This is a genomic window from Patescibacteria group bacterium, from assembly GCA_018897195.1.
GTDB lineage: Bacteria > Patescibacteriota > Patescibacteriia > Patescibacteriales > UBA12075 > JAHILH01.
In genome coordinates, this window is the sequence record JAHILH010000001.1 from 519,042 (window position 1) to 565,246 (window position 46,205).

A 46,205-nucleotide genomic window follows, 5' to 3' on the forward strand; every position below is an offset into this window, starting at 1 on the left:
TTATTTTCTTATCTTTTATGTACTTCAACAATAAATCAATTAATTTTTGCTCATTTTTATGCGAAAACAAAAAATACATCAAGCCATTAATGTCACCAAAGACTTTTATCAAAACCGCTCTTACCTGATCATTGGGATTGGTAAAATATTTCTCAATATTATCAATAGTATCAATGTGCGCATATGGAATTGTCAAATCAACTGGCTGTTCAACCATTTGTGACAAGGCCGTTGAAGCATGGCTAGCCCCAATATTCATAATTTCTTTCAGTTGATCGATCTGGAATTCACTTATTTCTAATTTCATAAAATTGTCTTTGATTAATGTGCTATAAATAATTATTCACACAACTCTAATATTTTAATTTTAAAGCATCTAATAATGTTTTTGTAGCCTTATCGTCAATAAAAAACATAAAATTAGTATCCACCTTGTCATCGCCAATCGTAAAATCAATTTGAAACATCAAAACTGTTCCATCCACGCCTACAGCTCCAGCACTGACTCTTTCCACAACCTCCCTTAGGGTTCCGTCCAACACTTCAGAGGCTGAATGGGGCAAGTTTAAGTTCATAAATTTGGAAAAAGCCGCCAATGACGCCCCTGACAAAATATTACCAAGCTCTTCAACAACCGTCGCATTTAGCTCATCTTTAATACTTTTGTCTTTTATGCCAAGCAACAATAAATCGGTTAATTTTTTCTTATTTTTATACGAAAATAAAAAATACATTGCCCCCTTAATATCACCGGAGACTTTTACCAGAGCCGCACTAATTGTTTCATCACATTGACTATAATATTTATTAACGTTGTTAACTGTATCCATATGAACAAAGGGTATTGACAATCCCACCGGCTGATTAACCAACCGCGAAAGCGCCGTTGAGGCGTGGCTGGCACCAATATTCATAATCTCCATGAGTTGATCAATTTGAATTTCATCCAATTTGGTTTGTAGCATATTTTTATTTCTTAAAATTTGTTAATAATAAATTCACAATATCTAAAATTAAAATTGTCCGACCATCACCCAGGATTGTTGAACCAGAAAAACCCCTGACATTTCGCAAAATTGGTGACAATGGCTTCACTGTCACTTCCTGCTCACCCACTAACTTGTCTATCACTAAGCCAATTAATTCATCGCCTTTCTTAACAATCACTACCACCTTGTCAACATTTTTAAGCACTTCATCGTCAGCTTTCTCACTCTTTTCAATGACATGATTATTGTCAACAACAATTATATTGCCAAATTTCTCCCGCAAATCAATCAAGGGCACTTTTATGCCATCAACAATGGCAACATTATTGTCAGCCATTCTTTTTATATTTTCAGCATTAACTAAAACAGATCTATCAATATTGGAAAAAGGGATAGCATAAATCAATTCACCAACCTCCACCAATAAAGAATTAATGATTGCCAAAGTCAAAGGCAGTTCTAAAGTGAACCGCGCACCTGGATTTAGATTTTCAACAATAACTCGACCACCAGATGATTCCGCGAATGATTTAACTACATTCAAGCCAACACCACGACCGGAAATTTCGGTAACCACATCGTTGGTAGAAAGTTTTGGATGGAATAACAAATTCATAACTTCCTGATTGGTCATAAGATCAACCTCCTTGGCGCTAGCAATGCCTCTTTTAACAGCGGCCTGCTTAACTTTTTCTATATCAATTGACTGATCATTATTCTCCACGATTATTAAAGCATTTTCACGGTCACGTTTTGCTTCCAATCTTACGTAACCTTCTGTTTTAATGCCGTGGTCAATAGCGTTTCTAAGTAGATGTACTAATGGCTCTCCCAACTTGTCAACAATTGATCGATCTAATTCTAAATCAGAGCCATGAACAAAAAATTCCACTTTCTTCTCCTGCCTCTTTGATAAGTCCCTAACCATACGTGGGAAACGAGCAAAAACCTGCTCCACCGGCACCAATCGTGCTTGCATCACTTCATACTGCAGACTTTGAATTAATAAGCCGACGTGGTCCGTAACTTCTTGCAACTCTTTATTTTTTAAACCCATGCGCTGTAAGGCCATTTTGTCTATTACCAACTCCTCCACCAAATCCATCAAAGCATCTAATCTTTTTATCGGCACTTTAATATATTCAATTTTTTTAACCGAATCATCAATCTCGTCCCTGCCAGTCCCAGTCTTTGTTTTTATCGTTTTTTGGTTATCAATATCCTTATCTTCGATTTTTGGTTCTTCGATTTTTGGTTCTTCGATTTTTGGTTCTTCGATTTTTGGTTCTTCGATTTTTGGTTCTTCGATTTTTGGTTCTTCGATTTTGATCTCAACTGACCGTGGCACTTCCAACCCTGCTTTTATTTGATTTTCCGCTTTTGCATCCTCCGCTTTTGCATCCTCCGCCTTTTTTCTATTTGACTTGCCGACCCCTTCAGTATTAACGCCAGTTGCTTTTTTTAACTCATCAGCCAAACCCTTTAAGACCAATTCCTTGTCAGTCTGCTTAATCGAATCCAAGGATTCCTCTAGCTTATCAACTGCCTGAAAGGCATAATCAATCATTTCTGGAGTCAGCTCCACGATGTTGTTTCGCGCGCCATCATAAACATCTTCCATGACATGAGCCAAATAAGCCATATCAATAAAACTCATCGTTGCTGAAGAGCCTTTAATGGTATGCGAGGCTCGCATCAAGACATCTAAAACATCTTTTACAGAATCATTAGATTCGCCATTATTAATTGCCTTTTCCAAAACAAGCAAATTTTCATTTAAAATTTGCAGCTGATCCTCACTTTCGGAAACGTATAAATCTTTAAATTTTGAGATGTCGGTCATGTTTGAAAATTTTAAACTTATAAAAAAATATTTATTGATAATGTAAAATTAAATTAAAAACATAATTCTTTTATTTTTTTAATTATATCTTTAACCCCCAAGCTCTCATCAATCACACCCGTATCCCAAGCAGAACGAGGCATTGAATCAACAACTGCCTCTTCTGGTAGTTGTGTAATTGTATAGCCACTCTCATTTTCAATTTCAACCATACCATCACTACCGTCTCGGCCCATACCAGTCAAAACGATTCCCATGGTTTTTTTTCCATAAAGTTTCGCTACCGATTCCATGGTATAATCAATCGAAGGACGAAAACCATTTCGCAACGGTTTGTCATCCAAATGAATAACTACGCGCCCATCAACCATTTTATTCAACAACATGTGCTTACCACCTCTGGCAATAATACATTTACCAGGCAAAAGTTCTTCTCCCTCTGATGCTTCCACAACACTTAACTCAGACAGGCCATCCAATCGATTGGCTAAACTAGCCGTAAAATGCTCAGGCATGTGCTGCACCACTAGAATTGGTGCCTTGATATCCTTCGCCAATGAAGAAATTATTTCTTCTATTACTGGCGGTCCGCCGGTTGAGGCTCCAATAACCACGACGCTAATCTTGCTATCTTTTTTAATTTTTTCCTTTCTTTCTATTTCTTTATAATCTGTTTTTTTAACCTTAGCCGCTATTTTAATCTTATTAATCAACTCTCTTTGAATTTTTTTGATATCCAGGGATAGCTCGCCTGATGGTTTGGGAATAAAATCGATGGCTCCATGTTTTAAACACTCCAATGTTTCTGTCGCTCCTTCCATGGTATTTCCTGACACCATTAGAATTGCAGGAAAAATATCCATAGCAGCCTTGATCTTTTTAATCGCCTCCAAACCATTCACTAGGGGCATATTATAATCCATGGTAATGACATCGGGGCGCAGAATTTTTGTCTTCAAAAAAGCATCTTCTCCATCTATGGCCTCGCCAACAATATCGATTTCCGGATCATCCTTTAATAGCTCGATTAATATTTTTCTTGTCAAGAAACTATCATCAACTATTAGCAATCTTATTTTTTCATCTTTATTCATAACATAAAATTAAGCCATGACTTGTTCAATCGTTTCTAACATTTTATCCTTATCAAATGGCTTGACAAGGTAGCCCTTGGCACCATAATCAGTCGCTTTTTTAATGACGTTTTCTTGTCCAATAGCGCTTACCATAATCACATTCACCTCTTTACCAATCTCTTTAACCACGGCAATTCCGTCAATTTCTGGCATGATTATATCCAAGAGGATCAAGTCTGGCTTTTCGGCGTGATATTTCTCAAGCGCCTCTCGACCGTTTGAAGCTTCAATAATATTCGTAAATCCAGCCTCTTGTAAAATTTCTTTTAGCACTTTTTTTATCAAAATACTATTATCAACTATTAACACCTTTATTGCTTTATTCATCATATAATACAAAATTAATCAAAAATTAACCAACTACTTTCTCAATTGTTTCCAATACTTTACTCTTGTCAAATGGCTTAACAATAAACGCCTTCGCGCCATATTCAGTAGCCTCTTTTATGACACTCTCCTGTCCAACAGCACTAACCATGATAACATTGGCTTCCTTGCCAATCTCCTTAACCACGGCCACGCCGTCGACTTCTGGCATAATCACATCCAAAAGAACCAAATCTGGCTTTTCAGCATGATATTTTTCTAATGCTTCTCTACCATTTGAAGCTTCGATAAAATTTGTAAACCCTGCTCCCTGCAAAATATCTTTCAATACTTTTCTCATAAAAGCCGAGTCATCTGACATTAAAATTTTAATATCTGTTTTCATATTTTTAGTATCTAATAATGACAAATCAATGATCTTGCCATCATTATTTAAATTAATAAAATTATTTTTCTGTTATATCCTTGATTGTTTTACCAAGTTGTAACAACTCCTTCTCCTGAAGCATTTTCTGTAAATCTAAGAGAATTACTAAGCGGGAACCATTTTTCTTTTCCTGGTCATTCTTTTTTTTCTCCTGATCAATGATCACCACTACTCCTTTGAGATATTCGGCATGAATTTTTGACGAAACCAAGGCTGGTGTTGCTTGGATTGATGACACTGGCACGGTAATGATTTCGCTAACTCTATCAACAATTACACCAAAATTATTACCATCCACTTCGGTAATTATTATATTACCATCAATCCGATCACTATTATCCCGAACCAAATTAAATCTTTTTTCCAAATCAACAACCACACTTATTTTTCCTCTTAAATTCAAGATACCGCTAATAAAATGAGGCGCATTAGGGATGGGCGTAATGTCTGGAATTGTGATTATTTCTTGCAAATCAGCAATCTCTACCGCATATTCCTCCTTATCAAGCTCAAAGACAACTAATTGCATTGTTTTCTCAATTTTGTTTTTATCTTGATCTTGTTGCCTGGCAACATTTTTAATTGTATCTTCAACAGTGCTCATATTTTTCTTCACCACGCCACAGCTTTAGCATTGGCGGGCTTTGTAATTAAATATTTATAGCTTATTCTTCATCCCCATCTTCATCTTCCTCACCTTCTAACTCTTCCTGCTTTACCGCCTTTTTCTTGACTATCTTTTTAACACTAACCTTTTGTTCAATATTGTCACCCACCTCACTGACTGCTCTTATCAAGCTCATCAAATCAGTTGAAAGCGCTTGTAATTGCTGTGCGGCGGCGGCCACCTGTTGATTCGCTGAACTTTGCTGTTGCGTTGTGGCTGATAGTTGTTGTGCGCCGGCTGAATTTTGTTCCGCAATTGAAGTAATTGAATCCATACTCTTAGCAATCTGTTGTGTGCTGGCTGCTTGTTGTTGAATGCCAGCTGACAACTCTTGAATCTTGGCAGAAACCTGCATTACTGATGCGGAAATATTTTGCAATGAACTAATAGTGCCATTAATAACCACCGAGCTCTCCTCCACTGTCTTGGTTCCCTCTTCGGCCACCCTGGTCGTTTCGTCAATACTGGAAATCATGTCAGCAACCAAAAGCTTAATCTGATCAGCGGCGCTACTTGAGCCCTCAGCTAATTTTCTCACTTCATCAGCCACCACCGCAAAACCACGACCCGCTTCGCCCGCACGCGCTGCTTCAATATTGGCATTCAAGGCTAAAAGATTTGTTTGCTTGGCAATACCGGTTATTGTTTCCACAATGTCGCCAATCTTTTTTGATTTTCCAGATACACCCTTAGTCATTGTCGCTGTATTTGAAACAATACTCTTAATAGCATCTAAACTTGATCTTGATTTTTCACTAGCTTGTCCAGCCTCTTGCGCTAAATCGGAAGACTTTTCTGCCGTCGAAGCTGCCTCTTGGGCCGAAGCGGACATTTGCTGCACTGAGCTCGCCATAGCAGAAATCGCTTTACCGACATCTCCAGCCTGTCTTGATTGTTCAGTGGCACCAGCTGCCACTTGCTGTGAAATTGACGATGTCTGTTGTGCGGCTGCAGAGTTCTGTTGTGCAGTCGCTGCCAAAGCATTAGCCGAGGAAATCATTTGAGAAATTGAGCTATTCAAACGATAATTGACCGACTTGGTGATAATATAAATAGCCAATCCGCCGATAACTACACCCAGGACTGACAAAGCGTATATCATTAATAATAGGAAATTAAGCCTGCTTGCGGAATTATCCATGTCGTCTTGAAATATTTTTTCTACGTTAGCGTTAATAACTTTTATTCCAGCTGTCATTTCCGCATAATGTCTATCAAATAAATCCATTTTCCCTGCAATCATTGCCTGATCTTTAGCCCGATAAGCCGCTAAAATACCATTCTTGTATTCCTCCTGAGAAGTCATGCTAGCATCCATTGCTTTTAAACTTGCCAAATCCTCCTTGTTAAAAAAACTAGCATCCGTGGTTGTTAGTTCGCCCAACTGTTCCAGAAAAATTTTTTTATTTTCATTAAACAAGCCTTCGCCCTTCATAATAGCATCTTCCATTTTCATATTTCCGGAATAGTCGGTCTCACCATTTTTTATGGCGAATAGATAATCCGCCATTCCTTCCACAAATGAAGCATGCGACGAATACATTTTTTCCACAGCTATGTCCATCTTGTTCAAGCTAACCACAATCTCGTTAGAGATAATTGCCTGATTAATATCTGTTTGAATTATCTTCATGCTAAAAAAGATAATTCCCAAGAAAATCAGAAAAACAACAAAAATGGAAGCAAAGCCCAAAATAATTCTTTTGCCGATTGTTAAATTTTTAAAATCCATCATTTTTTTATATAGAGCAATTGATATTGATACGATTATTAATCATAAGAAAATATCAATTTGCCAAAGTTATTATTTTACAAATTAATTATAACATAATTTTACAGAAGCGACTAATCTTCTTCTGTGGATAAATATTCTACTTCCTAGTTCTATAAACCAAATCTCTTAACAAATCAGATAAACCAGCAACCTGGGAGGATATTTTGGAAATACCCTTGTTGGATAAATTAAGCTCTTTAATAATATCTAATAATTTACTAGCATTCATCGAATTTTGCTCAGTAACGCTTGACACAGAGTCAAAGGCATTGGTTATTTCCTGCACGCTCTCCGTTTGCTTTCGCACACCGATAAATAATTCCGCGGTTCTGGCAACAACTACTTCAATTGATTCTGTTATTTGAGCTAATTCAACAATCATATTATCAACATCGTTCATGCCCTTAGTCATTATTTTTTCACCAGTATCAGCCGACTCCACAGTCTCGCTAATACCCATTGTTAGATCATCGATCAATTTTCTAATATCCTCCGTGGCTTTATTTGTCTCATCGGCTAATTTTCGCACTTCCTCTGCAACAATCGCGAAACCGCGACCAGCTTCACCGGCGGCAGCTGCCTCAATTGAAGCGTTAAGAGCTAATAAATTTGTTTGTTCGGAAATATTATCAATGACTCCAACAATATTATAAATACTTTTTGATTTGTAAGACATTCCTTGTGCAATTTCCAGAGTGTTCATGACAATATTCCTAATATCGCTCAAACTTTTTTGTGAATTACGGCTATTACCCTCAGCTCGTTTGGCCATTTGCGAGGCCAGTGATACTGAATCATTAGCCTCTTTAATAACACTTGAAATTTGCTCAGCTGACTCTGCCATCTCTCTTACTAATAATGATATTTCTCCTGATTTTCTGGATTGCATTATAGCTCCCTCGGCCACTTCGCTAGAAATATTAGACACATTCTCTGATATTTCCTTATTTTTACTAAGAAAGCTAATAATATTTGAAGCCATTTTCTTTACATCCCTAATTGGTGATACTAATATTGCCCTAATTGTTTTAGAAAAATGTCGCGAAAAAAATATACCCACTATGACAATAAAGACAATCATAAAAACATTGAGAAGCATTAGGATTTTCAAAAAATTACCGATAGTTATTGCATTAACGCTATATTTTTCATTTAATTTACGACTTAGGCGCGATATATCACCCAATGCCTCATTATAGATATTGTCAAAATTATTCAAATTTTCCTGAATGTCATTATCATGCTCATGGTAAGAGCTTAGTAACTTATCATTTACTTCTTGCAAGAGGACTGATTTTTCTTTAAGTCGCTGAGCAGACAAGACAACATCGCCATCAATCTTGGGGATATTTTCAATATTGCTCAAGCTGCCCGAAACATCAGCCATAATCTTCAAAAATAGCTCATTTCCCTTATCATAGTACCCCTCTTCTTGTTTTTTTACTTCCCCGGCAGAAATAGTAGCCAAACCATTAGAGGACACTAAATAGCCGATCTGGTATAAATGACTAACGTCTTTTATCTGTGCAATTTTCATACCCAACTCCTCAACATAAGAATTGGAATAAATAATATTATTAATAGTTGATTCGACATTATCCCTGACCACTGACAAGACAATTAAAAAAATACCCCCCATGAGGGCGGTAAAAACGAAGATAATAAAAAATCCAAAACTAATTTTTTGGATAACAGTCTGTTTTTTCCCCTTAATTAATGACATAAAATTATTATAACATAAAAATATATAAGAACAAAATATTTGTTTCGTTTAACAAATTTAACAAACATTAAAACGTAAAAAAAGTAAAAGAAAAAATTTCTCTTACCATCCTAAAGATTTAAAAAGTAATACCAGTCTCCATTACAAAATTTTTAACAAAACATATATAACAATTAAAAGCGCAAATTCTATTGAAAGCACTTTAAAAATCGTTATGCCAATTTTGTCAGTATCTATTATCATGTTTTTATAATCCAGCTATTTTTTTATTAGCTAATTCAACTACATCGTCTAATTTCCACTCTGTTTTCACCAAAAAGAAAGCATTATTTTCCGCCGCTTCCATCATGCTCTCGTGGTCGTTTAAATTAGTCAAAATAATTATTGGCACCTTGTTGCCCCAAGTCTGTTCAGCTCTTATTTTCTTCATCACCGTTATGCCATCAAATTTTGGCATTAGAATATCCAACATAATCAAGTCCGGTTTTTTATCCACGGCAATTTCGTAAGCCTCTTCTCCGTCGCCAGCTCGCAAAACATTAAAACCGGCTTTTTTAAATTTGTTTGATAAAGCATCAAGTATTGCCATCTCATCTTCAGCAATTAATACTGTTTTTTTTTCTGACATAAAATTATAACATCTAAATAACACATCAATTAAAATATAATTGTCCTGTGATAAGCTTATTCAATATTCTCTAGTTGCTTCGTTCCCGCCCGTTTCTTCATTCCTTTTAAAGGAATAGTAATAAAAAAAGTTGTTCCTAATCCGCTTTTCATCAGGTTCTTCCAGGCCTTCTTACCACCTTCTTCAATAAAAAACTCCATACTCGGCGATTCAAACCAAATCTTACCGCCAGATTTTTCAATTACTGCCTTGGCCACATAAAGACCAAGACCATTACCACCAGCAACCATTTTCTTGGCATCAGCCGCGCGAAACATTTTAGAAAACATTTTAGATCGAAGTTCGCGAGATACGCCAACACCAGTATCAGAAACTTTAATCAAGATGTTGACATCAGTCTTCTTGATTGTAAAACGAACTCTGCCTCCGTCTGGAGTATATTTCACCGCATTAGATAAAATATTTTCCAAAACAATCAAAATTAAGCGCGGATCAAGATTTAATAAGGGCATTTTTTCAAAATTTTTCTCAAAGATAACTTTCTTAAGTTTGATAATGCTTTCGTATTTCTTCACCGCTTCATTGGCTTTCTTAATAATATCTGTCGGTTCAGGTTCAATCGAGAAAGTTCCCAAGTCAATCCGAGAAACATCCAGTAAGGCATTTACCAAATCAATCATACGTTGATTAGTTTTAAAAATTTCGCCTAGATATTTTTTTTGTTCCGCATTTATTTCGCCAGCATCGCCACACAAAATATAATCTGAATACCACTTTACAATTGATAATGGCGTTCGCAGCTGATGCGAAGCCAAGGACACAAAATCAGCTTTAGCCTGCTCTAATTCTCGACTTACAGAAGTATCCATTGCCACTCCAGACTTTAAGCGCTCCATTAAATTATTTAAAGAATCTGCAATCTGGCTAAGTTCATCCCTTTTTTCGATTTTAATCTGCTTGTTAAGATTACCGGCCGCCATTTCGCCAATTGCCAAGGCAATATCTCTGTTTTTTGCTAATAAATTCTTGACCGAAAAATAAACAACGCCGAAGGCCAAAAAAGCTAAAAACAAAACAAGAGCCTCTCCAACTTGTTCGTAATCACTCAAGAAAACAAAAACCGACACCAAGCTTAAAACAAATAACAAAAAAACAAAAACTATCTTTTTTAATATATTCACAAAATTTCAATTTATTCTTATGCTGACATTATACAGGAAAATGTTTTTTTGGTAAAATATTTTTTATAGCAACTCTTTAATCCTCTTCACAAAAACTTCTTTTCCATATTTTTGCGCTTGCTCTTCGCATTGAATTCGTCGAGCCAGGCACCATTCCGCGCTCATTTTTTGCACAGCTTCGGACACATTATCCTTGTCTGGATTGGAACGAATCAAAATCCCCGTCTCACCATCTTCGATTGTCTCAAGCAATCCCCCTTCAGCCACGCCTAGCACGGGCTTACCAGCCGCATTCGCCTCAAGTTGCGTCATACCCGCATCTTCGTCCATGGGAATATAAATCGCGGCGCGGCAAGAACCAACTAGCTCGCGCAATTTTTCATCCGGCACATAGCCCAACATTTCGATATTAGCGCAACCTTCGGCCAATTTTTGTACTCGCTCGAAACAGGGTCCGCTCGAGGCCACGATTAATTTTTGTTGTGGCATTTTTTTAAACGCCTCCACAATGACATCAATCCGCTTCGCCTCATCCACGCGCCCCCAAGACAAAAAATAATCCCCTTGCTTAATCCACTGGAATTTATCAGTCGCAATCGGCGGCCAAACAATCGCGTCAGCCTTGAGATCAGCATAACGCAAGAGACGATTGGCGATATTTTGTGAGTTGGCAATATTGACATCAAACTGACGCACGGCATATTCATAAGAACGGCGCCACATCCACACAAAAATATCAAACAAAGGTCGCAAAAAAAACGGATACGTCTTTCGACTAAACTCGCGCATATCATAAATCCGTCGCGGCGGTGTGTGCGTATAGACTATTTTTCTGGCATCTTTGCGACTATAAAAAGCCACCGCTTCAGTCGCCGGCTGTCCGGACGCAATCAGGGTGTCATAAGACTTCAAGCGCTTACGCGCTAGCCAAAAAATCAGACGAGTATGAAAAAAGCGAATAATGCGCAAATCGATTATACCACCAGACAACACGATAAAGCGCTTGCCCAAGCGCTCACGATAATCCGCATAAACGCCGTCAATAGCATAGGCGGTAATAAAGTCCGCGCCCAATTCCTCTGCCATAATCAAAGCCGTCCGCTCGCCACCGCCGGGCCAACTGAGATGGTCGTGGACAACGGCGATTTTTTTAGTTTTAATATTATTGTCAGTCGTCATATTTAATCTTTAATTCTAGTATTAACTCCATCGATAATCTTATAAACACGATTCTTATTTTTTTCAACTTTTTTCAAAAGCTCTTCTTCTAAATCAATATTCAAAATCTCCGCTAGACCGAGTAAATAAATTACCACATCAGCCAATTCTTCTCCCAAATCAGGAAGCTTCTTATGGTATGCGGTAAACGCCTCGGCCAATTCGCCATGCGTCAATCCAAATTCAAAATTGACATCAGTGACATTAAATCCCTTAGTAACTTTATTGGCAAAAACATCTTTTTGTAATTTTTGTAAATCGATCATATTATTATACTTTTTTATCAACTTAAGTCTTTTTCCTTGTTAATTTTACGCGCCTGCCTGCCTTGGGCGAGGCCGTGTATTTTTTAAAACAATTAAATAAATCAAATTAGTGAAATCCGTGCGCATGGTCCCCAAGCTCTATTCCGAAAGTATGCGCCCAGACATCGACATTAATCCATTTATCATTAATTCTAACTTGAACATATTGATGTGGTGAAACATACCAAATCAAGGCCCAACGGGTTCTCACATCCTCTTTCTTAAAAAAACCACTCCCTACTAATAATGATTTTAGTATATAATTAATATTAGTACAGTGCAAAAAACCATTCTTACGCCATAAAGCCTCAATATCACTCTCAAGAATATTAAACAATTTAGTAATGGTTTTAATTCGTTCGCCGTGATATTTGGCAATCAAAACGTCATAAGCCTTTCGTAGGCATCTTTCTTGACTCTGTGCCTTTTTTAATTCGTTAACAATGTTCTGCATTTCACTTTTTATCAAAATAAATAATTTCAAATCTCTCAAAGTTTTTTCAGTTAGATTTAATTCATTGATTTTATCAACAGCAACCCAATCAAAATCTGCACCTTCCCCTAAAACAAATTCTGATTTTTCCATTTTATTTAAAACATAAAATACATACCGATGCGTTTGAAATTCTTCATTAAAATAATCACATACCTCGACAACATCTACTGGAGCGACTTTAACCCCAATCTCCTCATTAAGTTCTCTAATGAAACAATTAATTGGTGTTTCTAAATCTTCATTCAATCCTCCAAAAAAAGCCCAAGCATTTGGATTAAACTTTGTATTTGCATCTCGCTTATGCAATAATACAGAATTAATTTTTGGATTATACAAAAATCCACCTGCCCAAAATGTTTTCATAGAATATAACTTTATAATTGCAATATTTCCCTAAATTTCTTCCCCATCACGCCCAAGGAGTACTTTTCTTCAACTAGACGTCGTGCCCTATTACCCATTGTTCGACTCAAATTTTCATCTTGAACAAAAAGCGCGATTTTCTTTTTCAAATCTTCAATATCACCTGGTCGCGACAAGAAACCTTGCTCTCCATCAACAAAAACACTACGCACGCCCGGCAAATTAGAAGCAACCACGGGATTGCCAGACGCCATCGCTTCAATCAAGACGATACCAAAGGCTTCGTGGTTATTTATTGATGACAGAATAAATAAATTAACCGTTTTGTAAATGTTAACTAATTCTTCATCGCTTAAACGACCGCGAAAAACGACTCGGTCGCCAATATTTAGAGATTTCGCCAACAACTCGTATTCACGGCGCATATCGCCATCGCCAACAATATTCAAGCGCCAATTACTTATCCCTCGCTCACGCAAACGACCCACGGCGTGCAATAGAATATCGACGCCCTTGAAATAATGAGCACGATCCAAAGCGGCCACAAAAAGAATATCCAGGACAAAGTTTAATTCGCCATCTTGAGATGGATCAGTTTTTGATGAACATTTTACACATTTAAATTTCTCAATATCAACTCCAAAGGGAATCTCGACAAATTGCTCCTTGTTCCTTAAATAATAATCTCCAATCGCCCCATGCTCAGCATAGTCTAAACTCGAGACCATAATCTTTTCCGCCTGTCTAAACAGCATTGTCTTAATCATTCGCGCCGGCAAGCTCAATGCTCGCGCTAAGCCCACCAACTCGCCCGTATCCATGTGATAATAAATAAACAACTTTATTTTCTTGCCATAAAGTAACTTCGCCAACCAAACCACCTCGGCCGCACCAAAAAAGGGATAGTGCAAGACCACCGCGTCATAACCGCGCAATTTCCAAAGTAACTGTGGCAAAAATCCCGCCAAACCCAAGCGCAACCACGGCTTCAGGCGAATGACCTTCACACCACCAATAACCTCTTCCGCCTTATGACCAAAATCAAGCGTCATAACAGTCGCCTCATCACCGGCCGCAACTAGTTGCTCACCAAAACGAGCGACCGAATTACTCATGCCGCTTTTGTAGGGAGGATAGACACAATTGATTTGTAATATTTTCATATTTTTTATTTACAGTTATTAATCTATCTTGTCATTCTGGAACGAAACGAAGTGTAGTGATAGAATCTTCCACTTTGTACGTTTTTTACGTAGTCGAAGATCCTATCGCTCCGCTCCAGGATGACAGAAAAGATTTATTTCTTTCCTAGATAAAACCTTCTCTCGCTCTCGCTGAATTTTTCAATCGCATACCGCAACATCGTCCGCGGCATTGTCTGGTAATATTTCTTCAAAAAAACCTCCTCCACCATTTGATCGCGCTTCCCCACCTCTCGCAACATCCAACCCACCGCTTTTTGAATCAAGTCGTGTTTATCATTAACCAATATTTCCGCTATCTTAAGTATATCATAAAAATCATTATTACGTATAAAAGCAAAAGTTGACACCACGGCAATCCGTTTTTGCCATAAATCTGTTGATTTTGCCAAGTCATACAAGACGCCACGGTCTTTATCGGCTAAATATTGCCCCACAATATGATGGCAGGTTACATCTACCAAATCCCAATTATTTATCCATTTCGTGTTACCCAAATAAGCCTTAAATATTTGCTCTTTTTCATTATCTTTCCCGCGCTTGAATTTCTCCACCAAAATCAATAAGGCCACCATCCGCTGTTCATGAATCTGGCTTTGCAAAAAATCCAAAACATCTACTAAGGGTAAATCGCGATATTTTTTCACGATAATTCTCTGCACCGGCACCTTAATACCGAGAAATATATCTCCCTCGCCATATTCACCCGGACTGGTTTTGAAAAATCGCTGCAACAGTGCAGCCTGATGAGAACTAGCCAGAGCGTGCAAATCTTTTTTCAAATTTTCAATCTTAGACATTTTTATGATTTAACAAAAACTCCCGCAACTCCAAAAACGCCTGACCACGGTGGCTGATTTTGTTTTTCGCTTCATTGCCCATCTCAGCACAAGTTAGCGTGTGTCCATCGGGAATAAAAATTGAGTCATAGGGTAATTTTGGCAAGGACTCACCTCTTTTCTCAAAAGTCATATTACCATGCATTTGACCTGTGAAAACAAATTCGCGACCGTCTGGTAAAACGAGAGCGGCAGCGGTTTCAAACCAAGCTTGACGTTGACTTTCGGGAACGTCTTTTATTTTTTCCAAAGTAAAATCGGCAATATCATTATCACCCGCCCAGCGAGCGGAAAAAATTCCCGGGGCACCATCAAGCGCCTTGATGCAAGCGCCAGAATCATCAGCAATGGCCATCGCGCCAGTTTTGCTCACAACAAAACGCGCCTTCTTTAATGCATTTTCAGCAAAAGTGGCGCCGTCCTCGACAACATCTTCAAAAACACCAGCCTCTTCGGCACCGACCACCTCGAAGTCATGGAGGATTTTTTTCATTTCGATTAATTTGCCCTCATTATGAGTGGCGAAGATTATTTTCATAGATTTATCATTTACAATTAAAAAATAAAATTAAAATAACCACGGGGGTTTGGGGGTGTGAACTAAACGCCAGTCTTAAAATAACAAAACCTTTGCTTGTGATAGTGCATTGAACACCCCCAAAAGTTTTGGTTACTTTTGCTTCCAAAAGTGACACAAGCGAGAGCGCGTAGATTTTAATAATAAAAATATAAAAAAGTATTTATTGTTATTAAAATTTTATCAAGATTAGTCTCTATAATTATGTATCCAAAATCTGTGGCGCCTGGATCCCCGCCTTCGCGGGGATGACGGTGGAATTAAAACCATCCCCAAATTTTCCGTCTCAGAATTAAAACGCTTTCCATGTGCGGTGTCTGCGGATACAGATCAAACAAGCGCCATTTTTTTACTTTATATTTCTGCTTTAACAAGCGCATGTCCTTGGCTTGCGTCAAGGGATTGCAAGATATATATATAAACTGTTTTATTTTTGATTTCAAAATTGCCTTCGTCACCTTAGGATGTAGGCCACTGCGCGGCGGATCCACTACCAAAGTTTTGGCTAAAGAAAAAATACCATTCAAGTCCTGCTTTTCTGAGGCGCCGGAATGTAAAGTGATGTTTTGCAAATTATTGATAGCAATATTTTCCTGTGCAATCTTCACCGCTTCATCATCTAACTCAACACTAATAATATTATTAAATTGTTTGGTCAAAAAGAAACCAATCGTGCCCACGCCAGCATAGAGATCAATCAAGTCTCCACCCTTTTTAATATTATCTTTAACAAAATTCATCAGCTCACCAAATAAGGGCGGGTTGATTTGAAAAAAATTAGAATGACGAAAACGCAATTTTAAGAAATCAATTTTCTCTTCCAAGTAATCACGGCCCTGCTGATGCAAAACCTTGGTTATCACCGTCGCGGGCGATTGCGGGTCTGAGTAAATTATTTGCCAGCCAACCACTTCATTAAGAGCCAAATCAAAAATTGCAAAATTCTCATCCTTCACATATAAAACTGCCAAACACTTATCCTCGGCCTGACTATAACGCAACACCAAATTTTTTAAAGACTCAATTCCAACTTGGCGCTCATTCAAAATCTTAACCACCGCACTTGCCACGCTGTTTATCTTCTCACTCGCCAAAACACATTCATCCAATTCATAACAATCATAGCGACGACCACGGACGTGAAAAGCCAGGCTCAGATCATCGGTTTCTTTTTTTACAAAACTAAATTCCATTTTATTGCGATACTGCCATTCAGCCTTGGAGCCAACAATCATCACCGCTTCGTCAGGCACTAAACCCATCTCATTACTAAATAATTTCTTAGCCATCTCAGCCTTATACTCTAATTGCTTTGGATAATTAATAATTTGCCATGGACTACATGATAAATAATGATTCTCTTTTTCCTTTTGACGATCCGCTGACGAATCCAAAATCTGCAAGACCTGCGCCTTCGCCTTGCCCCGACTTACCTTAATTGGTCGCACCAAAACTCGCTCGCCCACCATCGTGCCAAACACAAAAATAGAACGATTTTTATATCGCCCCACTCCCTCGCCCGTATGATGCATTCTATCAATAACTACTTCAAATTCTTTATCCAGTTTACTCATATTTTTTCCTTGCTTAATTTACAAACTTTTTCTTTACCAAGTTGACGATAAGCCACCTCATCACCATAAGCCAAAAAATCTTCATGATGTTTCGGCTCAATATAGCCATTACCGGATTTGTGTTTGATCCCACACCAATAAACCTCCGTCTCGCCGGCAACCTTAACTGCATAAGCCAATAAGCCATTGGCATAACCACAATAAAGACAATTTAGCTTTGCTACTGGCCCTAAATAAGGAAGTCGATGTCTGTCAATTCTAACATACTTCGAACGATCAACCAAAGGAAGACCGTAGAGACGAAAAGCAATATTATGATAAATTTCTAGAAAAAAATCTAAAACCAGCAAAGGGGCTATCATGGGATAAATAAAAATTATCGATAATAAGTGATTAAATAAGTTTTCGGGGTGTCTTTTGTATTCCATAAATGTGTAACGCTAAACAGCGACTTATAAATAATAATACACTTATAATAGCACTTTTATTAAAAAATTCAAGGCAGAACGTCAAGTTTGGACAATTTTACAAATAAAAAACCCCAAACCTGTAAATCAGACTTGGGGCGATATTTTTAAAGATTTTTCAGGAGAAAAGCCAAGCAATTACTTTTGTTTAATTTATGGATCTCCACAACCACGGTCCACAGCATTGGCATTCCCAAGAAATCCGGGTCAACCAATTCGTACTTATACATGGCTCTATCTTCCAAGAGCCAGTCCTTAAACTGAACGCCATGGCTCCAGGTCGCTTGTTGCATTTCACGGCATTCATCTAAAACACAGTTCCAGGCAGCGGCTTGGCTATCAGCGACTCCAATAACGCATTTTGAAAAATTAACCATTTCCTTAACCACCAAGAAGCGCTCCTCATTATTACTGATAATCGCGACCATGACAGGCCACAAGTTTTTAAGAAAATCTTGTTGAATTTTCCGTTCCCGTGAGCCCATCTCGCACCTCCTTTTTTTAATCTATTTGTTTATTTAAAGTAAATATAAAAAAATCTAACACAATTCTATAAAAAAGTCAATCAGCAAAAAAATTCACTCTTTTTTCATCCCACAACAGTGCCGACGGCGAGACTTGAACTCGCACGAATAAATTCACTAGAACCTGAATCTAGCGTGTCTACCAATTTCACCACGTCGGCTTTTTTATAATTGTCGGGACGACAGGATTTAAACCTGCGTTTTCATGACCCCCAGCCATGCGCCTTAAGCTTCTAGACCACATCCCGATAATTAATATTCTAACAACCAACCGTTACGGTTTCAAGTCTTTTTGACAACTAAAAAAGCCCCACCAAATGAGACCATACAAGAATTGGCTGAAGTATCTACCGGTTCTGTTGTGAACAACAGATTCATTCGGGCTCCTGTAATTCAGGTGAAATAAATTCATCCAAACATGCACATGAGCAAGAAATCTTTTGAACCATTTTCCTATTTCCTACCTCACGAGGTGCGGAAAACTGCGGAAAGCCAATGTCTACTATTTTGATCCAAATCTTGTTAGCTCTTGGTGAAGCTTTTTCAGAAGACAGATACTCTTTATCTATCTTTCTACTTATAGTATAGCATGGGAAACATTAAGAGTAAATTAAACACAGTAATCTAGAATTTCAGATAAGCCCAGGGTAGCTTTTCGAGAGTTTGGGCAATAAAAATTATATAAGCCAAGGAAATTTTGGCGGGAAAAAATAAGACCAGAGCAAAACTTGGGAAAACAAAACTGGCAATCAGACCAGCAATTAGCGACGCTAACAAGAACGGCAGCGTCCAGAGAATTAATAAATTTGCCAAGGGGGCGATGAGAGAAAATTGCTTGAAACTGAAAAATAAGATTGGGAAAGTGAGAATCTGAATTAGCAATGAAATCGAAATAATCTCGAAGAAGATTTTGTAAAATTGCCTATTTAAAAATGGATATTTATCAATTAACTTTGCGTAAAGTTTAAGAAATTGTGGATGCAAAAAAATAATCGCAAAAACCGCCAAGAACGACAGCTGGAAGCCAGCGTCATAACGTAGCAACATGGGATTGAATAATAGCATAACCGCTGCGGCAAAAACTAGAGAAATGTCCATACGATTGAGTCGACCTAAATGTATGCCAAGCAAAACAAGCATACCCATCACCAATGACCGCACCGCTGCCGCGGTCGCGCCAATCATAATAATATACACCGTCAAGGTTATTGAAATCACATAAAAAAGTTGCTGCCGCCAAAATCCAAGCGCCAAGAAAACGAAGGCCAAGATGACAATCAGAATCGCGACGTGCGACCCGGAAATCGAGATCACGTGGCTCAAACCCGTGCGTGCAAAACTATTATTCAAATTCTCATCCATCGCTCCCATATCCCCCAAAATCATCGCCCGCCCAAAACTCGCTTCCGGCTCGCTCATGCCTTGGTTAATTTTGGTGCGCAGGATATTTTTGAATTTATAGATATTGGAATAAATTAAATCGACCACGTCCAGCTCCGTATCCAGCTTTTTGATATTTTTGGGATAATAACAAACGCTATAAATATCATAGCGCGCCAGATATTTATCATACGCAAAACCTTCAAATTCTTCTGGTGCTTTTAATTTACAGGTCAATGAGACGACATCGCCGTAGGCAAATTCGGGATAGAGATTTGTTGTCACTAAAACCTTACCTTCAACCACTTCCCCCTCACCCCGACCCTCTCCCGCGGGGCGAGGGAGTTTAAATTCCTGCTTTGCGATTTGTAGATTATTAAGAGTTATTTTCTGATTACTCTTTTTTAAACTCGGCTCTTCACTCACCTTGCCAATCAATTGCACTTCTTGATTATTATAATACCAAATCTTATTAGCGTCCGTTTTTGGAATTGTCAAAGAGAAACGCCAGATGCCAAGCAAAGCAAAAAAGCTAAGTAAAAAAAACATATTTATTAGGATATGTTTCTTATTGGCTGTATTCCAGACTAAAAAAGTCAGAACTGTGAAAATGATACTGGCAGCAAACCACTGGATGTCATTTTTAAGGAAGCTAATAGGCAAAAAAGATGCGATGGTAATGCCGGTTATAAAGGCGAGACAGGAATAGAAGAATAGTTTTGATTTGGAAAAAGGAAGCATGCTAATATATTCCCTCGCCCCGCGGGAGAGGGCCAGGGTGAGGGGTCGGTTTATAAATGAAGAATGTTTACCCGCTCTCGACATGTCGCCACAATATCCTCCAATACTAATATTAAATTTTCTTTTACGTCTGAATTGTTATACCTCTTTACTAAAAAACCCTGCTCTTCTAAAAATTTTTGTCGCTTAACGTCATATTGAATTTCCTTGTCAGTGCTATGCGTAGCGCCATCAAGTTCAACAACTAACTTAGCCTCAAAACAACAAAAATCAACTATATATTTATCAATACCGAATTGTTTTTTAAATTTAAAATCCCCGAGCTGACTATCTCTGACTCTTCCCCATAAAATTCGCTCACAAGTTATGGGCTGTTTTCTTAAAACTTTACGGATATTTTTTTGTTGGGGTTGGTTAAATAATTTTGTCATTTTTTTCTAAGACTGCCCCTCACCCCAACCCTCTCCCGCGGGGCGAGGGAGTATTATAGCCATCTTCGATTTAATTTTTACACTTCCCTAATCCACCGCAAATACTCTTCCATAAATCTCTCCAAATCGCCATTCAAAACCCCATCAATATCCTGCGTCTCGCATTGGGTGCGGTGATCCTTGACCATTTTATACGGCTGCATGACGTACGAGCGAATCTGTTTGCCCCACTCTGCCTTTTGCGCTTCACCCTTGATTTTGCGCTCTTCTTTTTCGCGCTCTTCCTCTTGGAGTTTAAACAATTTTGACTTCAAAATCTTCAAAGCTGATTCCTTGTTTTGGTGTTGTGATTTTTCGTTTTGGCAGGTCACAACAATACCGGACGCCAAATGCTTGATGCGCACCGCTGAATCTGTTGTGTTCACACTCTGCCCGCCTGGCCCTGATGAGCGAAAAACATCAATGCGAATATCACTATCGGCAATCTCAATATCCACCGCCTCGGGCAATTCCGGAATTACCTCCACAAGCGCAAAAGAAGTGTGACGCATCGCCTCCGAGTCAAAGGGCGAAATCCTAACCAGGCGATGAACACCAGATTCGCTTTTAAAATAGCCGTAAGCCCAACGACCATAGATATGATAAGTCGCGCTCTTAATTCCCGCTTCAGCGCCGACAGTGCGATCAATTAGATTCACTTTCCACTTACGCTTTTCCGCAAAACGCAAAAACATCCGCTCCAAAATCTCCGCCCAGTCCTGCGCATCTACTCCACCCGTACCCGCATGCACAGAGATTATTGCATTACCTTCATCATATCTCTCGCCGAATAAAACATAAAATTCATACTGCTCATACTTATCCTTGAGTTCTTGATATTTCACCTGTGCCTCATCGTGAAGCGAAGTATCACCCTCGTTTTGTGCCCAGGCCACCATCTCCTCTAAATCCGTAATTTCTTTTTTTAAATTAATCCACTCCTCCACCTCCTTTTTCAAATCCTCGGTCTCTCGACTCACCCGCACAGCCTCCTCCTGATTATCCCAAAACCCCTCCGCATTCATCCGAAATTCAGCTTCCATCATCCGCGCTTGCTTGCGATCAATATCCAAAAGCCGCCAAGTCTCAATAACCCGCTCGCGCAATTCTTCTAGATTTTTAATTAGATTTTCCATTAATTATTTCTTTGGAATCAATTTCTGTATCTCCGGTGGTAAAGATTTTATGTCAATTTTTTTAAGATCCACTCCAGTCACTGCACCGTCAACCGGTTGTCCCATATTTAAAAGCTGTTGATATTGACCAAGCGCATTTTTCAATAATGGTGTTAAGTAAATAGCACTCAAAATTAACGGCAAGAAAATAATTAAAAATTTTAAAAAGCCTCCGACTTTGGACCAAAAAATAAAGCTATTCATTTTCTTCATCATGACATGCATCTCTTCGCTAAGTTGCAAGTTTTTCTTCACCATCTCGCGAACATCGCCATCTGTAAGCGAGCCACCTTCATTTAAATTTTGTGTAACTGTCATAAAATTTTATTAATTTTTAAATTTATATATTTTAAAAAAATAAACTTATCTTACCTCGCAAAAATCCACATACATCTTTCCAACTTCGCACATCTTTTCCATATCGGCATCACTATATGTAGTGGCATTTTTAAAAGCATTATTCACCAATTCTACATCCGATTTAAAAGGTTGTAAAAACCATTTCTGCGCGCCCTTGATCATCTCTCCCATTTTCGCAACATCGTCAAACTCATGCAAGCCAGGCACAATAGTGCTACGAAATTCATAAGATAGACCGCTGGCTTTGATCAAAGAAATAGTTTCTGCCAAATCATCCTTGTTTATTTGCGCACCCACCACCAGGTCATATTTTTCAAAAGGTCCTTTAATATCCATGGCAATATAGTCAATCAAGCTTTGTTCTAATAAATTTTTAAGAGCTTGTGGGTTGGTGCCGTTGGTATCAAGCTTCACTTTAAAACCAAGATCTTTTAATTTTTTTATAAATTCTGGCAAATCATGATGCAATGTCGGCTCACCGCCAGTTACGACCACAGCATCAATCTTGCCCACACGTGTTTGCAAAAACTCAAAGAGGTCGCTCTCTTGAATCTGATTAAAACCAGTCCCAAGAGAACGACCTTTTTCTTTGTCATCCGAAGATGATATTCGTCCCGGCTCGACAAGCATAGGATTATAACAAAAATGGCAACGGAAATTGCAACCAGAGGTAAAAACAATTGCAGCCAAATGCCCAGGGTAATCGATTAAACTAAATTTCTCTAATCCGCCAATGATCATAAACTATCAAATAACAGCACTGCTTTCATCGCCAAGGAGTCCGCCATGGCGAACTCCAAGACAACATAGTGCTTTACAATTAATTAACAACCACAACCATCTACTTCGTATGTTTTTCGATCTACATATTCTGACTTCTTACCATTGTTCCAATTACGAGTTGGGGTGATCCACCCTACCACGCGGCTGTAGATTGTGCATTCTTGTCTTTGTGTTTGTATTGGGCTCATATTGTTTGATATGAAATAGAATTTAAAATTAAGTAATAATCCTCCTAATTATTAAATTTTATTTTCGATATTTTTATTTTAATTATATTAAATAATTGATTAGCTTAATGAATGAATTAAGTTTCTCTCATTGTCATCATTGCCTTCAACACGCTCTACAATACGTCTCTCGCCAACTGGCTCTCCATGTCTAGTAATAATTTCAACTCCTGACACTTCACCTTCGACATAACCGATTTCCTTGTCACACTTTGGACAATACTTATGCTCCCCGGATAAATAGCCATGCTTAGGGCAAATCGAGAATGTTGGAGTAATCGTAAAGTATGGCAATTTATATGTCTCAGCAATTCTCTTAACCAATGCCTTGCAAGACTCAATATCTTTAATGCGCTCACCAATAAAGCCGTGTAAAACCGTGCCGCCAGTATATTTTGTTTGCAAATTATCTTGCAAGTCTAGCGCTTCAAAAATATCAGTTGTATGACCAACCGGTAAATGGGTTGAATTGGTATAATAAGGATTAGCCCCTTGATTCTTAACCGCATCGTCATTAGCTACAATAATGTTCGGATATAATTCCTTGTCCTTCTTGGCAAAACGATAGGTCGCACCTTCAGCCGGTGACGCTTCGAGGTTGTATAGATTATTAGTTTCATTTTGGTAATCCATTAACTTCTCACGCATGAAATCCAATATTTCTTCAGCTAATTCTTTACCTTCCTTGCTAGCAATATCACGGTGAATAAAGTTCAAAAGAGCCTCATTCATGCCGTTGATACCAATAGTATTGAAATGATTCTGCCAGTAAGTTCCGAATCTTTCTTTAACGTTTTGCAGATAATGCGCTGAGTAGGGATAAAGACGGTCATCACTATATTTCTCGATAATTTTTCTCTTGATTTCCAAACTCTCTTTTGCCAAATCCATCAATTTCAACAATCTATTTTTGAAATCTTCTTTGTCTTTTGCTAAATAGCCAATACGCGCGAGGTTGATTGTCACTACCCCCAAAGAACCTGTTTGCGGATTAGCACCAAACAAACCACCACCTCGCTTGCGCAATTCACGATTGTCTAATCGTAAACGACAACACATACTACGTGCATCGTCACGGTCCATATCGGAATTAATAAAGTTTGAAAAGTACGGAATACCGTATTTAGCGGTCATCTCCCACATTGGAATCAAGGCTTCTTTATTCCAATCAAAATTCTTGTCAACATTGTAGGTCGGAATCGGGAAAGCAAACACGCGTCCAGTGGAATCACCCTCAATCATCACTTCTGCAAAGGCGCGGTTAAACATATCCATTTCCTCTTGAAACTCACCGTACTTTTCTGGCATGACCTCGCCACCGATGATTACATACTCAGCCGCAGTCATCTTAGAAGGGGTAACATCCAAAGTCACATTAGTAAACGGAGTTTGAAAGCCTACTCGAGTCGGTACGTTCAAATTGAACATAAACTCTTGCAAGGCTTGCTTAACATCTTTGTATGATAAATTGTCGTATCTAATAAAAGGAGCTAGATAGGTATCGAAATTAGCAAAGGCTTGTGCACCGGCTGCCTCGCCTTGCAAAGTATAAAGGAAATTTACTACTTGACCCAAAGCAGAGCGAAAATGTTTTGGAGCCTTGCTCTGAATCTTTTCATCCACACCACCGAAACCGCGAATCAATAAATCTTTTAAATCCCAACCACAACAATACGGTGCTAACATACCTAAATCATGAATATGGAAATCGCCATTAACATGGGCATTGCGGATTTCTTGCGGATATAATTTATTCAACCAATATTTTGCCGAAACAGCGGAAGCTAAATAATTATTTAAACCCTGAACGGAGAAACTCATATTACTATTTTCTTTCAAGCGCCAATCCGCTCGTCCCAAGTAATCCTCCATCAACTTCTCCCCTTGCATAGTATCACCAATGTCACGTAATTGTCGGTGTTGGTCACGATACAAGATATAAGCCTTAGCAATCTTTGTGTGATTATTGTTAATGATCACGCGCTCAACAATGTCCTGTACTTCTTCAACGGCTGGGATACTACGCACGTGAAATTTTTCGTTAATTTTTTTGATAGTCTCGATAGTTAACTTTTCAGCCAAAGCTTTGTTAGCTCTATCAACGGCCACTGTTGCCTTGTAGATTGCTTTTTCAACTTTTTTGGGGTCAAAATTTACAATCTCCCCAGATCTCTTTATAATCTGTTTAATTGTTTCTCTATGCATGGGCTTTGTGCAAAAATTAGATTTATCTTTTCATAAAAATAACTTTCAACTATTAATTTTTCTTTTTATTAGTAGTTTTTTTATCAATCAATTTTTCTAGTTCCTCCAAGAATGTTTCCGCATCCTCAAATGACTCATACACACTGGCAAATCGGATATAGGCCACCTTGTCCACCTTCTTCAAGTGATCCATAATAATCTCACCAATCAAATCAGAGGCTATTTCCGTTTTACGTAGCGCTTGCAAATCGCGCTCAATGACATTGATTAATTGTTTAAAATCTTCGTCGCTAATTGGTCTCTTCTCCAATGACCGCCTTAAGCCCTTAACTATCTTCTCTCGATTATAGGCTTCTTTACGACCATCCTTTTTCACAATAGTCAGGTCCAAAATTTCGACTGACTCATAGGTGGAGAAACGAAATTCACATCTTAGACATTCTCGACGTCTCCGGATTGATAATTCATCCGCTGATACCCTTGAATCAACCACTTTTGTATCTTGATGACTGCAAATTGGACACTTCATAAATTATTTTGCTAACTTTTAAGGAAATACCACATCTTGTGTTACCTATTATTATTATACCACTATATATAGTGTAGTCAAGATGGATAACTTTATTCATTTTTAGGGCAAATTGTGCATTTTTTTTATAATATAGCACTAATAGCTTACAAGACAAGAAGTTTTGACCTGTGGATATGTGCATAAGTACAAAAAAGGACGAATAATTTCTTATTCGTCCTTTAAATTTATAGTGATTTTGAAAAATCCTACTGTCTCATTACCTTAGGCAATTTTATTTCTTTTTCCACATCTTCAACCTCCTTATTAATAAACTCTTCCGAGATATCCAGTGACTCTTGTAACTTCTCCTTAACACGTCGCTCAGACTCAGATAGGCCCGGTTTCTTATCAGCCATTTGCATCAACTCATCCACCTCTTCGCGCAAGGCTGCAAAGATTTTACCCAATTTCATCTTAACCTCAGTAGTTTCGCTCTTGATCCTGGTTTTCTCATCGAAAAACTTTTTCTTTACATAATGAATATAAAGAGACAAAAGCATGATAATTATTAACAACACTATAATCACCCAAACTCCATACTGATCAACTAACGATGGTGCTTGTAGAGTTAAAAGATTTTTAGAGCTATTTAAACTCTGCGCACCCCGGTCATCAATTATCTTAGCCCAAATGTCATAATTACCCTTTGCCAAACGGCCGTTATGGAAATAGGACCAATTACCACTATCATCAGTCTTGGTGGTAAATTCTTCTGGATCATTTTTACCGCTGGCAATAAAAATTTTAACAGTCACTCTTGGATAAAAACTAGTTCCCTGAATTACCAAGTCTTCTGCTTTGGTAATTAATTTAGGGATACTACTAATAATCGGCGCTCGCAAAGGATCAATCATGAACATAGCGGCTGACGTCGCGATGTTATTCGCCTTATCAATGGCAGTAATTTCAATTTTACGCTCACCTGGTTCAAGTGGAGTTAATTGATAGTAACCCTTATCCACCTCTTCTGGTTTTACCTGTTCTAATTTATTGTCTATTTTTACAGTATAATGATCGATTCCGGAAGCGACATCTTTAGTCCTAAAACGTAAACGTGGTGCCGGATTAGTGGTGTCTCCACCAGTGTCCACGGTAATAGAAAAATTCTCTGGCGGTGTCACATCAATCATGAATTTACGGTGTGAAGGCTGACTCCAACCAGCTTTATTCTTATACTTTAAATGGAAATACCATTCACCGTCTTTAGTATTTTCAAATATTTTTGATTCAATTACGCTTTCCATGGTCGTGCCAGGGTCGGTCGTTGGTTTACTGTCAATGACATAATTAATACCAACTAAATCAGGCAACAACTTCCAAATAAACTCTGGCTTATTGTTTTGATACCAAATAGTTGTTTCTTGATGAGTCTTAGAACTAATTTCTGGCAATGGTGGCAAAAGTCCTGAATTATCACCAGTTGTTGTCGGAGTTTCCTTTTTCGGTTCTTCTTTTTTCGGTTCTTCTTTTTTAGCCGCCTCTTTAATAGTGAATTTAGCATTACCAAATCCGCTAAAAATATTTGTTCCCCTACCATCAGCCGCTAAAATTGTTCCTGAGGTGAAAGTTACATTTGTGTCACCAACCTTTTTAGTGCTAAAGGTGACACTAAAAACCTCACCAGCTGTACCCTTATAAGAGCTTGGGGATCCACCGCCAAAAGTAATTGTGCCAGCCGTATTGGAATATGTCGGTTCCGTTGTCCATAGATTGAATATTGAACTTCCTTTAGAAACTGCTGTTACCAACAAAGCGCTTGAATCATATTTAAGAGAGCCTTCACCAGCGTTAATACCAACTCCGCCGCCACTGTTGATCATTACCTTGACTGTAAAGTTCTTACCAAGATCATATGAGCCGGTACTAGGTGAAACAAAAAGAGTAGCTCCAGCTGCACTAACCGGACTACCCAACCATGGCAAAATTGCCATATTAAAAATAAAAAATAATAATAATTTAATTTTTTTCCTCCTTATCATAATATCGTGTTTAGGCCCGCCGTCACGGACAAAATTATTTATTAAAAATTATTTCTCATTCAGCGCAAACAGAGAGAATTAAAATCCATTCCTTAAACTTCTAGCAATAATTTCTGCTTCTACCGAACTAAGATCCACGTTAATCTTCTTTCGTCCTCCTCCTTGCAAACGCAATAATGGCAACCTTAAGATTAAAACTCCTTTTTTAAATTTTGCACTTACATTTGCCACATTAACCTCTTGCGGTAGAATGATTTGGCGATAAAATGGTCCCCACTGACATTCTTGACGTAAATATTTTTTTTCCACGAATTCACCCGTCTCCTCTTCTGGTAATTTTGGCAATTCTCTTTTTCCCTGAATAGTGACTACGTCATTTTCATTCTCGATTGTAATATTAACCTCGCTAATATTAATACCGGGAATCGGTGCATAAACAATCACTTCAGTCGGTGTTTGAAAAATATCCACGCTCAACTGCATAAAACCAGACGCCTTTTTCGGTTGCCCAGTTTTAACTTCACCAGAAGCATCTTGATGCCCCTCCTCAACTTTTACTTTTAATTTATCTAAAAAACTCATATTAACTTAAAGTTATCAACAGATTATTTTTATATTTAGATTATACCACAAAATTCAAAAAAAATAAATTTTCTAACCCCTACCCAGTCCAATAGAACATCATAATTGAAAAGTCAATTAAATCAACCTTGCCGCTATTGTTTTGGTCAGCGCAAACGTCGGCGGTATTCCAATTGTAAAGCAAGATGGAAAAATCAACGATGTTTACTTTGCCATCTTGATTTAAATCACCCCCAGAGCACGCGCCAGCAGGTTTTTGTTCAGCTATCACATTCAAATTATACTCCAGCGCCTGCGAAAAGCCGCTAGTGCCCGCTCCAGTTACAGTAATTCTCGCTTTTACCAAGTATTGGCCGCTTGCCAACTTGCTCGTATCAATATTAGTGCTCCATCTACCATTCACATCAGCCATAGATGTTGCCTTTATAATTTCAGATGCTAATACTGCGGTCGTTTTTTTGGGATAAAGCCAGGCCTCCACACTCGCTAGTGGCACTGCCCCTCCATAAACATTTAGCATAACACTGGATTGATTATTAATTGCAATTGTGGGCGCTAAAATTATATCTGAAACGGTAGTTTGGGTATCTTGCTGAATAAAAAAGGTCGTAGAATAAGTAACCGACCTACTTCCCAACGAATCATTAGCCCACAAACCAAATGAATAAGTGCCTTGACTTAAATCTTCTAAAAATCCCTTAAAAACACCCTTGGCATCTGTCTTGATCAAGCCAGCCGTCTGCCCGTCCTTTAACACATTGACATCCGTATTCGGATACGCAAATCCTATTAAAATAACCCCTGGCGCGCCTGGCAATGGCGGATAAGGCAAATAACTCCCGCCACCAGAACCTATTAAAGTACCTGTGCCGCCGCCGGAACCGCCGCCGGAACCGCCGCTACCAGATGATGTACCACCACCACCGGTGTTAGTGCCTGGGCCGGTCCCTGGGCCAATGCCATCTCCCGTACCACCACCGGAACCAGTGCCTCCCGCACCATCGCCAGATAAGTCCCCGGAACTCCCGGAAACTGCTGTAATACTAAATGTTATATCATAGTCAACGCATTCTTCTACTACCGGAATAAAGAAATTGGTGGTCACACCAACTATTTCATCATATGTTGATGATGCAATCTGATAATGACACTCACTCACGTCATCTCCGCTTCCATTACCATCATCACAGCGAACAAAAAAATTATATGTACCACCAGCACCCAAACCATTAAGTAAAACTGTATGATAATAGCTTTTTTCACCACCGACATAAGAAAAACTATTAGTCATTAAAGCATAAGGAGTCCCCGAGGCTGTTGAATAACGACAAAAGCCTTTATAATTGGTCATCAAGGACATAATAGTTTGCGTGGTGCCAAAACTCAACCAACCACTTGGTGAACCATCCATTGCCTTACGCATAATATAACTACTTGTTTTGACTGGATTAACAATCGCCACCCTGGTACTGCCACCCTCTATTCTAACACCGTTCTCGCTATAAGTATCAACATAAATAATTCGCGACTCAATCTGTCCAGGATTAAGAATTCCCCTATCACCAACATCTCCATATTGTGCATTTTTGCCCAAAAGAATGCGGACATAATCACCGGCTGCCACCCCTGTAGATGTGTTTAAATCAATAAAAACTTTAGCTTGACCACTTGTTAAAACCGCCGAGGCACGATCAGAGATAATATTTTGAAATTCTGAAACTTCCCTGTCCATAAAGGGACCATTAAACGTTGGTCCGGTCGCAAAATCAACATCAGTATAATCGAAACCATCTTCGAGCGTAAAATAGCCTGGATCAAAAACAACTTGCACCTTGCCTCCGGCTGGAATACCTTTAGAAACTTTAAAAATAAATTCATGGTTCGCAAGAACGTCAGGATTAGAAGTGGAAATTCGATCAGTCAAACTAGTCATCGCAGAAAGACTATATGCAAAAAAAAGCGAAACAACCGCCAAGAGAAAATAAATAATTTTTGTATCCTTAATTAATCTCATGAAAATAATTTTGATTTTTGAGTCATTTTTTAATTAATTAATTTTTAAATCCCGTCATTCAAAATTTGAAATTAAAAATTCAAAATTAGTACTATTTTACACATCTAAATCCAATGCCCGCACCAGCAAATGATGGTGGTGATACTAAATACATTGCGTAAACACCTGCTCCAGCACCATTATCCCAATAACCACCACGCGCCATACCCCTTAAGCCGGCATTTTTTATCCAAAAATAATCACTATTAAAATTAGCGTCCGCCTTGTCTTGATTTGTCTCCACTGATAAACCATTAATATCTACGGACATGATATTGCCTGATTCCGGTAATTTTTTTCCCTCATAAATACCGTCATTAATCTCTTCCTTGACCCACTCCCAAACATTGCCCACCATATCATAGGCGCCGGCCGCCGATACGCAATTTTTACCAGATCCGGTTAGGCCTGGCTGCTCGCTCCAATTATTTTTTACATGACAATCATCAATACTCCACTGCGTCTCCAAATCTGGCGTACCCAATGAGGCTAAATACCACTCCTCATTACTGGGCAAGCGCTTACCCGCTTTCGCACAAGCAGTCATTGCCTGCGTTTGTGAAATAAAACGCCACGGTTTTTTATCAGGTAACGAGTCGGCCATGCACTCTTTTCGATTAACATTATCTCGACTGTCTAATTGATTAACTACTTCCTGATTTGGACAATCCTTTCCTGGCGACGCTTCATACTCATCGATACAAAATCCACCTTTGTCGGTCGCAATAAAAACCATATTAACAGGACACAAGTCGGACGACTTATTGCCAACCATCCTACCAACTAAGGATTCAGAAAAATTATCATAATGATCAGCCGCGTCAATACCAATAGTTACCAAAAACAACGCGACCACACTAATTATTAATGATTTTATTATTTTAGACATTATTTATTGTTAAATTTAAATTCTACCGTTTCTTCGTCTGTGAAAATCCATGAAAAAATTTACTACTATTAAAACTAATAACACTATCACACCTATGCCAGTCGCATAAATTATACGATTCTGAACTATATCAGTGCTACTTAAATTTTTTTCTCGACTAGCCAATGCCTGCTCTCTCTCGTTCAGATTATTTTCCTTTTCTTTAAGTTGGATCGCTAATTTACTGAAAGGATTTTCCGGAATACTTACCGACATGCCGACCGCCTGACTAAATTGGGCGCCAAAAAATTTACCAATATTCAAGGGATTGGCTCCGAGGATGTTAAAAAACGATAAAAAGATTATTGCCAAGAAAAAAACTTTTAAATCATGAATAAAGCGGAAAATTTTATGAAACATATATTTTATTTACCCTCACCCTAAACTTTACACCCGGCGTAGCGCAGGCGCCATCACGCGGGGCGAGGAAGATTAAATGGTAGTTAAATTATTACCTAACACAGCGAAAGCCAACGCCAGGACCGGCATAAGAAACGTCAGGAACTGCGTAAATCGCATATTGCCCAGCATCTTCACCATTATCCCAATAGCCGCCACGAGCAATAGTTCTAACATCGTTCTTTTTTATCCAAAAATAATCATTATAATAGTTTGGATCTTTGTTTTCCCTGTCAGTTTTAACAGGAAAAGAATCAGCATCAACGCCGGCAATATAACCGCTTTCTGGCATTTCTTTGTCACCTATCTTGCCATCAATAATTGAGCCATCAATCCACTCCCAAACATTGCCAATCATGTCATAAACACCAGATGATGAAACGCAGTTCTTACCACTACCGGTTGGTCCGGGACTATCAGGCCAATTCTTTTTTACATTACAATCATCACCCTGCCAACCAGAATCAAGATCTGGTGTTCCCAATGAGGCCTGAAACCATTCCTTGCTAGTTGGTAAACGCTTTCCCGCTTTAGCACAAGCCATCACGGCTTGATTCTGGGAAATATTACGCCATGGCTGCTTGTCCACCTCTGACACGGCGGCACAATCCTTGTAATTTAAATTTATTCTGGTGTCTTGCTGATTAGCTGGATCACTATTCTGACAACCACTGCCTACTGATGCTTCATATTTATCAATACAAAAGCCCCCCGTTGGTGAAGTAATAAAAACCATATCAGCTGAACACGGACCAGTGCCAACATCCTTGCCGTTTCCAAAATAACCATCGCTCGCCTTAATTCCCAGAGTCGTCAAAGCCACCGCAATTATTGTTACAATAATCTCTTTTAAGCCAAGCAATCTTTTCTTTTTTAGGTTGATTGTTTTAAACATTTATCAAATATTAATTTGTCGGCACAAAACTTTTACCAATAATTACTACCACATCTTCTTCTTGTCCATCCACCGCTTCAACTATGGCCTTACGATCAATTAATGACTTAATTTCTTCTGCATATTTTACATCTCCCTTTTTATAGCGAATCAGGGTTGTTTCATAATTATAATTATCTGCATTGCCAACCTGAGCCGCTTCATATTTTTTTTGACCAATCAGCTCAACTACCTTATTAGCCATACCTGCTACACCACCGCCATTCAAAACTTTAATCAATAATTCACCATTGGCCTTGGGAATAATTTCATCAATCTCCTGAATCTCTTCCGAACTAGTCGCCTCCGACGTAAGCATCTCATTGCCACTAGACGCATTTTCAGCACTACTAGTTGCAATACTTCCCTCGCTGCTAGTGGCCATATCTTCCCCTGCAACCTCGTCCGTTTTATCAGTCTCACTAGAACTAGCGACCTCAATTGACGGCTCTGTTTGTCTCACTTGTTCAGCTGCTTTATTGTCTTGATATAATTTATTATAATCAACTCCTTGGCCCGACTTGCCAAAATAATACCAATAAACAAAACCAGCTGCCACAAATAAAAACACTAGAATAAAAATCACAAACTTTTTAAAACCGCTCCGTTTAACATTTTTCATAACTTCATCACTTCTCTCCATCGCTGTTTGCGAAGAAGCTCTTAAATTAACAACTTTTTTTTCATCCGCCGCGGCCTTGGCGAAGGATGACCTGTTTGCTAACGTAGCAACCGGACGCTTTTCAATCATCTTTTCAGTCACCACCCTATTTATTCTCTCATTTTTCGGAACTATACCATTTGCTAACTGCACAGAGCGAATTGAACGCTTGATATATGATTTAATGGAAAACACAATCAACAAGAACAAGAACAATAGACTGCCACCGATAATCAACAAAGGCTTTAAATAAATCACCCAAAAGTATACCGTCTGATCAATCGTTTCTCGCTCCTTACTGCCATAACTCAAAAGTAGTTGAGCTTTATAGCGCCCCATCTCTGTTAGGCTACCGCTGCCCTGCCAAGAAAAATCCCACGTTCTCGTATTACCTGGCAAGACATTGCCAAACTCGCTTTGATGATTTAAAGTTATAACCTCTTTAGTTTTTCCAAAAAAATCATAAACACGAATTTCACCCTGAGGTTGAATATGAACATTGCCCAAATTTTCAAATTTTACCTTAAAATCAACTTTTGGCTCAAAATAGAAATCTTTATTGGTGGAAAATTCTCGAATACGACCGTCTTCCTTTATATCACCACTCACACTTAATAAAATCAAAGACGACAACATTGAAGAAATTTTAACCACTGAGCCATCCAGTTTATCTCTTGGTGGCTTTGTTCCAATTAAAATCGCAGCATAATGTCCGCCAGGCTCAGCACTCTTGGGAACGTCAATCACAAAAGGAACATCCACACTTTTAAAGGCTGGTATTATTACCTTTTCGTCTTCCATTACAATCCAAGAACTTAAGCGCACTTTATCTTCTTTCTCTTTGTCATTTGGTGCTGGCAAAAACTCGACCGTTCCACCGTTGTCACCACTTTTAAAATCCAAAACCTGCGTATAAACCTCAACGTCCTCCGCGTTATTATTAACCACCTTAATCGAACTCTTCCAAATCTGGCCCGGATTAACATTATTCTTAATCATCGGCGGCGCAATCGACAAGGTCATCCCCTCAGCGTGCATTAGCATAGGGAAAAACATCAAGACTGCTATAATCAATACTTTTCTCAACATATATTTTAATTTTTAAGATTAATCACTCCGTCGTCATCATCCTCATCGTCTTCATAAATATCATTATCAGCTTGACGTCCATATTTCACATGTCGCGACTTTCTGAACAGCAAGAAAGTTAATAAGAAGGTTACTATAAATAATCCAATTCCAAAAATTATCAAATATTTAATTGGAAAAACCCAAAAATAAATCGTATCTTGTAAATCCCTTCTCATTTTATTGCCATACTCTGCTTCAAGTTTAGCCTTAAACTTACCAAAACCACCAGCGTCATTTGTCCATTGAATTTCAAATTGCGTGCTAGATCCTTTTTCAATTGCTGTACTTAGGGAATTAATACCCACCTGTCCCACTTGCTGATTTCGACGATTATAGATTAAAATTTCCCCAGACGGCGTCACTGGCACATTACCGTTATTTTTTATTTGTAAATCTAAAATTGCCGGATACTTAGTAAAAATATTTCTGCTGGCTGCAAATTTTTCCACCTGAGCCTTTTCTACAATCTGATCACCAACTTCAATATTTACCAAAATCTGTGAAGCAGCACTAACACCGACTTCAGCGATTGCCCTATTCGAACCTTCGGAAAAAGCAATCACGGAATGATAAACCCCTGGTGTAGCCGTTAAATTTACATCAATCTGTAAGGGAACTTCCACCTCTGCACCAGGATCCAGGCTGATTACACCCCGCTTAATTGATGTCCACTTTGTAATCGAAGTTTTCTGGTCAAGCTCTGAGGGAGTTAAAATCGCCCTACTGCCATCAGGTAAAATATCAAATAAAATCGCATACAACTCAATTTTGTTGGCTTTTTCATTTTTAATCTTAACGGTATATTTCAGAATATCCTTAGCCTTAGCTTTTTCATCAATAACTGACGGGCTAACCTTAATGCCATCAGCCTTAACCCCTATGGCGAAAAATAATAGAAATAAAATTGTTATAATTTGTATTTTTTTCATAAACTATGCCAAGAAAAAAAAGTAAACCGCCGATACAATCAGAAAGACGACTATAAAAACAACCAACAAAACCATACCCATGTGCGCTGTTGGCGATGTCCCCCTTCTTGCTTTTGAAATCTTTGCATTAGTGACACCAGCTCTTTGCATCGCCCCTCGAACAGCTCTATCTTTATAAAATTTAATAATAAAGAAAAAGATAAGCAGGGTAATTATCAAACTAATCAAAACTGGTCCGACAATCTTCCACGGGATAATCCAAAAATCTTTCTCAATATAAATACTTTGTTTGCCCTGACCACCATTTGAGGCTGATGTTCCATAGGATAACCCCAACTTGGCTGTATATTTTCCAAAGCCAAAGTCATCTTTCCAGTGTTCGGTAAATTTTCTTTTTGAGTTAGGCAAAACATTGCCACCACCATTGTTAACATCAATAATTTTCACCTCTTTGCCAAACATATTTTCAATTCTAATTTCCCCCAGAGGCTTTATATGGATATTGCCACTATTTTGAATTCTAATCGCAAACTCCACATCAAATGGTGTTCCATAAAAATCCTTATTAGTATTAAACTCTCGGACATCAGCTCGTTCATCAACTTCGCCTTTCACTTGTAATAAAACCAAAGAACCAGCCTGTTGGGCAATGGACATGCCAGCACCCTTATCTGGACTATTAACGTCAATTTTTGGTGCCTCGGAGCCAAAAAAGACACCACCATAATAGCCACCTGGACCAACATTGTCAGGCACTCTAATTACAAAAGAAACCGTCTTTTCTTCGCCGGGCTTAAAATCCATTCCCTGATCGGTAATCTCAATCCAAGAAGCAACAAAATTTCCCGTTTCCGTGCCAGGTTTAATTAAACGCGGCGTTCCAGACTCATCATCTTCGTTCGCTCTAAAGTCTTTCAAGTAAGCAAATAAAGTTTTTGGAATGTCAGAACTATTAGTCACTTTAATCTCTCTCTGTAAAACTTGCCCCGGTTCCACCAACTCCTCCACTCGTACTGGGCTAATTTTAATGCCAACTTCAGAGGCATTTTGCGCCTTAACAAAATCGGTCTGCAAAAATATTAACGATAAAAAACTGAGAAAAACTAATAAGAAATTGATTTTTTTCATGGTAATGAGACTAATCTACACTAACGAATTTAAACAAACGGCTATTGCAAATTATATTTAAAATTATTTATAAACAATTTAGTATTTACTGATTATATTATAACAAAAAAACGATAAAAAACAAAATCTCATAACTGGCAAGTAATTTACAATAGCTTTGCTTTATCAGATATAATGATTCCTTATTTTTACTCATCGAGAATTACATGCTTGTTAATTTGTATTATACTTGTCCATATCCTATAATACAAAAATAAGCTTATTGGATATTATTTATGATTTTTTTTAAAGAAATAAAAGCCCTAGGCACTGAAATAGAGGTTTATCTTCAAGATGAGCCAAAAAAGGATTTTGCGTCCGACTTTGCCGAGCTCGAAAAAGTTATCGTTGATTTTGAACAATCATTTAGCCGCTTTTTAGATAACAGTGAAATAAACCACCTAAATCAATCTGCGAACATTTTTTCTGCTAGTGATGAAATGATTAAAATCTTGCTTTTGGCAAAAAATTATTATCAAGAAACCGAGGGCATTTTTGATCCCACTATTCTGCAATCCTTGGAAGATCTTGGCTATAAAAAAAGTTTTCCCTTTAACGAACCGGGAGATGCCAACCATGATCAAAGTGAAATTAATTTTCAAAAAATAATTATCAACGAGAATGAAAAAATAATCTCCAAACCAAATAATCTTAAGATTGATTTGGGAGGTATCGGTAAGGGCTTTCTCGTCGATAAACTTGTAAACATAATCAGGGCTAAGGAATATAAAAATTTTTGGGTTTCTGCCGGTGGCGACATGTATCTTTACGGTCTCGCCGAAAATAATGAGCCGCATCAAATAGGCATTCAAAATCCGCTCGATTTGGAAAAAGACATTATTCACGTTCAAGTCCCGGAAAAAGGTTTAGCTATAGCTACTTCGGGCATAGCTAAAAGGCAGTGGATAAAGAACGGCCGAAGCTATCACCATCTCATTGACCCACGAACCGGATTATCGACCGATAATAACTTACTAGCCGTCACAATTGTCGCCAACACCGTCATTGAGGCTGATATTTTTGCTAAAACCGTTTTTATTCTTGGCCAAGAACAAGGCTTGAGTTTTATCAACGAATACAATGGCATTGAGGGCTTGCTCATTAATAAAGGCAATAAAATCATCCCATCGCAAAATATGTCTGATTATTTAATTAAAGGTTATAAATAAACAAGTCTAAATTTATCCAAAATAAAAACGACCGTTGACGGTCGTTTTTATTTAAGAAAATATTTTAATTTTTTTCATAATACTACCCATGGCATCTTCGGCAGCCATCACTATCGGATTCATAAACGGCCACGGCGTCAGACTAGGATGAGCAATATAATTAAACTTTAATAATTTTAAAATATGTAATTTCAGACCGATAGCGAAACTAGCTACTTCGGCTGACGGAATTACGCCACTCCCAAAGGCCTCGTAACCAACCAAGCGCATTGTCAGTCCGGCAAAAATCAACTTCACCTCCAGCGGTTGCACCTTCTTTAAATCACGATAGAGATCAGTTGAACTTGCTCGACCAATGGCCACAAATTTATATTTTTTTCGAGCTTCTTCTTCGGTTAAACCAACTGAGGCATAATCCTTGCCCAAAATCTTAAAAGCAAAGGCACCAGTTGAACCAGCATAAGCAATCGGATAACCAGCCATTTGATAACCAACAACTTTCGCCTGTTGGATTGCCGAACTCGCCAGGGAGCTGGGCTTGCTCTCACCAGTCACAGCCGACAAGGGCACACAACAATCGCCGCAAGCGTATATATTCTTGATATTAGTGCGCATCTTCTTGTCAACAAGAATACCAAACTTATTCGCTTTAATTCCCGTACCAGCAATTACCTCTAAATTAGGCTTAATGCCCGTCGCCATAATTACTAAATCTGCCTCCACAACCACCCTTTTGCCATTATGATTTATCTGAACTTTTTTTCGCTTCGCTTTTGTTTCCTTAATTTCAACGACCTCACTTTCAAATAAAACCTTAATGCCATTTGTCGTTAAGTTGTCAACAATCTTTTTGGCAAATTCTTGATCCGAAAGACCGGATGAGATATTATGTGCATACTCCACTAAATGAACATCTAGACCCTTGCTACGCAAAGCTCCGGCCATTTCCATGCCAATTACCCCCGCGCCAATCACCACCGCGCTTTGTGCTTTTTTGGCACCAGCTTGGATACCAGCAGCATCAGAACTAGTACGGACGGTGTAAACACCAGCTAAATCACTACCAGGAATTGGCAACTTCACAGGACTGGCGCCAGTCGAAATCACTAAATAATCATAGTCATAAGCTTTACCCACATCAGTTGTAACCTGTTTTTTGCGCACATCAATGCTAATGGCTTTTTCGTGCACAATATCAAATCCATATTCGGTAAACATACTTTCTGGCTGCACTGAAGCCTTGACCGTCGTCTCCCCCGTTAAAATATAAGGGGTGCTACAACGACAATAAATATCCGCCTCGTCTGAGAACACCGTAGTTTTAAATTTATTTTTTTTAAGTTGCGAAGCGACGATTAAACTAAACATACCGGCACCTCCACAACCAATAGCTAAGATTTTTTTCATTAAAGTTTTAAATTAGAATAAGGGCTAAGCGCCCTATATTTATAATAGCACAATTTTTAAAATTTGATAACAGAAAAGACCTCATGCCATTATTTTATAGCCAATATAAATCCCCAAAAAACCACCCAGGCCGCTAAAAATAATAGACGTCATCGAAAAACTACTCACCCCCCAAAGCATGGGGACATAAGAACCTCCATAGGAACCAATAGTCATTAACATCATAATAATTGTTTTCTTCATATAAAAATATTATTCATAAAAAGTTGGGACCAAGATATAAATCATTTCCGTTTCATAATCACCCGCCTCTTGCATACTACCAATTCCCAAACGATATACCAAATCAACAGTTTCGTTAACTACTGGTATTTGACTAAAGGATACTTCTTTCATGCTAGTTTCAAATTTAGCGTAGGTATCATCTGGGGCAAACCTTGATGGTGCCAGACCAGACAAGGTATCATCACCAGTGTGGTAACCAAAGGCACTAGGGTTTGGCGCCACTGACCATCCGACTGGAGATTCATTGGTCGCCACAAGTGGATTAATATCAGAACCATTGGTCGAAATCAAATTTTGTTTTTGATACACAAAAAGTTGATAACCGCCACCGGCATTTGTCGAAATATTAAAGCGATGTACCCCTACTGCCTCTTCGTTTGGCAAAATAGTACCGAAGTTCATACTATTAGCCGTTGAATTAATATTTGTTACCACGCCCTCCGTACTGGAGCCAGTACTAAAACCTTGAAGCGAATAAGTGAAGGCTCCGGCGCTGGTAACAAGACTAGGATAAATATAACCATCATTATTGACAACTGGCGCATTTCCTTGAATATCATAGGTACGGAAATAATAAGTCGTTGAAATTGGTGCATCATTATTGTTAATTGTAAATTCAAATTCAACTTTTTCATTAGCTAAATGAACATAAGTTGACGTTGAAAGTCCAGACTCATTATGAGTTGCCCCCAAGCTAATACCGGACAAGAGTGGTGTGCTTACTAAATCACCGTCATTATCAACACCATTGCCATATGTCCAAACAGCCGTTGTTGAACTAATTTCACCAACAAAATTAACGTCGGCAGAAAAATCCGAATATGTTGAATATTGCAAACGCATCTTTACATTACTGCCAGTTATTCCCTCGAATTCATGCAGGGCGATACGCAACTTAGCTGAAGCACCATTCACCACATCACTCGGCGTTACGTCCTCACTCGCCATTGTACTAGTCGGCGTTTCGTTCTGTTGGTCATTATACCAACGCCAATTTTCGCTCTTAGCTAAATAACGAATAATCACCACCTGTTCGCCAAAAGAAACGGCCTTGTTGCCAAATTGATCATAGGCCCAAATTCTAAAAACATATTGCTTGTTCGTTTCCAGTCCGGTAACTGTTGTCGTAGTCGCGCCATTAAAATTTTGAACACCTAAATTAGGGTCAGAAGATGAGGCCCACATCATATCAGATTCTGTTACACCAGAGTCGCCTTCTTTATAATAAATTCGATACTCTCTAAAATGTGTGTCTGTTGAGGTGGCGACAGCCAAGGTGACGCTATTACTGGTTTTCTTTGTATAAAACAAATCAGCGGGCACACTTGGATTAACCTGATCAATTACAACGGTTGTTGTTGCTGAAACAACCTGATCTTCATAACCATCATTAGTCGTTAAACGCGCACAATAAGTTGCGTCTACACCAGGCAGATCTTGATCTGAACGCCAATTAAAATTAACAGTATTTGAGCCATACTGTGTAACAATCTTTCTCGTTGAAGTTCCAATCTGATAAATAGCATTGTTGTCAATTAATGGATCCCCAAAATCAGCCGTCGTTTTTTCATCCGCTTCGTCAATGCTTGGGTCCAAAGTTCCGCCAGAAAAATCACAATTAGCGTTAGCCACGTATTCTAATCTTGCTGTATTCAATTCTCGTCCTAAATCATTTATCTCAATAGATGCCGACACAACTCCAGTGCCATCAGTTTTTTGCGCAAATGAATTAAATATTCCTGTTGGTGGTGGTGCTAAAGTTAATTCCGGATATACGCCATAAGTATCTAAAAGACCCCCCTCATCAGTTGCACGGAAGCAATAGGTTTCGCCAGAGACAGCGTTTGCCGTTGCCTGAAAAAGATATTCTACCTCAGTTTTCTCTCCACCATTCAAGGAAATAACCTGAGTGGTATTCGTAGCCTTTTTAATCATTTGTCCAGCCACAAAATTATAACCATCATTCGATAACCATTCAGAGGTTGGATCATTTTCATTAAAATACAAACTGTCCGCAATTCTAAAAGCCTCAGTTGTCTCAATCACGGGTACTGCCTCCCAAGTTGCCACATTCTGACAAGTACCATTCTTAACGCCGTATTCAATGCGATATTGATAATTATCGGCTACCCAATCACCAGAATTTGCCAGAGCCAAACGCACACGAATGCTTTCATTTTTACCAATATAATTGCCAACTGTTGGATCAGTGGTGTCTTCCGCTTCTCGCCAGGTCGCGGTTACAATTGCCGCTGTCGTTGTTGCCATTTCCACGGTCGAACTGGATTTATTACCATATAAATCATAAGCCCAAATATTAAAGACATACTCCGTACTACCTCTTAAGCCCAACAAATAGGTTGTGGTAGCACTATTAAAACTTATATTGCCTAGATTGGAATCATCATAGCTATTAATCTCCGTATCATCTTCGGTTACACCGCTAGCTGCCTTTTTATAATAAATCTTATAGTCACTAAAATTAGTATCGACCGTCGCTGCTCCATAGCCAACCGTCACGCTCACTCCCGTTACTGCCACACTGCTTAATGAACCCGGATTAATTGGCGCCACGTTATCAATTACCAGGGTTGTTGTTGCCAAAATTATCTGATTATCATAATCATCATTTACTGTTAGGCGTAAGCAATAATTACCATTAGCTGTTGGCACATCAAACTTAGTTAACCAATCAAAATTAACAGTGTTTGAGCCTGATGATGTAATAATCTTTCCGGTACTGGTGCCGATTTGATATGTTTGTGCGTTATTAATACCCACAGTCCCATAGTCAGAAGAAATATCTATTTGAGCTTCGCTTAAGGTTGGGTCACCAGGGGAAATAAAATTACAAGTTGTTCCAGTTGCATACTCCAACTTTGCCGTACAAGTATCACCATTAACATCATAAACTTCGATAGAGACATCAACTACGCCGGAACCATTCGTCTTTTGGGCAACAGAGTTAAAGGTTCCTGTCGGTGGTGAGTTTGTGATATAGGTAACCTGATCAGAGGCAGTCTTATTGCCATATTGATCATAGGCATAAATCTTGAAACTATATTGCGTATTATTATTAAGCCCACTCACCGTTGTTGTTGCCGTACCATTAAAATTAATATTGCTCAAATCACTGTCAATGTGCAATGTGTCTGATTCCGTAACCGTACTAGCGCCCTCACGATAAAATATTTTATAGGTCGCAAAATTAGTTTCAGTCGTCGTCGCTCCAAAGCCTAAGGTAATCGAGGTGCCAGATTTACTATTCAAAGACAAAGACCCTGGCTGAGTCGGCGCCAAATTATCAATATAAACCGTAGTGGTCGCCAACACGGCCTGATCATCACGCTGATCATTTGCCGTCAAGCGTAAACAATAAGTCCCCTCCTGGTTATTAACATCAAGTTGTGACAACCAATCAAAATTGACAGTGTTAACGCCACTGGTCAAAATCCAACCACTCGCATTACCAATTTGATAAGTATTACTATTCAAAATCTTAGCATCGCCCTGTGTTGAGGTGGCATTTTCATCAGTCTGATCCAAGCTTGGTTTAAGCGGAGACGCAAAATTACAAGCCGCTCCTGCCACATACTCTACTTTTGCCTGTGAATTATCATTATTGGTATCATTAACCTGTATCACCAAATCAGCTACCCCGCTACCGTTGGTTCTAAAATTAGCTGCCGAGAATGTTCCCGTTGGTCGATTATTGGTATAATAAGCGATTTCTGTAGCCTTGTTTTTGTTACCCGCTTGGTCATAGGCCCAAATATCAAAGACATATTGCGTATTCTCCAAAAGACCAGTCACTAGCGTTGTGGTAGCGCCATTATAGCTTTGGTAAGCCAAATTAGCATCGGAGGTGGAAGCATGTAAGCTATCAGCCTCGGTTACTCCCGAAGCAGCTTTCTTGTAATATATTCTATATTCTAAGAAATTACTTTCAGTCGTGCTCGCTCCCAAATTCAAGGTCACACTATTATAAGTTCTAGTGTTTAAACTCAAATTGCCCGGCACTGTTGGTAACACCGTATCAATTTTTAGATTAGGTTTCACAAAATTAAAATCCGTCCAAGCTGAACAAACCCCGTTATCATCACAAGCCAATACCTGCCACTTATAACCGCTTGTAGCATCTGGAACATTAGCGATTGTTACTTGCCCAGTAAAAGGTGTAACACTATAATCACCGACTGCCGAGCTTACTTTCCAGATTGCGGAAGCACAGGCGCTAAAATCAGTTCCCGAAGAACAAGCATTGCCTGGCTCACCGGCATCGATTGTAAAATTTGCGCCATTGCCGATAAATTGATAGTAAATAGATATTGCCTCACTCGTATCTTGATCAAATACCGAAGATTTTAGTTTTAAACTTGCTTCGTTTAGCCAGCCACTATTAACAATGGTAGTGGCACCATCATTTTTTAATTGTAACAAAGAAGCCGGCGCTTGTGGCACATAGTTAGTTGTAAAACTATATTCAGTCGCACTCGCCTTATTGCCATACAAATCATAGGCCCAAATATTAACTACGTAGGCTGTGCCGGCCAATAAACCACTCATCGTCGTCGTCGCCTTATTATTATAATTTTGACTATTTAAATTAGTGTCAATCAATTCAGTATTACCTTCTGTGACACCACTCGTGCCTTGCTTATAAAAAATCCGATAACGATAAAAATTTTCTTCTGTACTGGACGCACCAAAATTCAAGTCAACACTGTCGGTTCGTTTAGCATTTAAAGACAGCTGCCCCGCTGCGGTTGGATTTTGATTATCAATATAAACCGTTGTCGTTGCTGATACTACTTGATCAGCCAGACCATCGTTTACCGTTAAGCGCAAACAATAAAGACCACTCTGATTAGGAATATTGCTCTTGCTCAACCAATCAAAATTAATCGTATTCGCTCCCGGAGAGGTCGTTAACCAACCAGTGCTTGTACCCACCTGATAAACACTATCATTATCAACAACCGGGATACCATAATCAGCGCTAATATCAATAGTATCCAATACCGGATCAAGTGGTGTGCCAAAATTACAATCTGCTCCGGCAACATAATCCAGTCGTGCCCGTAAAGTATCGTCATTGTCATAGTCATCAATCTGAATAGAAACATCCACCGCTCCCGAACCATCTGTTTTTTGAGCTACTGAGTTAAAGACGCCGGTTGGCGGATTAGTTGACGAATCAGTGGTTATTGAAACTTCGGTCGCACTCACCTTGTTCCCGGCTTGATCATAGGCCCAAATATTAAAAACATATTGCGTTCCCGCTGCCAAGTTTTGCACCAAGGTTGTAGTTGCCCCATTAAAATTAATATTGGCTAGATTAATATCCGTACTCGAAGAATGACTTAAATCATTAACCGTGACACCACTACCGCCGACTTTATAAAAAATCTGATATTCCAAAAAATTATCCTCTGTGGTGGTAGCCCCAAAATTCAAAGTCACCGACGTATTAGTTTTCGCGTTAATCGTCAAATTTCCCGGCGTGGTCGGATTAACTGCATCAACCTTTACATTCGGAATCGTCAAATTAAATTTACTCCAATTTGAACAAGCCCCACCATCATCACAGGCCAAAACTTGCCACTTATAACCAGTAGCTGCAGTCGGCAAAGAAATAATATTACCCTTATCCGTAAACGGGGTTGCGCTATAATTACCCGACGCCGAAGTAACTGACCAAATTTTATTCGTACAAGTTTCAAAAGACACCCCAGATGCGCAAGCGCCAACTGGCGCAGTGGTCGCAGTTGTAAAACTACCGGCATTAGCTAACAATTCAAAATACAAGATTACAACCTCACTTGTATCAGAATCATTCGCAGATGCCTTGAGGTTGATCTGATCTTCATTTTGCCATTGACCGTTAGCGATCTCCGTTGCTCCATCTGCCTTCAACTGTAATAAAGTCGTCGGCGCTGCGGGCGCATTATTAGTTGAAGCACTAAGCTCGGTATTGGCCACGGCCTTATTTCCCGCCAAGTCATAAGCCCAAATATTAAACACATAAGTAGTCGCTAAATTCAAACCAGTAATAGTTGTCGTGGTCGCCCCGGCGTAATTAATATTATTTAAATTCGCATCATTAAGCGCCGTCCAAGCTGAATCACCTTCAGTCACGCCACTGGTGCCAACTTTATAATAAATCTTATATTCTTTAAAATTACTTTCTGTTGTGCTCGACCCAAATAATAAAGTTACGGAATTATTCGCATTGCGGACAAAACTCAAATTACCCGGATTAGTCGGTGTGTGCGCATCGACCCCAGGACGATTGGTTGCATCAGCAGTCGTGTAGCTTGGTGATTGATTACCAGCCGCATCTTTGATAGTGAAATTAATCGGTAAATCATCTGAATCTAAACGATCAGTCTGCCCTTCTTGAACAGTG

At 38.7% G+C, this 46,205-nt stretch carries 41 protein-coding genes and 2 tRNA genes (1 of these 43 only partly in view); 1 reads left to right on the forward strand and 42 read right to left on the reverse strand.

The annotated features are described in order from the left end of the window. The 39 genes from KKD45_02555 to KKD45_02745 all read right to left on the reverse strand — a co-directional run. Window positions 1–307, reverse strand: partial view of a chemotaxis protein CheC gene (locus KKD45_02555; protein ID MBU4309383.1) — the 5' portion only. 305 nt of this gene lie to the left of the window's left edge; only the first 307 of its 612 coding nucleotides appear in the window; it begins with the start codon at window positions 305–307; the stop codon falls past the left edge of the window. 46 nt (window positions 308–353) lie between these two features. Beyond that, on the reverse strand, window positions 354–965 hold the full coding sequence (locus tag KKD45_02560) for a chemotaxis protein CheC (protein ID MBU4309384.1): 612 nt from the start codon (window positions 963–965) through the stop codon (window positions 354–356). Between the two features lie 4 nt (window positions 966–969). Then, window positions 970–2,832, reverse strand: coding sequence for a chemotaxis protein CheA (locus KKD45_02565; GenBank protein ID MBU4309385.1), 1,863 nt, complete (start codon window positions 2,830–2,832; stop codon window positions 970–972). Window positions 2,833–2,885: 53 nt separating this feature from the next. Then, the gene (cheB, locus tag KKD45_02570; GenBank protein MBU4309386.1) at window positions 2,886–3,926 is read right to left on the reverse strand and encodes a chemotaxis-specific protein-glutamate methyltransferase CheB; all 1,041 of its coding nucleotides are present in this window, start codon (window positions 3,924–3,926) and stop codon (window positions 2,886–2,888) included. A gap of 9 nt (window positions 3,927–3,935) precedes the next feature. Beyond that, window positions 3,936–4,295: a response regulator gene (locus tag KKD45_02575; protein MBU4309387.1), complete on the reverse strand. Its 360-nt coding sequence runs from the start codon at window positions 4,293–4,295 to the stop codon at window positions 3,936–3,938. Between the two features lie 25 nt (window positions 4,296–4,320). Next, entirely contained in the window at window positions 4,321–4,680 is a 360-nt protein-coding gene (locus tag KKD45_02580) for a response regulator (protein MBU4309388.1), read from the reverse strand. A gap of 61 nt (window positions 4,681–4,741) precedes the next feature. After that, on the reverse strand, window positions 4,742–5,326 hold the full coding sequence (locus tag KKD45_02585) for a chemotaxis protein CheW (GenBank protein ID MBU4309389.1): 585 nt from the start codon (window positions 5,324–5,326) through the stop codon (window positions 4,742–4,744). A 61-nt stretch (window positions 5,327–5,387) separates the two neighbouring features. Continuing rightward, complete coding sequence (locus KKD45_02590) at window positions 5,388–7,124, reverse strand: methyl-accepting chemotaxis protein (protein ID MBU4309390.1); 1,737 nt, start codon at window positions 7,122–7,124, stop codon at window positions 5,388–5,390. A 136-nt stretch (window positions 7,125–7,260) separates the two neighbouring features. Next, complete coding sequence (locus tag KKD45_02595) at window positions 7,261–8,886, reverse strand: hypothetical protein (protein ID MBU4309391.1); 1,626 nt, start codon at window positions 8,884–8,886, stop codon at window positions 7,261–7,263. A gap of 247 nt (window positions 8,887–9,133) precedes the next feature. Beyond that, on the reverse strand, window positions 9,134–9,514 hold the full coding sequence (locus KKD45_02600) for a response regulator (protein MBU4309392.1): 381 nt from the start codon (window positions 9,512–9,514) through the stop codon (window positions 9,134–9,136). A gap of 56 nt (window positions 9,515–9,570) precedes the next feature. Beyond that, window positions 9,571–10,695, reverse strand: a complete 1,125-nt coding sequence (locus KKD45_02605; protein ID MBU4309393.1) for a HAMP domain-containing histidine kinase — start codon at window positions 10,693–10,695, stop codon at window positions 9,571–9,573. Between the two features lie 63 nt (window positions 10,696–10,758). Continuing rightward, entirely contained in the window at window positions 10,759–11,874 is a 1,116-nt protein-coding gene (locus KKD45_02610) for a glycosyltransferase (GenBank protein MBU4309394.1), read from the reverse strand. 2 nt (window positions 11,875–11,876) lie between these two features. Then, complete coding sequence (locus KKD45_02615; GenBank protein MBU4309395.1) at window positions 11,877–12,176, reverse strand: hypothetical protein; 300 nt, start codon at window positions 12,174–12,176, stop codon at window positions 11,877–11,879. A 109-nt stretch (window positions 12,177–12,285) separates the two neighbouring features. Continuing rightward, entirely contained in the window at window positions 12,286–13,077 is a 792-nt protein-coding gene (locus KKD45_02620) for an NUDIX domain-containing protein (GenBank protein MBU4309396.1), read from the reverse strand. Between the two features lie 11 nt (window positions 13,078–13,088). Further along, window positions 13,089–14,240 (reverse strand): glycosyltransferase family 4 protein, encoded by a 1,152-nt coding sequence (locus KKD45_02625; GenBank protein ID MBU4309397.1) that lies wholly within the window; start codon window positions 14,238–14,240, stop codon window positions 13,089–13,091. Window positions 14,241–14,374: 134 nt separating this feature from the next. Beyond that, window positions 14,375–15,079: a DNA alkylation repair protein gene (locus KKD45_02630; GenBank protein MBU4309398.1), complete on the reverse strand. Its 705-nt coding sequence runs from the start codon at window positions 15,077–15,079 to the stop codon at window positions 14,375–14,377. Then, window positions 15,072–15,656 carry an RdgB/HAM1 family non-canonical purine NTP pyrophosphatase gene (rdgB, locus tag KKD45_02635; GenBank protein MBU4309399.1) on the reverse strand — a complete coding sequence of 195 codons (585 nt, stop codon included), beginning with the start codon at window positions 15,654–15,656 and terminating at the stop codon, window positions 15,072–15,074. The genes KKD45_02630 and rdgB overlap by 8 nt, the downstream gene beginning before the upstream one ends. Before the next feature lie 299 nt (window positions 15,657–15,955). Beyond that, window positions 15,956–17,269: a 23S rRNA (uracil(1939)-C(5))-methyltransferase RlmD gene (rlmD, locus tag KKD45_02640; protein MBU4309400.1), complete on the reverse strand. Its 1,314-nt coding sequence runs from the start codon at window positions 17,267–17,269 to the stop codon at window positions 15,956–15,958. Next, window positions 17,266–17,697 (reverse strand): hypothetical protein, encoded by a 432-nt coding sequence (locus tag KKD45_02645; protein ID MBU4309401.1) that lies wholly within the window; start codon window positions 17,695–17,697, stop codon window positions 17,266–17,268. The genes rlmD and KKD45_02645 overlap by 4 nt, the downstream gene beginning before the upstream one ends. Before the next feature lie 146 nt (window positions 17,698–17,843). After that, window positions 17,844–18,221, reverse strand: a complete 378-nt coding sequence (locus tag KKD45_02650; protein ID MBU4309402.1) for a hypothetical protein — start codon at window positions 18,219–18,221, stop codon at window positions 17,844–17,846. A 118-nt stretch (window positions 18,222–18,339) separates the two neighbouring features. After that, window positions 18,340–18,421 (reverse strand) — tRNA-Leu (locus KKD45_02655). A 13-nt stretch (window positions 18,422–18,434) separates the two neighbouring features. Continuing rightward, window positions 18,435–18,508 (reverse strand) — tRNA-Pro (locus KKD45_02660). Window positions 18,509–18,884: 376 nt separating this feature from the next. After that, complete coding sequence (locus KKD45_02665) at window positions 18,885–20,381, reverse strand: ComEC family competence protein (protein MBU4309403.1); 1,497 nt, start codon at window positions 20,379–20,381, stop codon at window positions 18,885–18,887. A gap of 50 nt (window positions 20,382–20,431) precedes the next feature. Further along, window positions 20,432–20,812 (reverse strand): DUF559 domain-containing protein, encoded by a 381-nt coding sequence (locus KKD45_02670; protein ID MBU4309404.1) that lies wholly within the window; start codon window positions 20,810–20,812, stop codon window positions 20,432–20,434. A 77-nt stretch (window positions 20,813–20,889) separates the two neighbouring features. Beyond that, the gene (gene prfB, locus KKD45_02675; GenBank protein ID MBU4309405.1) at window positions 20,890–21,987 is read right to left on the reverse strand and encodes a peptide chain release factor 2; all 1,098 of its coding nucleotides are present in this window, start codon (window positions 21,985–21,987) and stop codon (window positions 20,890–20,892) included. 3 nt (window positions 21,988–21,990) lie between these two features. Continuing rightward, entirely contained in the window at window positions 21,991–22,344 is a 354-nt protein-coding gene (locus tag KKD45_02680) for a hypothetical protein (protein ID MBU4309406.1), read from the reverse strand. Window positions 22,345–22,389: 45 nt separating this feature from the next. Next, window positions 22,390–23,127, reverse strand: coding sequence for an anaerobic ribonucleoside-triphosphate reductase activating protein (locus tag KKD45_02685; GenBank protein MBU4309407.1), 738 nt, complete (start codon window positions 23,125–23,127; stop codon window positions 22,390–22,392). Between the two features lie 83 nt (window positions 23,128–23,210). After that, window positions 23,211–23,357 (reverse strand): anaerobic ribonucleoside-triphosphate reductase, encoded by a 147-nt coding sequence (locus KKD45_02690; protein MBU4309408.1) that lies wholly within the window; start codon window positions 23,355–23,357, stop codon window positions 23,211–23,213. A 99-nt stretch (window positions 23,358–23,456) separates the two neighbouring features. Continuing rightward, window positions 23,457–25,601 (reverse strand): ribonucleoside triphosphate reductase, encoded by a 2,145-nt coding sequence (locus KKD45_02695; GenBank protein ID MBU4309409.1) that lies wholly within the window; start codon window positions 25,599–25,601, stop codon window positions 23,457–23,459. Window positions 25,602–25,653: 52 nt separating this feature from the next. Next, window positions 25,654–26,130 carry a transcriptional regulator NrdR gene (nrdR, locus tag KKD45_02700; protein ID MBU4309410.1) on the reverse strand — a complete coding sequence of 159 codons (477 nt, stop codon included), beginning with the start codon at window positions 26,128–26,130 and terminating at the stop codon, window positions 25,654–25,656. 248 nt (window positions 26,131–26,378) lie between these two features. Next, a complete protein-coding gene (locus KKD45_02705; protein MBU4309411.1) occupies window positions 26,379–28,103 on the reverse strand; it encodes a cohesin domain-containing protein in 1,725 nt (574 codons plus the stop codon). A 126-nt stretch (window positions 28,104–28,229) separates the two neighbouring features. Further along, window positions 28,230–28,733 carry an Hsp20/alpha crystallin family protein gene (locus KKD45_02710; protein MBU4309412.1) on the reverse strand — a complete coding sequence of 168 codons (504 nt, stop codon included), beginning with the start codon at window positions 28,731–28,733 and terminating at the stop codon, window positions 28,230–28,232. Between the two features lie 79 nt (window positions 28,734–28,812). Further along, window positions 28,813–30,747: a hypothetical protein gene (locus KKD45_02715; protein ID MBU4309413.1), complete on the reverse strand. Its 1,935-nt coding sequence runs from the start codon at window positions 30,745–30,747 to the stop codon at window positions 28,813–28,815. 91 nt (window positions 30,748–30,838) lie between these two features. Next, on the reverse strand, window positions 30,839–31,675 hold the full coding sequence (locus KKD45_02720) for an SUMF1/EgtB/PvdO family nonheme iron enzyme (protein ID MBU4309414.1): 837 nt from the start codon (window positions 31,673–31,675) through the stop codon (window positions 30,839–30,841). A 15-nt stretch (window positions 31,676–31,690) separates the two neighbouring features. Continuing rightward, the gene (locus tag KKD45_02725; protein ID MBU4309415.1) at window positions 31,691–32,074 is read right to left on the reverse strand and encodes a hypothetical protein; all 384 of its coding nucleotides are present in this window, start codon (window positions 32,072–32,074) and stop codon (window positions 31,691–31,693) included. A gap of 91 nt (window positions 32,075–32,165) precedes the next feature. Continuing rightward, complete coding sequence (locus KKD45_02730) at window positions 32,166–33,008, reverse strand: formylglycine-generating enzyme family protein (GenBank protein MBU4309416.1); 843 nt, start codon at window positions 33,006–33,008, stop codon at window positions 32,166–32,168. 10 nt (window positions 33,009–33,018) lie between these two features. Further along, entirely contained in the window at window positions 33,019–34,797 is a 1,779-nt protein-coding gene (locus KKD45_02735) for a LytR C-terminal domain-containing protein (GenBank protein MBU4309417.1), read from the reverse strand. A 5-nt stretch (window positions 34,798–34,802) separates the two neighbouring features. Beyond that, entirely contained in the window at window positions 34,803–35,768 is a 966-nt protein-coding gene (locus KKD45_02740; protein ID MBU4309418.1) for a hypothetical protein, read from the reverse strand. Window positions 35,769–35,771: 3 nt separating this feature from the next. Next, window positions 35,772–36,896: a DUF916 domain-containing protein gene (locus tag KKD45_02745; protein ID MBU4309419.1), complete on the reverse strand. Its 1,125-nt coding sequence runs from the start codon at window positions 36,894–36,896 to the stop codon at window positions 35,772–35,774. A 275-nt stretch (window positions 36,897–37,171) separates the two neighbouring features. Here KKD45_02745 and KKD45_02750 point away from each other — a divergent pair, with 275 nt between their 5' ends. Next, window positions 37,172–38,104, forward strand: coding sequence for an FAD:protein FMN transferase (locus tag KKD45_02750; GenBank protein ID MBU4309420.1), 933 nt, complete (start codon window positions 37,172–37,174; stop codon window positions 38,102–38,104). A 51-nt stretch (window positions 38,105–38,155) separates the two neighbouring features. Here the strand turns inward: KKD45_02750 and KKD45_02755 are convergent, their stop codons facing one another. The 3 genes from KKD45_02755 to KKD45_02765 form a co-directional block, all read right to left on the reverse strand. After that, the gene (locus KKD45_02755; protein MBU4309421.1) at window positions 38,156–39,511 is read right to left on the reverse strand and encodes an FAD-dependent oxidoreductase; all 1,356 of its coding nucleotides are present in this window, start codon (window positions 39,509–39,511) and stop codon (window positions 38,156–38,158) included. 81 nt (window positions 39,512–39,592) lie between these two features. Next, the gene (locus KKD45_02760; GenBank protein MBU4309422.1) at window positions 39,593–39,754 is read right to left on the reverse strand and encodes a hypothetical protein; all 162 of its coding nucleotides are present in this window, start codon (window positions 39,752–39,754) and stop codon (window positions 39,593–39,595) included. 9 nt (window positions 39,755–39,763) lie between these two features. Continuing rightward, window positions 39,764–46,205 (reverse strand): fibronectin type III domain-containing protein (locus tag KKD45_02765; GenBank protein ID MBU4309423.1); only part of this gene is annotated, 6,442 nt, incomplete at its 5' end.

Bases quoted from the DNA above. Each gene is read 5' to 3' on its own strand.
- KKD45_02645 (MBU4309401.1), bottom strand. From the start codon at position 17,697: ATGGAATACAAAAGACACCCCGAAAACTTATTTAATCACTTATTATCG.
- KKD45_02760 (MBU4309422.1), bottom strand. From the start codon at position 39,754: ATGAAGAAAACAATTATTATGATGTTAATGACTATTGGTTCCTATGGA.
- KKD45_02735 (MBU4309417.1), bottom strand. From the start codon at position 34,797: ATGTTGAGAAAAGTATTGATTATAGCAGTCTTGATGTTTTTCCCTATG.
- KKD45_02750 (MBU4309420.1), top strand. From the start codon at position 37,172: ATGATTTTTTTTAAAGAAATAAAAGCCCTAGGCACTGAAATAGAGGTT.
- KKD45_02580 (MBU4309388.1), bottom strand. From the start codon at position 4,680: ATGAAAACAGATATTAAAATTTTAATGTCAGATGACTCGGCTTTTATG.
- KKD45_02705 (MBU4309411.1), bottom strand. From the start codon at position 28,103: ATGGCAATTTTGCCATGGTTGGGTAGTCCGGTTAGTGCAGCTGGAGCT.
- KKD45_02720 (MBU4309414.1), bottom strand. From the start codon at position 31,675: ATGTCTAAAATAATAAAATCATTAATAATTAGTGTGGTCGCGTTGTTT.
- KKD45_02585 (MBU4309389.1), bottom strand. From the start codon at position 5,326: ATGAGCACTGTTGAAGATACAATTAAAAATGTTGCCAGGCAACAAGAT.
- rlmD (MBU4309400.1), bottom strand. From the start codon at position 17,269: ATGAGTAAACTGGATAAAGAATTTGAAGTAGTTATTGATAGAATGCAT.
- prfB (MBU4309405.1), bottom strand. From the start codon at position 21,987: ATGGAAAATCTAATTAAAAATCTAGAAGAATTGCGCGAGCGGGTTATT.
- KKD45_02665 (MBU4309403.1), bottom strand. From the start codon at position 20,381: ATGCTTCCTTTTTCCAAATCAAAACTATTCTTCTATTCCTGTCTCGCC.
- KKD45_02650 (MBU4309402.1), bottom strand. From the start codon at position 18,221: ATGGGCTCACGGGAACGGAAAATTCAACAAGATTTTCTTAAAAACTTG.
- KKD45_02740 (MBU4309418.1), bottom strand. From the start codon at position 35,768: ATGAAAAAAATACAAATTATAACAATTTTATTTCTATTATTTTTCGCC.
- KKD45_02620 (MBU4309396.1), bottom strand. From the start codon at position 13,077: ATGAAAACATTTTGGGCAGGTGGATTTTTGTATAATCCAAAAATTAAT.
- KKD45_02560 (MBU4309384.1), bottom strand. From the start codon at position 965: ATGCTACAAACCAAATTGGATGAAATTCAAATTGATCAACTCATGGAG.
- KKD45_02625 (MBU4309397.1), bottom strand. From the start codon at position 14,240: ATGAAAATATTACAAATCAATTGTGTCTATCCTCCCTACAAAAGCGGC.
- KKD45_02575 (MBU4309387.1), bottom strand. From the start codon at position 4,295: ATGAATAAAGCAATAAAGGTGTTAATAGTTGATAATAGTATTTTGATA.
- KKD45_02685 (MBU4309407.1), bottom strand. From the start codon at position 23,127: ATGATCATTGGCGGATTAGAGAAATTTAGTTTAATCGATTACCCTGGG.
- KKD45_02610 (MBU4309394.1), bottom strand. From the start codon at position 11,874: ATGACGACTGACAATAATATTAAAACTAAAAAAATCGCCGTTGTCCAC.
- KKD45_02730 (MBU4309416.1), bottom strand. From the start codon at position 33,008: ATGTTTAAAACAATCAACCTAAAAAAGAAAAGATTGCTTGGCTTAAAA.
- cheB (MBU4309386.1), bottom strand. From the start codon at position 3,926: ATGAATAAAGATGAAAAAATAAGATTGCTAATAGTTGATGATAGTTTC.
- KKD45_02600 (MBU4309392.1), bottom strand. From the start codon at position 9,514: ATGTCAGAAAAAAAAACAGTATTAATTGCTGAAGATGAGATGGCAATA.
- rdgB (MBU4309399.1), bottom strand. From the start codon at position 15,656: ATGAAAATAATCTTCGCCACTCATAATGAGGGCAAATTAATCGAAATG.
- KKD45_02725 (MBU4309415.1), bottom strand. From the start codon at position 32,074: ATGTTTCATAAAATTTTCCGCTTTATTCATGATTTAAAAGTTTTTTTC.
- KKD45_02670 (MBU4309404.1), bottom strand. From the start codon at position 20,812: ATGACAAAATTATTTAACCAACCCCAACAAAAAAATATCCGTAAAGTT.
- KKD45_02565 (MBU4309385.1), bottom strand. From the start codon at position 2,832: ATGACCGACATCTCAAAATTTAAAGATTTATACGTTTCCGAAAGTGAG.
- KKD45_02680 (MBU4309406.1), bottom strand. From the start codon at position 22,344: ATGACAGTTACACAAAATTTAAATGAAGGTGGCTCGCTTACAGATGGC.
- KKD45_02590 (MBU4309390.1), bottom strand. From the start codon at position 7,124: ATGATGGATTTTAAAAATTTAACAATCGGCAAAAGAATTATTTTGGGC.
- KKD45_02755 (MBU4309421.1), bottom strand. From the start codon at position 39,511: ATGAAAAAAATCTTAGCTATTGGTTGTGGAGGTGCCGGTATGTTTAGT.
- KKD45_02595 (MBU4309391.1), bottom strand. From the start codon at position 8,886: ATGTCATTAATTAAGGGGAAAAAACAGACTGTTATCCAAAAAATTAGT.
- KKD45_02630 (MBU4309398.1), bottom strand. From the start codon at position 15,079: ATGTCTAAGATTGAAAATTTGAAAAAAGATTTGCACGCTCTGGCTAGT.
- nrdR (MBU4309410.1), bottom strand. From the start codon at position 26,130: ATGAAGTGTCCAATTTGCAGTCATCAAGATACAAAAGTGGTTGATTCA.
- KKD45_02745 (MBU4309419.1), bottom strand. From the start codon at position 36,896: ATGAAAAAAATCAATTTCTTATTAGTTTTTCTCAGTTTTTTATCGTTA.
- KKD45_02710 (MBU4309412.1), bottom strand. From the start codon at position 28,733: ATGAGTTTTTTAGATAAATTAAAAGTAAAAGTTGAGGAGGGGCATCAA.
- KKD45_02715 (MBU4309413.1), bottom strand. From the start codon at position 30,747: ATGAGATTAATTAAGGATACAAAAATTATTTATTTTCTCTTGGCGGTT.
- KKD45_02695 (MBU4309409.1), bottom strand. From the start codon at position 25,601: ATGCATAGAGAAACAATTAAACAGATTATAAAGAGATCTGGGGAGATT.
- KKD45_02690 (MBU4309408.1), bottom strand. From the start codon at position 23,357: ATGAGCCCAATACAAACACAAAGACAAGAATGCACAATCTACAGCCGC.